The sequence below is a fragment of the Ruegeria atlantica genome (assembly GCF_001458195.1).
GTDB lineage: Bacteria > Pseudomonadota > Alphaproteobacteria > Rhodobacterales > Rhodobacteraceae > Ruegeria > Ruegeria atlantica.
The window spans coordinates 114,184-169,460 of sequence record NZ_CYPU01000039.1 but is presented as its reverse complement, the minus strand read 5'-3'; the positions used below and the strand labels follow the sequence as shown (position 1 = coordinate 169,460).

59 protein-coding genes and 1 tRNA gene (2 of these 60 only partly in view) are annotated in these 55,277 nt (G+C 58.0%); 32 read left to right on the top strand and 28 right to left on the bottom strand.

Annotation, left to right across the window (positions count from 1 at the left end):
- A protein-coding gene (locus RUA4292_RS10765; RefSeq protein WP_058278152.1) for a protein adenylyltransferase SelO crosses the window boundary here: on the bottom strand, positions 1-431 show its start. Its footprint begins 988 nt before the window's first position; the window shows 431 of its 1,419 coding nt (coding positions 1-431); the start codon lies at positions 429-431; the stop codon falls past the left edge of the window.
- An 85-nt stretch (positions 432-516) separates the two neighbouring features.
- On the opposite strand from RUA4292_RS10765, the gene RUA4292_RS10760 reads away from it, so the two are divergent.
- Entirely contained in the window at positions 517-936 is a 420-nt protein-coding gene (locus RUA4292_RS10760; protein WP_058277583.1) for a cupin domain-containing protein, read from the top strand.
- Between the two features lie 3 nt (positions 937-939).
- Positions 940-1,842 carry a fatty acid desaturase gene (locus RUA4292_RS10755; protein ID WP_058277582.1) on the top strand — a complete coding sequence of 301 codons (903 nt, stop codon included), beginning with the start codon at positions 940-942 and terminating at the stop codon, positions 1,840-1,842.
- 753 nt (positions 1,843-2,595) lie between these two features.
- On the opposite strand, the gene RUA4292_RS10745 is transcribed toward RUA4292_RS10755, so the two are convergent.
- On the bottom strand, positions 2,596-3,654 hold the full coding sequence (locus RUA4292_RS10745) for an anhydro-N-acetylmuramic acid kinase (protein WP_370737418.1): 1,059 nt from the start codon (positions 3,652-3,654) through the stop codon (positions 2,596-2,598).
- Positions 3,655-3,862: 208 nt separating this feature from the next.
- Here RUA4292_RS10745 and RUA4292_RS10740 point away from each other — a divergent pair, with 208 nt between their 5' ends.
- On the top strand, positions 3,863-5,131 hold the full coding sequence (locus RUA4292_RS10740) for an MFS transporter (protein WP_058277579.1): 1,269 nt from the start codon (positions 3,863-3,865) through the stop codon (positions 5,129-5,131).
- A 91-nt stretch (positions 5,132-5,222) separates the two neighbouring features.
- A complete protein-coding gene (gene tyrS / locus RUA4292_RS10735; protein WP_058278151.1) occupies positions 5,223-6,476 on the top strand; it encodes a tyrosine--tRNA ligase in 1,254 nt (417 codons plus the stop codon).
- A 102-nt stretch (positions 6,477-6,578) separates the two neighbouring features.
- On the opposite strand, the gene RUA4292_RS24765 is transcribed toward tyrS, so the two are convergent.
- A complete protein-coding gene (locus tag RUA4292_RS24765; protein ID WP_158507012.1) occupies positions 6,579-7,751 on the bottom strand; it encodes a hypothetical protein in 1,173 nt (390 codons plus the stop codon).
- Positions 7,752-7,990: 239 nt separating this feature from the next.
- On the opposite strand from RUA4292_RS24765, the gene RUA4292_RS10725 reads away from it, so the two are divergent.
- Positions 7,991-8,746 carry a 3-hydroxyacyl-CoA dehydrogenase gene (locus tag RUA4292_RS10725; RefSeq protein WP_058277577.1) on the top strand — a complete coding sequence of 252 codons (756 nt, stop codon included), beginning with the start codon at positions 7,991-7,993 and terminating at the stop codon, positions 8,744-8,746.
- A gap of 9 nt (positions 8,747-8,755) precedes the next feature.
- A complete protein-coding gene (locus RUA4292_RS10720; RefSeq protein ID WP_058277576.1) occupies positions 8,756-9,307 on the top strand; it encodes a sugar O-acetyltransferase in 552 nt (183 codons plus the stop codon).
- Here the strand turns inward: RUA4292_RS10720 and RUA4292_RS10715 are convergent.
- The 3 genes from RUA4292_RS10715 to RUA4292_RS10705 all read right to left on the bottom strand — a co-directional run bounded on the left by RUA4292_RS10715 (position 9,304) and on the right by RUA4292_RS10705 (position 12,486).
- The gene (locus tag RUA4292_RS10715; RefSeq protein ID WP_058277575.1) at positions 9,304-11,112 is read right to left on the bottom strand and encodes an ABC-F family ATP-binding cassette domain-containing protein; all 1,809 of its coding nucleotides are present in this window, start codon (positions 11,110-11,112) and stop codon (positions 9,304-9,306) included. The genes RUA4292_RS10720 and RUA4292_RS10715 overlap by 4 nt on opposite strands.
- A 67-nt stretch (positions 11,113-11,179) precedes the next feature.
- Positions 11,180-11,914, bottom strand: coding sequence for a GNAT family N-acetyltransferase (locus RUA4292_RS10710; RefSeq protein WP_058277574.1), 735 nt, complete (start codon positions 11,912-11,914; stop codon positions 11,180-11,182).
- A gap of 98 nt (positions 11,915-12,012) precedes the next feature.
- Positions 12,013-12,486, bottom strand: a complete 474-nt coding sequence (locus RUA4292_RS10705) for an outer membrane protein assembly factor BamE (protein ID WP_058274497.1) — start codon at positions 12,484-12,486, stop codon at positions 12,013-12,015.
- A gap of 84 nt (positions 12,487-12,570) precedes the next feature.
- Between RUA4292_RS10705 and RUA4292_RS10700 the strand changes: the two genes are divergently transcribed.
- The 8 genes from RUA4292_RS10700 (at position 12,571) to RUA4292_RS10665 (ending at position 17,964) form a co-directional block, all read left to right on the top strand.
- Positions 12,571-13,107, top strand: a complete 537-nt coding sequence (locus tag RUA4292_RS10700; RefSeq protein WP_058274498.1) for a YceD family protein — start codon at positions 12,571-12,573, stop codon at positions 13,105-13,107.
- Positions 13,108-13,313: 206 nt separating this feature from the next.
- A complete protein-coding gene (gene rpmF, locus RUA4292_RS10695) occupies positions 13,314-13,520 on the top strand; it encodes a 50S ribosomal protein L32 (protein ID WP_037316137.1) in 207 nt (68 codons plus the stop codon).
- A 24-nt stretch (positions 13,521-13,544) separates the two neighbouring features.
- Positions 13,545-14,633 (top strand): phosphate acyltransferase PlsX, encoded by a 1,089-nt coding sequence (gene plsX, locus RUA4292_RS10690; RefSeq protein WP_058277573.1) that lies wholly within the window; start codon positions 13,545-13,547, stop codon positions 14,631-14,633.
- A gap of 21 nt (positions 14,634-14,654) precedes the next feature.
- Positions 14,655-15,626 carry a beta-ketoacyl-ACP synthase III gene (locus tag RUA4292_RS10685; RefSeq protein WP_058277572.1) on the top strand — a complete coding sequence of 324 codons (972 nt, stop codon included), beginning with the start codon at positions 14,655-14,657 and terminating at the stop codon, positions 15,624-15,626.
- A gap of 96 nt (positions 15,627-15,722) precedes the next feature.
- Positions 15,723-16,025 (top strand): integration host factor subunit alpha, encoded by a 303-nt coding sequence (gene ihfA, locus RUA4292_RS10680; RefSeq protein ID WP_058274526.1) that lies wholly within the window; start codon positions 15,723-15,725, stop codon positions 16,023-16,025.
- 18 nt (positions 16,026-16,043) lie between these two features.
- Positions 16,044-16,685 (top strand): MerR family transcriptional regulator, encoded by a 642-nt coding sequence (locus RUA4292_RS10675; RefSeq protein WP_058277571.1) that lies wholly within the window; start codon positions 16,044-16,046, stop codon positions 16,683-16,685.
- A 61-nt stretch (positions 16,686-16,746) separates the two neighbouring features.
- Positions 16,747-16,823: transfer RNA gene (locus RUA4292_RS10670), tRNA-Pro, on the top strand.
- A gap of 61 nt (positions 16,824-16,884) precedes the next feature.
- Positions 16,885-17,964, top strand: a complete 1,080-nt coding sequence (locus tag RUA4292_RS10665; protein ID WP_058278150.1) for a 2'-deoxycytidine 5'-triphosphate deaminase — start codon at positions 16,885-16,887, stop codon at positions 17,962-17,964.
- A 52-nt stretch (positions 17,965-18,016) separates the two neighbouring features.
- Here the strand turns inward: RUA4292_RS10665 and RUA4292_RS24760 are convergent, their stop codons facing one another.
- From RUA4292_RS24760 to argS, 6 genes are all read right to left on the bottom strand, one after another.
- Positions 18,017-18,187, bottom strand: a complete 171-nt coding sequence (locus RUA4292_RS24760; RefSeq protein WP_158507010.1) for a hypothetical protein — start codon at positions 18,185-18,187, stop codon at positions 18,017-18,019.
- Positions 18,188-18,250: 63 nt separating this feature from the next.
- The gene (scpB, locus tag RUA4292_RS10660; RefSeq protein WP_058277570.1) at positions 18,251-18,907 is read right to left on the bottom strand and encodes an SMC-Scp complex subunit ScpB; all 657 of its coding nucleotides are present in this window, start codon (positions 18,905-18,907) and stop codon (positions 18,251-18,253) included.
- Positions 18,900-19,694: a segregation and condensation protein A gene (locus RUA4292_RS10655; RefSeq protein WP_058274503.1), complete on the bottom strand. Its 795-nt coding sequence runs from the start codon at positions 19,692-19,694 to the stop codon at positions 18,900-18,902. The genes scpB and RUA4292_RS10655 overlap by 8 nt, the downstream gene beginning before the upstream one ends.
- Positions 19,684-20,691: a beta-N-acetylhexosaminidase gene (nagZ, locus tag RUA4292_RS10650; RefSeq protein WP_058277569.1), complete on the bottom strand. Its 1,008-nt coding sequence runs from the start codon at positions 20,689-20,691 to the stop codon at positions 19,684-19,686. Before nagZ ends, RUA4292_RS10655 begins: the two co-directional genes overlap by 11 nt.
- Positions 20,688-21,800, bottom strand: coding sequence for an SPOR domain-containing protein (locus tag RUA4292_RS10645; RefSeq protein WP_233493416.1), 1,113 nt, complete (start codon positions 21,798-21,800; stop codon positions 20,688-20,690). The genes nagZ and RUA4292_RS10645 overlap by 4 nt, the downstream gene beginning before the upstream one ends.
- Positions 21,801-21,839: 39 nt before the next feature.
- A complete protein-coding gene (gene argS / locus RUA4292_RS10640) occupies positions 21,840-23,585 on the bottom strand; it encodes an arginine--tRNA ligase (protein WP_058277567.1) in 1,746 nt (581 codons plus the stop codon).
- A 131-nt stretch (positions 23,586-23,716) separates the two neighbouring features.
- Between argS and RUA4292_RS10635 the strand changes: the two genes are divergently transcribed.
- Positions 23,717-24,268: a putative pterin-binding protein gene (locus RUA4292_RS10635; protein WP_058277566.1), complete on the top strand. Its 552-nt coding sequence runs from the start codon at positions 23,717-23,719 to the stop codon at positions 24,266-24,268.
- Here the strand turns inward: RUA4292_RS10635 and RUA4292_RS10630 are convergent, their stop codons facing one another.
- The gene (locus RUA4292_RS10630; protein ID WP_058278149.1) at positions 24,269-25,411 is read right to left on the bottom strand and encodes a deoxyguanosinetriphosphate triphosphohydrolase; all 1,143 of its coding nucleotides are present in this window, start codon (positions 25,409-25,411) and stop codon (positions 24,269-24,271) included.
- Positions 25,412-25,487: 76 nt separating this feature from the next.
- Here RUA4292_RS10630 and RUA4292_RS10625 point away from each other — a divergent pair, with 76 nt between their 5' ends.
- Positions 25,488-25,811: a HesB/IscA family protein gene (locus RUA4292_RS10625; RefSeq protein ID WP_058277565.1), complete on the top strand. Its 324-nt coding sequence runs from the start codon at positions 25,488-25,490 to the stop codon at positions 25,809-25,811.
- 60 nt (positions 25,812-25,871) lie between these two features.
- Positions 25,872-26,651 (top strand): exodeoxyribonuclease III, encoded by a 780-nt coding sequence (gene xth, locus RUA4292_RS10620; protein ID WP_058277564.1) that lies wholly within the window; start codon positions 25,872-25,874, stop codon positions 26,649-26,651.
- A 4-nt stretch (positions 26,652-26,655) separates the two neighbouring features.
- Here xth and RUA4292_RS10615 read toward each other — a convergent pair whose 3' ends face one another.
- Positions 26,656-27,807 carry an FAD-dependent monooxygenase gene (locus RUA4292_RS10615; RefSeq protein WP_058277563.1) on the bottom strand — a complete coding sequence of 384 codons (1,152 nt, stop codon included), beginning with the start codon at positions 27,805-27,807 and terminating at the stop codon, positions 26,656-26,658.
- Positions 27,808-27,877: 70 nt separating this feature from the next.
- Positions 27,878-28,300, bottom strand: coding sequence for an RNA polymerase-binding protein DksA (dksA, locus tag RUA4292_RS10610; RefSeq protein WP_058274529.1), 423 nt, complete (start codon positions 28,298-28,300; stop codon positions 27,878-27,880).
- A gap of 372 nt (positions 28,301-28,672) precedes the next feature.
- Here dksA and RUA4292_RS10605 point away from each other — a divergent pair, with 372 nt between their 5' ends.
- From RUA4292_RS10605 to RUA4292_RS10590, 5 genes are all read left to right on the top strand, one after another.
- A complete protein-coding gene (locus tag RUA4292_RS10605) occupies positions 28,673-29,518 on the top strand; it encodes an AAA family ATPase (protein ID WP_058277562.1) in 846 nt (281 codons plus the stop codon).
- 116 nt (positions 29,519-29,634) lie between these two features.
- A complete protein-coding gene (locus RUA4292_RS10600) occupies positions 29,635-30,084 on the top strand; it encodes a GNAT family N-acetyltransferase (protein WP_058277561.1) in 450 nt (149 codons plus the stop codon).
- The gene (locus RUA4292_RS10595) at positions 30,081-31,448 is read left to right on the top strand and encodes a DUF2927 domain-containing protein (RefSeq protein ID WP_058277560.1); all 1,368 of its coding nucleotides are present in this window, start codon (positions 30,081-30,083) and stop codon (positions 31,446-31,448) included. The genes RUA4292_RS10600 and RUA4292_RS10595 overlap by 4 nt, the downstream gene beginning before the upstream one ends.
- Positions 31,449-31,451: 3 nt before the next feature.
- Positions 31,452-31,622 (top strand): hypothetical protein, encoded by a 171-nt coding sequence (locus RUA4292_RS24945; RefSeq protein WP_186437468.1) that lies wholly within the window; start codon positions 31,452-31,454, stop codon positions 31,620-31,622.
- 3 nt (positions 31,623-31,625) lie between these two features.
- Entirely contained in the window at positions 31,626-32,810 is a 1,185-nt protein-coding gene (locus RUA4292_RS10590; RefSeq protein ID WP_058277559.1) for a vWA domain-containing protein, read from the top strand.
- Between the two features lie 3 nt (positions 32,811-32,813).
- On the opposite strand, the gene trhA is transcribed toward RUA4292_RS10590, so the two are convergent.
- Positions 32,814-33,482, bottom strand: a complete 669-nt coding sequence (gene trhA / locus RUA4292_RS10585; RefSeq protein WP_058277558.1) for a PAQR family membrane homeostasis protein TrhA — start codon at positions 33,480-33,482, stop codon at positions 32,814-32,816.
- 219 nt (positions 33,483-33,701) lie between these two features.
- Here trhA and RUA4292_RS10580 point away from each other — a divergent pair, with 219 nt between their 5' ends.
- A complete protein-coding gene (locus RUA4292_RS10580; RefSeq protein ID WP_058277557.1) occupies positions 33,702-34,391 on the top strand; it encodes a M48 family metallopeptidase in 690 nt (229 codons plus the stop codon).
- Between the two features lie 67 nt (positions 34,392-34,458).
- Here RUA4292_RS10580 and RUA4292_RS10575 read toward each other — a convergent pair whose 3' ends face one another.
- Genes RUA4292_RS10575 through RUA4292_RS10555 form a run of 5 tightly spaced genes read right to left on the bottom strand, consistent with a single transcriptional unit; the run spans position 34,459 to position 39,676 of the window.
- On the bottom strand, positions 34,459-35,004 hold the full coding sequence (locus tag RUA4292_RS10575) for an RSP_2648 family PIN domain-containing protein (RefSeq protein WP_058277556.1): 546 nt from the start codon (positions 35,002-35,004) through the stop codon (positions 34,459-34,461).
- Positions 35,001-36,203 carry an RSP_2647 family RNA methyltransferase gene (locus RUA4292_RS10570; protein ID WP_058277555.1) on the bottom strand — a complete coding sequence of 401 codons (1,203 nt, stop codon included), beginning with the start codon at positions 36,201-36,203 and terminating at the stop codon, positions 35,001-35,003. Before RUA4292_RS10570 ends, RUA4292_RS10575 begins: the two co-directional genes overlap by 4 nt.
- Before the next feature lie 38 nt (positions 36,204-36,241).
- Entirely contained in the window at positions 36,242-36,514 is a 273-nt protein-coding gene (locus RUA4292_RS10565) for a hypothetical protein (protein ID WP_058278148.1), read from the bottom strand.
- A complete protein-coding gene (locus tag RUA4292_RS10560; protein WP_058277554.1) occupies positions 36,501-39,290 on the bottom strand; it encodes a [protein-PII] uridylyltransferase family protein in 2,790 nt (929 codons plus the stop codon). The genes RUA4292_RS10565 and RUA4292_RS10560 overlap by 14 nt, the downstream gene beginning before the upstream one ends.
- A complete protein-coding gene (locus RUA4292_RS10555) occupies positions 39,287-39,676 on the bottom strand; it encodes a nuclear transport factor 2 family protein (protein WP_058278147.1) in 390 nt (129 codons plus the stop codon). Before RUA4292_RS10555 ends, RUA4292_RS10560 begins: the two co-directional genes overlap by 4 nt.
- A 147-nt stretch (positions 39,677-39,823) precedes the next feature.
- Here RUA4292_RS10555 and RUA4292_RS10550 point away from each other — a divergent pair, with 147 nt between their 5' ends.
- The 4 genes from RUA4292_RS10550 (at position 39,824) to RUA4292_RS10535 (ending at position 42,041) form a co-directional block, all read left to right on the top strand.
- Complete coding sequence (locus RUA4292_RS10550; RefSeq protein ID WP_058277553.1) at positions 39,824-40,246, top strand: DUF2852 domain-containing protein; 423 nt, start codon at positions 39,824-39,826, stop codon at positions 40,244-40,246.
- A 65-nt stretch (positions 40,247-40,311) separates the two neighbouring features.
- Positions 40,312-40,743 carry an RDD family protein gene (locus RUA4292_RS10545; protein ID WP_058274521.1) on the top strand — a complete coding sequence of 144 codons (432 nt, stop codon included), beginning with the start codon at positions 40,312-40,314 and terminating at the stop codon, positions 40,741-40,743.
- Positions 40,744-40,820: 77 nt separating this feature from the next.
- Positions 40,821-41,645 (top strand): arginyltransferase, encoded by an 825-nt coding sequence (locus tag RUA4292_RS10540; protein ID WP_058277552.1) that lies wholly within the window; start codon positions 40,821-40,823, stop codon positions 41,643-41,645.
- Between the two features lie 6 nt (positions 41,646-41,651).
- On the top strand, positions 41,652-42,041 hold the full coding sequence (locus RUA4292_RS10535) for a VOC family protein (protein WP_058277551.1): 390 nt from the start codon (positions 41,652-41,654) through the stop codon (positions 42,039-42,041).
- 4 nt (positions 42,042-42,045) lie between these two features.
- Here the strand turns inward: RUA4292_RS10535 and RUA4292_RS10530 are convergent, their stop codons facing one another.
- The 4 genes from RUA4292_RS10530 to RUA4292_RS10515 form a co-directional block, all read right to left on the bottom strand.
- Positions 42,046-42,495: a DUF6404 family protein gene (locus RUA4292_RS10530; RefSeq protein ID WP_145974941.1), complete on the bottom strand. Its 450-nt coding sequence runs from the start codon at positions 42,493-42,495 to the stop codon at positions 42,046-42,048.
- A gap of 95 nt (positions 42,496-42,590) precedes the next feature.
- Complete coding sequence (locus RUA4292_RS10525; RefSeq protein ID WP_058277549.1) at positions 42,591-44,945, bottom strand: TRAP transporter large permease subunit; 2,355 nt, start codon at positions 44,943-44,945, stop codon at positions 42,591-42,593.
- 17 nt (positions 44,946-44,962) lie between these two features.
- Entirely contained in the window at positions 44,963-45,889 is a 927-nt protein-coding gene (locus RUA4292_RS10520; protein ID WP_058277548.1) for a TRAP transporter small permease subunit, read from the bottom strand.
- A gap of 121 nt (positions 45,890-46,010) precedes the next feature.
- Positions 46,011-47,093, bottom strand: coding sequence for a TRAP transporter substrate-binding protein (locus tag RUA4292_RS10515; RefSeq protein ID WP_058277547.1), 1,083 nt, complete (start codon positions 47,091-47,093; stop codon positions 46,011-46,013).
- 248 nt (positions 47,094-47,341) lie between these two features.
- Between RUA4292_RS10515 and RUA4292_RS10510 the strand changes: the two genes are divergently transcribed.
- A complete protein-coding gene (locus RUA4292_RS10510; RefSeq protein WP_058277546.1) occupies positions 47,342-48,775 on the top strand; it encodes a cache domain-containing protein in 1,434 nt (477 codons plus the stop codon).
- A complete protein-coding gene (locus RUA4292_RS10505) occupies positions 48,772-49,419 on the top strand; it encodes a response regulator transcription factor (RefSeq protein ID WP_058277545.1) in 648 nt (215 codons plus the stop codon). Before RUA4292_RS10510 ends, RUA4292_RS10505 begins: the two co-directional genes overlap by 4 nt.
- 83 nt (positions 49,420-49,502) lie before the next feature.
- Here the strand turns inward: RUA4292_RS10505 and RUA4292_RS10500 are convergent, their stop codons facing one another.
- Positions 49,503-49,886 carry a bleomycin resistance protein gene (locus tag RUA4292_RS10500; RefSeq protein WP_058277544.1) on the bottom strand — a complete coding sequence of 128 codons (384 nt, stop codon included), beginning with the start codon at positions 49,884-49,886 and terminating at the stop codon, positions 49,503-49,505.
- Between the two features lie 48 nt (positions 49,887-49,934).
- A complete protein-coding gene (locus RUA4292_RS10495) occupies positions 49,935-50,780 on the bottom strand; it encodes a HalD/BesD family halogenase (RefSeq protein ID WP_058277543.1) in 846 nt (281 codons plus the stop codon).
- Positions 50,781-51,202: 422 nt separating this feature from the next.
- On the opposite strand from RUA4292_RS10495, the gene RUA4292_RS10490 reads away from it, so the two are divergent.
- From RUA4292_RS10490 to RUA4292_RS10480, 3 genes are all read left to right on the top strand, one after another.
- Positions 51,203-52,954, top strand: coding sequence for an acetolactate synthase 3 large subunit (locus tag RUA4292_RS10490; protein ID WP_058278146.1), 1,752 nt, complete (start codon positions 51,203-51,205; stop codon positions 52,952-52,954).
- Positions 52,955-53,020: 66 nt separating this feature from the next.
- Positions 53,021-53,581 carry an acetolactate synthase small subunit gene (gene ilvN, locus RUA4292_RS10485; RefSeq protein ID WP_058273965.1) on the top strand — a complete coding sequence of 187 codons (561 nt, stop codon included), beginning with the start codon at positions 53,021-53,023 and terminating at the stop codon, positions 53,579-53,581.
- Between the two features lie 289 nt (positions 53,582-53,870).
- Entirely contained in the window at positions 53,871-54,605 is a 735-nt protein-coding gene (locus RUA4292_RS10480) for a helix-turn-helix domain-containing protein (protein WP_233493415.1), read from the top strand.
- Between the two features lie 5 nt (positions 54,606-54,610).
- Here the strand turns inward: RUA4292_RS10480 and RUA4292_RS10475 are convergent, their stop codons facing one another.
- Positions 54,611-55,277: the 3' portion of a DUF2189 domain-containing protein gene (locus RUA4292_RS10475; protein WP_058277541.1), read on the bottom strand. It continues 116 nt past the right edge of the window; 667 of the gene's 783 nt are visible here — the last part of the coding sequence; its start codon lies off the right edge, out of view; it ends in the stop codon at positions 54,611-54,613.

Below are 55,277 nucleotides of genomic sequence, written 5' to 3'. Positions count from 1 at the left end.
ATGCCCAGCGCATGCATTGCCTCGGACACTACATATTCCCGCAACACCGGTCCCAGCCATGCGCGACCATCCCCCTGACGGCTGAACGGCGTTGGACCGGACCCTTTGAGCTGGATATCCCGGCGGAGGCCATCTGTCCCGATCGTTTCGCCCAGCAGAACAGCGCGGCCGTCGCCAAGCTGCGGGTTGTAGTTGCCGAACTGATGTCCCGAATAAAGCTGCGCAATCGGCTCTGCGCCTTCGGGCAGCGTGTTGCCGGCGAAGGCTTCGGCCATCTCCTCTACCTCCCCCGGGGTGACCTTCAATACCTTCGCCAATTCCGAGTTGAATGCGATCAGGCGTGGGGCACGCACAGGTATAGGTGCCTGCCGCGCATAAAAGCTGTTGGGAAGGCGGGCGTAGCTGTTATCAAACGGGATGGTCAGGGTCATGCGGCAAACATATTCCTTGCGTAGACGAATACCATAGCGGATCGCACCTTCCCGTGCATAATCATCGCAAATGACAAGAGGCCCCATGACCGTACTAGAGATCATCGACCACCTGAGACTGGAACAACACCCGGAGGGCGGCTGGTTTCGCGAAACCTGGCGCGCGGATAACACGGGCCGCGCCACCGGCACCTGCATCTATTTCCTGCTGGCCGCTGGTGAAAGCAGCCACTGGCACCGCGTGGACGCGACCGAAATCTGGCTCTACCACTCTGGTGCTCCGCTGATCCTGTCGCTGAGCGCTACGGATGACGGTCCAGCCACCGATCACATCCTAGGTCCCGACCTTTCAAAGGGCGCACCGCAATTGATCGTGCCCGAAAACCACTGGCAGGCGGCGCACACCACCGGAGACTATACGTTGGTCAGTTGCACTGTTTCACCCGGGTTCCAGTTTGACGGGTTCGAACTGGCCGAGCCAGGGTTCGACATAGCGCGCGGATGATGCATGGATCACCGCGCCCTCATAGCGTCGCTACCTCCCGAGACCAAAAATCAGCTACAACGGCGCTCGGACACAGCAGGTCTGCGTCATCTTCTGGGCTACCTGGTGTTACTGTCCGCCACCAGCGCGGGTATCGCGTGGCGGGTCCCTCTCTGGCCGGTCCTGATCCTACCACAGGGTGTCTTGTTGGTGTTTCTGTTCACGCTTAGCCATGAATGCACCCATAAGACCCCGTTCAAGACCGGCTGGCTGAACGACGCTGTCGGACATCTTGCTTCAGTTCCAATCGCCCTGCCCTTTACGTGGTTTCGGTATTTTCACCTTGCGCACCACAAATGGACGAACCACCCGGAGAAAGACCCCGAGCTTGGCGGCAAGCCACGACCGCAGGACCGGCTGAGCCTGCTGATCTACCTGTCCGGCTGGCCCTATTGGAAAGGCATGGCACTTGTCCTGCATCAAAACGCCTTTGGTCGCATCGACGCCCCGTACTTACCTGCGCGCCAACACACCGCCATGCGGGCTGAGGCACGTCTGCTGCTGATACTCTACGCGGTCGCAGCCCTCAGCCTGTTCCTGTCACCGCTGCTCTTCTGGCTTTGGATTTTACCCGTTTTATTTGGGCAACCATTCCTGCGCCTCTACCTACTGGCGGAACACGGCCTGTGTCCGCCAGTCGCCAACATGCTCGAGAACTCGCGCACCACGTTCACCACCCGGATCGTGCGTTTTGTGGCCTGGAACATGCCCTATCACGCCGAACACCACGCGTTTCCGAATGTTCCGTTCCATCAGTTGCCCGCATTGCACGGTTGGACGCGGGACCATTTGAAGTCGACTTCGGACGGATACTCGCAGTTTACAAGTAATTATGTACGAAGCGTGAAGCACCAATCATTCAGCTAGTTGGTTGAAGGTCCGCTTTGTCGAAGTACAAAGAGCCACTGAGCAGATACAAACTGCCGTTGAAGCGGTTCTTAATCGAAGGTTGAGATGATCATGCGAAAAGGCACGTTGTAGCAAATTGGCAAGAAACATTGGCAATCCACCCAAAGTAAGCACTCCGCGATTTGGTGAGCTTCCGACTTGGTGGTCAAAGATTATCGGAATTAAGTGCCCAAAATGTGGTCGTCCTCAGCCACCACGTATGATGGCTTCAACTAATCCCCATCGCGGGCTCAATAAAACCGACTTCCACATGTACGGAGGCTGCGGAAAACTCCTCTATTTGACTGGTAGGTGGCGTGTTCGGCGGTTTTTTCTACTGGTGTTGCCCACATTTTTTGGAGTTGCGATTTTGGGGGTTTCTGTTTTTCGAAACATCAATGGCCTGAACGTTTATCGTGAGGCAAGGGAAGCTTATGAACCAAATGCATTGGGTTTCCTTTTGATGTGTGCCGCGATTTACATTGCCGTGAGTCTGCTATCGCGACTTGAAATTGTAGGAGTTGCTGAATCGTCAGAAGCGGACGTGGAGCAACTGCGATCCACCCGTTAAACTTCGAGTAATTTAGTTACTACGTAGACATTTCTGAGTTCGAGAAAACCCGTTACTCCAAGATGTTATACGTTAAATGCAGACCTTGAGGCTGGCGCAGCGAATTCACGCTTTGCCCGCAATGCGGAATCCAGGCAATCAACTGTTAACCCACCGCCCCATTACGCAACCGAACTCACAACCCCACCACCGACCAGCGCTTTCACACCTGTCGTCCCCGGACACGACGTCGGCAGCCTGCGGGCGACGCGTGCCGCCAGAAAGGCGAAGGCCTGCGCCTCGAGCATGTCGCCGTCCAGACCCACGGCCTCAACCGGTTCGACCGGACAGTCCAGCGCGACACGCAGCATCTCCATCAATACCGGATTGTGCCGCCCGCCCCCGGTGACCAGCAAGCGTGCTGGCGGTTTGGGGCAATGCTCCATCCCCTGCACCACCCCAGCGGCACACATGCCCGTCAGAGTAGCCACAGCGTCTGCATCGCTGAGCTCTTGCACCAGTTTGATCATCTCGGAAAAGTCGTTCCGGTCCAGTGATTTCGGCGGCATACGGGTGAAAAAAGGCTCGGACAAAAACAGTTCGAGCGCGCCTGTCTCGACGGTTCCGCCGCGCGCGACGGCTCCGTCGCGGTCCATCGGCAGGCCCAGACGCGCCTGCATCAGATCATCAACCGGTGCATTCGCGGGACCAGTGTCAAACGCCAGCAACGCGCCCGGGGCTTCGGGACCATCGTAACTGGGGTCCACATACGTCAGGTTCCCGACACCGCCAAGGTTCAGAAAGCACAGCGGTTGGGTTGCTTCGATCCATTTGGCGCAGGCAAAATGAAAGAAAGGCGCCAACGGGGCACCTTCGCCGCCCATCGCCACATCATCGCTGCGGAAATCCCAGACGACCGGCACGCCCAACGCCTGAGCCAGCCCTTTCCCGTCGCCCACCTGCAACGTCCCGCGCCCGCTCGGTTCATGAGCGAGAGTTTGGCCGTGCACACCGATCAGGTCGACCTCATCGAATTCAGACAGCGCCTCAGCATGGGCCAAGGTGACAAGCTCTGCCGCGGCATCCACGTCCGGCCCGTGCCACTGCCCTAAAGCGGCGCGCAGAACCGCACGCTCTTCATCGGAGTAGGCACGATACCCACTTGGACCAAATCCCAAAATCCGGTGCCCGTCCGTTTCGACGACCGCCGCATCCACCCCATCCATCGAAGTGCCGGACATCGCGCCCAAAACCCTGATCGCACCTGTTCGTTTGATGGCCCGCCCCACGCGTATCTCTCCTGCCGAACTCCGTGGTACCGTCATGGTTGATCGGTACAGTCTGTTTAACCTGCCCGTTCAGCTAAACCCAAGGCAAGCCAGATCATACGAGGGTCGCGCTTTTTCCCGACAATTTGGTATAAGGAACACAAATCAGTTTTAGGTACATATGGCAGACACATACTCGCAGAAACAACCATCCGAAGGCCGAAACTATTTTCTGATCTTCTGGTCCGGGGCTCTGGCCACGATCGGAGGGCAGTTGATCAACCCAAATCTGGTGCTGCCCTTCCTGTATCTGGCTCTGGGCGCGCCAACGTTTTTTGCAGGAATGCTTCTGCCCTTTGTCACCGGATCGCGCCTGATTGCCGAGATCTTTGTAGCGCCCTTCATCAATCGGGCAACCCGCGCCAAGCTGGCCGTCTACGCACCGAACCTTTTGACGGCCGCAGTATTGGCGGCGGTGGCCCTGTTTTCAACAAAACTGCCCAGTGTGATGATCGTACTGCTGTTCCTGACCACCGCGATGGTCCTGGGATTGTGCCAGGGGATCACCAGCCTTGGAACCAGCCAGATCTACGGCATTTCAGTCCCCGAAGCGAAACGGAATCGGATGGTGTTTGCGCAGGCCACCATCTCGGGCGTTTTGGCCATCATCGTTGTTCTGATCACGCGCGACCTGCTGTCCGGGGACCAACCGATGCAGCGCCACATCGTCGTTCTGTGGTGCGGCGTGATTGCCATTTTTGCCGCAGGTGTTGCCTTTGCAGGGGTGCGACTGCTTGAGGATGAACAGCGCGCCCCTTTGCCGGAGCCGAATAAAAATCCCAAACCCCTGGCCGAGTTGGCGACCGGATTCAAAACCGGTATGGCTTATCCGTGGTATCGCAAGTTTCTTTCGGCCCGACTGATCTTTGTATCGGTCGAGCTGGCGATGCCCTTCTACACGATCCATGCTGCGACGCTGCATATGGGGACCAAGCATTCGCTTAGCTATTTTGTCATAGGGGCCAGCCTTGGAATGGTGATCGGTTCGCTTTTGTGGGGATGGCTCAGCGATCGTGTCTCGGTCAAACCCGTGATGTGGCTGGGATGCCTGATCGCCGCAATCTCGGCCCTGTTGGCGCTTGGCTTTACGTTCCTCGGCTACGCTCAGAACGTCTGGGTCTACGCGCTGGTGATCCTGCTGCTATCGTTGGGCGGGAATGGGGTGATCTATGGGCGCTACCTGTATCTCATTCAGATGAGCGTTGAAAAAGAGCGCCCCTACCTGGTTGCACTAGGGGATGTCAGCGCTGGCCTCGTTGGAATTGTTTTTGCTGCGATCCTTGGCGCAGTCGCACATCTGCATGATCCGATCACGCCGATTGTTGTCCTTGTGGTGTTGAACACAATCGCAATGTTCTATGCCTTCCGCCTGCCCCCGGTCAAAAGCTGACACAGCCCACGTTTTCTTGGAAATGGTGCCTTTTCCTTACCCAAAGCGCCGCCTATACAGTGCCCCGCAACATAAACCCAAAGGGCACGATATGACCTACCACCCCAAATCGGATTTCATCGCCACGATGATCGAGCGCGGCTTTCTCGCCGACTGCACCGATTATCAGGGCCTTGACGAGGCGCTGATCAGTGGGTGCAAACCGGCTTATATCGGCTTTGATGCGACGGCCAAGTCGTTGCATGTGGGCAGCCTGATCCAGATCATGATGCTGCGCTGGTTCCAGAAAACCGGCCACCAGCCAATCACTCTGATGGGAGGCGGTACCACCAAGGTGGGCGACCCGTCGTTCCGTGCGGATGAGCGCCCCCTGCTGGGCCCCGAACAGATCGACGAGAACATCGCCGGCATCAAAAAGGTGTTCTCGGCCTATATCGACTATGACAGCGATGCCGAAAACAAGGCTTTGATGCTGAACAATGCCGAATGGCTGGATGGCCTGAACTACCTTGATTTCCTGCGCGATATCGGGCGCCATTTCTCGGTCAACCGGATGCTGGCGTTTGAATCGGTGAAATCACGGTTGGATCGCGAGCAATCGTTGAGCTTCCTTGAGTTCAACTACATGATCCTGCAGGCCTATGATTTCCTTGAGCTGAACCGCCGTTACGGCTGCGTCCTGCAGTTGGGCGGCTCGGACCAGTGGGGCAACATCGTCAACGGTATCGACCTGACGCGACGGGTACTGGATCATGAGATCTACGGCCTGACTTCGCCGCTTCTGACCACCAGCGACGGCAAGAAGATGGGCAAGTCGCAGGACGGTGCGGTCTGGCTGAACGCCGAGATGCGCTCGCCTTACGAATTCTGGCAGTTCTGGAGGAATACGACTGACGCGGATGTTGGCCGTTTCCTGAAGCTTTACACCGAACTGCCGGTGGATGAGTGTGACCGACTGGGCGCGCTGCAAGGGTCCGAGATCAACGAGGCCAAGATCGGCCTCGCCAACGAAGTCACCGCCCTGCTGCACGGAACTGAGGCTGCGGTCAACGCCGAGGCCACGGCCCGTGAAGTGTTCGAAAAAGGCGGTGTTGGGGACGATCTTCCGACCCTGACCCTCAGCGCGGATGAATTGGGCGACGGCATGTCCATCGTGCAAGTCATCGTGAAATCGGGTCTGGCAAAGTCCGGTAAAGAGGCCAAACGGCTGATCGCGGAAAACGGTGCCAAGTTGGATGACGCTCCGTTGACGGATGCCGGGTTGATGATCGACGCAGGTGCTCTGTCGTCGCCAATCAAGCTGAGCGCAGGTAAGAAGCGCCACGCGTTGGTTCAACTGGGTTAGCGGGCCAGTCACCATGAAGTAAACGAAACGGCCACCCTTTGCGGTGGCCGTTTTTTGTTTTAGGTATCGGCTAAGCTTAGACTCGCCCTTGCGAGAACTGCGTCACCTTTCGTCATCGTGGGCATTGTTACCCTGGCTTGGGCTATTGCCTTCAGGCCCGTTGCCTCCACCGTTGTTCCCTTTACTGCCGCCCTTGCCGCCGCCTTTGCCGCCACCTTTACCGTCGCCGCCCTTGCCACCGCCTTTGCCGCCACCTTTACCGTCGCCGCCTTTGCCGCCGCCACCTTTGCCGCCGCCGCCTTTGCCGCCACCTTTGCCGCCGCCCTTGCCGCCACCTTTACCGTCGCCGCCCTTGCCGCCACCTTTACCGTCGCCGCCTTTGCCGCCACCTTTGCCGCCGCCACCTTTGCCGCCGCCATCGTTGCCGCCGCCGCCTTTGCCGCCGCCTTTGCCGCCGCCCTTGCCGCCACCTTTACCGTCGCCGCCTTTGCCGCCGCCTTTGCCGCCGCCATCGTCATTGCCGCCGCCGTCATTACCGCCGCCGTCATTACCGCCGCCGTCATTACCGCCATCGTCATTGCCGCCGCCGTCATTACCGCCGCCGTCATTACCGCCGCCGTCATTACCGCCGCCGTCATTACCGCCGCCGTCATTACCGCCGCCGTCATTACCGCCGCCATCATTGCCGCCGCCATCGTTGCCGCCTGGGCTGTCGCTTCCGCCACCGCCGCCTGGGCTACTGCTTCCGCCACCGCCGCCTGGGCTACTGCTTCCGCCACCGCCGCCTGGGCTACTGCTTCCGCCACCGCCGCCTGGGCTACTGCTTCCGCCACCGCCGCCTGGGCTACTGCTTCCACCACCGTTGTTGTTGCCTCCGGTAGAACCGCTGCTAGTATCGCCAGAACCAGACTCACCGCGCGGGCTTGGGTCCGCTTGTGCTAGTTGATCGCTGTCCCGATCTTCGCCACCTCGCGCCGAATTTCCGCGGACTGAAGCTGTCTCCAAATCCGTCAACAATACGGCCAAACCCGGGCATTGTTCACCAGTAAAAGCTAGTGTTGATTCGAAATCTGACCGTGTTTGTAGCCGTTTCAAAAAACTGGGTGTCACGTGCGTACAATCACACAGCGTCTGGTAGTCGCCGGCGTTGGCTGCTATCCGCGCAGTTCTCGCGTTGCACACATCCGTCGCAGCATATGCAGAGGTTACGATCATAGCTCCTATCAATGGAGAGGCTGCCAATGCCGAAACAGTGGATTTCAGTTTAATTCGCATCACTTAGCTCCTTGCGCCTTACTACCCAGGTGCATCAGGGTCTTCGGTTACACTGTGGGAGCCGCAAATGAAGCGCAGGTAAGTTCCCGCTAAAGATGCGTTAATGAAGGCTCGCCACAACTCGTTACAATGATCACGGCACTAGTTGTGACGATCTCTTGACGTGAATATACAACATCTACCCAAGCCGCCAAGTTAAATGAGGCGGAAAATTGTCAACGTCTTGAGAGGTCGCCATAATGCAACTGTCAAATTCAGCCGTAGTCGTCACGGGTGGCGCTTCGGGTCTGGGCGAGGCCACCGCCTGTCATTTCGCCGAACACGGTGCACAGGTTACAATCCTGGATCGCGACGCCGAGAGTGGCCCTAAGGTTGCCGAAGACATCGGCGGGCATTTCGCACAGACGGATGTGACAGATGAAAACTCTGTAGCGGCGGCAATCGAGCACGCAAAGAGCAAGATGGGCCGTATCACGGCCACTGTGAACTGCGCCGGGATCGCCTATGGGATCAAGACAGTCGGCAAGGATGGCCCCCACCCTTTGGACGCGTTTCAGCGCACAATCGACATCAATCTGTTGGGTACGTTCAATGTCTCGCGCCTGGCCGCAGCTGAAATGGCTAAGAACGAACCCGAACCGGACGGCGCGCGCGGGGTGATCATCAACACGGCCTCAATCGCAGCCTTCGACGGACAAAAAGGACAGGCGGCCTATGCAGCCTCGAAAGGCGGTGTCGTGGGAATGACGCTGCCAATGGCGCGCGATCTGGCCTCAACCGGCGTTCGCGTGATGACCATCGCTCCAGGGATTTTCATGACGCCGATGCTGGCGGGCCTGCCTGAGGAAGTTCAACAACAACTGGCGGCAGATGTCCCCAACCCTGCTCGCTTGGGTGATCCGAAAGAATACGGGCGGTTGGCCGGTTTCATTGTCGAGATGGGCTACTTGAACGGAGAAGTCATCCGCATCGACGGAGCCCTTCGTATGCGTTAAGCCTGTCCCATGACAGAGCGGGAAAAGATGCAGTCCGGGCAGTGGTATAACTGCCTGGACTCGGAACTTGAGGCGCTGCGTACCCTTGCCCGGCAAGCAGTCCACGCACACAACACCTGCCCGCCTGACGCCCGTGGTGCCATGGCACCCGAGTTGCTGGCGTTGTTCGCTCGCGTCGGGCCGGATTGCTTACTCGAGGCTCCGTTTCATTGCGCCTACGGGCTAAACATCCACCTCGGCGCGCGGGTCTATTTCAACGCGGGCTGCGTAATTCTGGACACCGCGCAGGTTCGGATCGGTGATGACACGATGTTCGGCCCGCATGCCCAGATCTTCTGTGCTCAGCACGCCAAAAACCCGGCAGAACGCGCACAAGGTTTGGAAATCGGGATACCGGTGACCATTGGCCGAAACGTCTGGGTTGGCGGAGGTGCCATCGTGATGCCCGGCGTCACCATCGGCGACAACGCCATTATTGGCGCAGGCAGCATTGTAACCAAAGACGTCGCGGCCGGAGAAACGGTTGTCGGCAACCCGGCCCGACCATTGACGCGCCGCTAGGCGCCTTCGGCCTTTTCCTCAAGCACCAGCCACTCTTCTTCGGCGGCGGCCAGTTTCTCTTGCCGTTCGACCAGCGCCTCAGTCGCCTTCTGGAACTTGACTGGTTCACGGGTGAACAGCTCAGGATCTGACATAAGCTCTTCCAGCTTGCCGATTTCGGCCTCTAGGCGGGCAATCTCGGCAGGCAATTTCTCAAGCCGATGCTTTTCCGAGAAAGACAGTCCGGATTTCGGCTGCGCTTCTTGCTTTTGCTTTGACTTCGAAGTCTGTGCTTTTTCAGCTTTCTTTTCGGCAACGTCACCCCGTTGCGCGATGTAGTCCGACCATCCGCCCGCATAGACGGTCGCGCGGCCATTGCCCTCCATGGCAATCGTTGTGGTGGCAACTCGGTCCAGAAAATCCCGATCGTGGCTGACCAGCAGGACGGTGCCGTCATAGTCGTCCAGCAGTTCCTGCAACAGGTCCAGCGTTTCAACGTCCAGATCGTTGGTCGGTTCGTCCAGCACTAAAAGGTTCGACGACTTGGCCAACAGTTTCGCCAACAACAAACGCGCTTTTTCACCACCTGACAATGACTTAACGGCCGCTCTTGCCTGCGCATCATCAAACAGGAATTCCTTGAGGTAGCCGACCACGTGTTTTGGCTGACCCCCAACCATCACCTGATCCGCTTTGCCGGAAACCCGCATTTCGGGATCGCCTGTCAGGCTATCCCACAGGGTCATTTCGAGATCCAGCTGCGCGCGAGCCTGGTCGAAAACCGCGATTTCAAGATTGGTGCCCAGCGTCACTGTTCCTTCGTCGGGCTGTTCCTGACCCAGCAACATTTTGAGCAGGGTTGTCTTTCCCACACCGTTCGGTCCGACAAAGGCAACGCGATCTCCACGCTGCGCCAACAGATCTAAGTTCCGAACGATCTGCTGCGCGCCAAAAGACTTGGACAACCCCTTGGCTTCAATCACTTTTCGTCCAGACTTTGGCCCACCTTCCAGCGACATTGCCGCTGATCCCTGACGTTTGATCTGCGCGGCCTTTTCAGCGCGCAAAGCCTGCAAAGCCCGCACCCGGCCTTGATTTCGCTTGCGCCGAGCACTGATACCTTCGACCGCCCATTTGGCTTCAGATTTGATCAGACGATTCAGCTTGTGACGCTGTTGATCTTCTTCTTCCCAAATCTTGTCGCGCCAGGTTTCAAAAGCCTCAAACCCTTGCTCCTGCCGCCGTACCATGCCGCGGTCGATCCACAACGTCGCGCGGGTCAACGCGCGCAAAAACGCACGGTCATGTGAAATCAGAACGAAGGCTGCGCGGGTCGATCCCAGTTCGCGTTCCAGCCAGGCAATCGCTTCGATATCCAGATGGTTCGTCGGCTCGTCCAGCAGCATCAGGTCCGGCGCTTCGGCCATCAGCTTGGCCAATGCGGCCCTGCGACGCTCGCCACCCGAAGCGGTTTCAATCGGGCGGGTGGGATCGAAATTCAGCCCCTCGCCCGCGCGTTCGACCTTGTACAGCTCACCCGGCTCCAACTCGCTGGAAGCATAATCGCCCAAGGTCGCAAACCCTTCCATGCCGGGGTCCTGCTCCATGTAGCCAACAGATTTTCCGGGCGGCACCACGATATCACCCTGATCAGGCTCAACCAGACCGGCCATGACTTTCATCAGGGTCGACTTTCCTGACCCGTTTCGCCCAACCAACGCGACGCGGTCGCCCGGCTGAACCACCAGGTCCAGCCCCGAAAACACCGGATCGCCCCCGAAAGTCAGGGAAATGCCGGACATCTGCAACAAAGGAATTCTCGCCATGCCGCCAGCTAAACCGGTGGACACAAAGCGTCAACGCCCCTGTTTCACCTTTTCGAAAATACTCAAACTACCGGACCACTGCGCGCAGCAATCGTTTACGGGCCGGGGGGATCGCGCCGATCTCAAGCCCGGTGAATACATGCAGCGTATTCATATGCCGATCCACCACCGCATGATCACTGACCCAACCGCCCATCATCAGATAGGTGCGCAACAATGGAGGCATCCGCAACATAGCCTTTTTCACATCGGGCCTACGCCGCAGGCGAGAGGCAAACTTGAATACATCGGGGGCCTTGACCCGCGGCAACCAACGCTTTGGCGCCAGATGCCGTTGCTTCAACATGGCAAAGGCGTCCAGATACTCGACCGTTTCAGTTCCTGCAAAGGATGAACAGCCGAACAACATCTTGACGTTGTTCTGGTCCACGTAATTGGTCATCGCACCCCACGCGACCCGCAGGATATCCGGGTCTGTCCATTCCGGGTGAATGCAGAAACGGCCCATTTCGACCATGCGGCCGTCGAACCCTTTGAGGGCAGACAGGTCATAGAACTGGGCAGAATAACTGCGGTCAACCTCGGCCCCGTGCTCCATTGTCAGCAACCTGAAACAACACACCAACTGCCCACTGGCGCGCGAATCTTCAACAAGGACATGCGCGCAGACCGTATCAAATTCATCCCGGTCAATCTGATCCGTTCCAAATGCCAGAGTTCGCAGTTGCTGCGCCGCCTCCACATCCTGTGGGGACTGCGCCAAACGAGCCCGGTATCTGCCCTTGCCCAGCAATAATGCCATGGTCGCATCCTCCGCGGTTGCTGACCTGCTTCATGTTGCAGCGGTTCTACCACAGAACATGTGACTGTCCTGTGACCGTAGCAAGAGGCGGCGCAGACTTAATTCGCGCCCGGAATGTTCGCAGGGTTGAAGTTGCCGATATTGCCCAACAGCTGGCGCAGGAAGCCACGGTTCTGAACGCTGGATTCGGTCACGCGGCGGTCCAGTACCACCACATACCCATCCTCAAGACCAAAACGTTCGATATTCCGCACAACACCACGCTGATCAAAGCTGATCGCAACCAGTTCGCGCGACACCACTTCGGGGCGCTTCGGACCGTAATGGCGCACGCGAGAGCGGACATAGTAAAAACCCGAATCCTTCACCAGCCCGGCCGAGCTGGGCGCTCCGATGGTTTCAACAACGCTGTCGCGGGTGTCGACGCCCACTTTGATCTCTGCCAGTTGGTCAGCCGGCGGGACGTATCCGTGATTCTTGAAGATTGGCGTGCAAGCGCCAGCCGCAACCAAACAGGCCGCAAAGACAAGCCTTTTGGACGCCGGTTTCAACCTGTTCACAACCTTCAACATTTACATCCTCTTGCCTTGGGACCTTGCGGACCCTATCCGATTACATAAACCGCAGCCCCGGTTCAACACACGAAAGGGTCACGAATGACGACTAATACATCTCTGCGGGTGGCCGACCTGCCCCAAAACGCGCCCACGCCGTTTGATCTGCGCCCCGATAGCAAGGGCCTGGACGCGATCAAAACCGAACTGGGATTGTTGGGCCTGCGCAAGCTCAGCTTTGTGGGTGACGTAAGGGCACAAGGCAAACGCGATTGGATTCTTGCCGGAAAACTGGGGGCGACGGTGATTCAACCCTGTGTCGTGACGCTTGAACCCGTAACCACGCGCATCGATATCCCTGTGTCACGGGTCTATCTGAAAGACTGGCAAAACCCCGACGAGCCTGAATTCGAAATCCCCGAAGGCGATGAGACCGAAGCACTGGGCGCGGAAATTGACCCCGCATCGGTGATGATTGAGGCGCTGTCGCTTGCCCTGCCCCAATACCCACGGAAAGACGGCGCAGAATTGGAACAGGCCGGCTATACTGAGCCGGGCAAACAGGCGATGACGGACGAAGACGCAAAGCCGTTTGCCGGACTGGCGAATTTGCGCGATGCTTTGAAAAAAGACGAGTGACATAGGTCTGATTTCCTGTCATAGCAGGCCTCCAGAAAAATCGCTTGAACATGCCGAGAATCGCAGTATTTTCGCGCGCTCAACGGAATTTGGGTTGGACATTGCGGGGCCCGTCCCCTAAACGCGCGTCAAACCACTAGAAAAACGAAGAATGAAACCCGGCCAGCAGCGAATCTGCTGACCCTTAATAGACAAAGGTTGAGACCATGGCTGTCCAACAGAACAAAGTTTCCAAGTCGCGCCGCAACAATCGCCGCGCACATGACGCTCTGGTTGCTGCAAACCCGAACGAATGCGCAAACTGTGGCGAACTGAAGCGCCCGCACCACGTCTGCGCGTCCTGCGGCCATTATGATGACCGTGAAGTCGTCGCTCAGGCCGACGAAATCGACCTGGACGAAGACGCGGCCTAAGCCTCATAACTCGTAGGCTAAGGCATGACGGAACAGCCCACGCAAGCCGGACGGATTACCATCTCGGTTGACGCTATGGGCGGAGATTCGGGGCCCGCGACTGTTGTTGCGGGCATTGCCAAATCGGCAAACAAGAACCCCGATATCGCCTTCGTTCTGCACGGGCCCGAGCAAAAGTTGCGCAAACTTGTCGCCAAACGGCGTGTCCTGCAGGGACGCGTCGTTTTTCGTGATTGCCCCGACGTGGTCACGATGGAGGACAAGCCCAGCCAGGTCGTCCGCAGCGGCAAGCAGACATCGATGTGGTCGACGCTGGAAACAGTGCGCAAAGGCGAAGCCCACGGGGCTGTTTCCTGTGGCAATACCGGCGCGCTGATGGCGCTGTCGATGATGCGTTTGCGCAAATTGCCGGGCGTGAACCGTCCGGCCATTGCGATTCTGTGGCCGTCGCGCAACCCTCAGGGCTTTAACGTGATGCTGGATGTCGGCGCCGATGTGCGGGCCGACGCCAAGGATCTGCTGCAATATGCGCTGATGGGGGCGTCTTATGCCCGCAACGGCATGGCACTGGATCGGCCCCGGATCGGTTTGCTGAATGTTGGCACCGAAGAACACAAAGGCCGGGCCGAACTGAAAGAAGCCCACGCGATGATCTCGGAATTCGCAGAGCAGGCGAATTTTGACTTCGCAGGCTTCGTGGAGGGCAGCGACATTCCCGGTGACAAGGCGGATGTCATTGTTACCGATGGCTTTACCGGAAACGTCGCAATCAAAACCGGCGAAGGCACGGCCAGCCTGATCGGTGACCTGCTGCGCGAGGCCTTTAAATATTCCCCCCTGTCCCGGCTCGCATCGGTTCTGGCCATCACCTCGCTGCAACGGTTGAAGAAACGCATCGACCCACGCCAAGTCAATGGCGGTGTCTTTCTTGGCCTCAACGGAACCGTGGTCAAATCACATGGTGGCGCAGATGCCACCGGAGTTTCGGCAGCGATCAAACTGGCCTTTACCCTGGCCGAGTCCGGTTTCGCCGAAAAATTGGCGGCACGGGTTGCATCGACAGCCCAGCTTGCACAAGATGCCGCGCACGTACCGCCAAAGGCGGGCGAATAACAATAAAGGCAGTACCCCCAAATGGCAGGCCGTTCAGTTGTTGTAGGTGTCGGACACTATTTGCCAGAGCGCATCGTTCCGAATTCCGAATTTGAAAAGACGCTAGATACGTCGGACGAGTGGATCAAAGCTCGCTCGGGAATCGAACGCCGCCACTTTGCCGCTGATGGTGAAACCACGTCCGATCTGGCGACCAACGCTGCTTTGGCCGCCCTGGCCGATGCTGGCCTGAAGGCCGAGGATATCGACGCCATCATCCTGGCGACATCTACGGCTGACCTTACTTTCCCCTCTGCCGCGACGATGGTCCAAGCGCGCCTAGGCATGACCCACGGATTTGCGTTTGACGTGCAAGCCGTCTGTGCAGGCTTTGTCTTCGCCCTCAGCAACGCCAACGCTTTGATCGTGTCCGGTCAAGCCAAACGTGTGCTGGTCATCGGCGCCGAGACGTTTTCGCACATCATGGATTGGACTGATCGGTCCACATGCGTGCTGTTTGGCGACGGTGCCGGCGCGTTAATACTTGAGCAGCAGGACAGCGAAGGAACCGCGCAGGATCGCGGCATTCTGTCGACCGACCTGAATTCTGACGGGCGCTACAAGGATTTGCTCTATGTCGACGGCGGCGTGTCGACTCAATCGACCGGGCATCTAAGAATGCAGGGCAATCAAGTGTTCCGCCACGCGGTCGAAAAGCTGGCGAAGACCGCTGAAACCGCTCTGGGGCGTGCCGGTCTGACCAACGCGGACGTCGATTGGATCGTGCCACATCAGGCCAACATTCGCATCATTCAGGGCACTGCCAAGAAAATGGGCCTGCCGATGGATAACGTTGTCGTGACAGTTCAGGATCACGGTAACACGTCCGCCGCATCGATTCCCCTGGCCCTCTCAGTGGGCAAACAACGGGGCCAGATCAAGACCGGGGATCTGATCGTGACCGAGGCTATCGGCGGCGGCCTGGCATGGGGCGCAGTGGTTCTGCGCTGGTAACCGGCGCAAAACGGCTTACACAGCCTCGTGCAATTCATTGATATTGACAGCGAATTTGCCATCACCATATTCTCTGATATCAACAGGGGAAATGGTATGGGCGAAAAAACACTGACGCGAATGGATCTGAGCGAGGCAGTTTTCCGCGAGGTTGGCCTTTCACGCAATGAAAGTGCGCAGCTTGTCGAAAGCGTCTTGAACCACATGTCGGACGCACTGGTCCAAGGTGAACAGGTCAAGATTTCATCGTTTGGTACCTTCAGTGTTCGGGACAAAACCGCCCGCATCGGCCGTAATCCCAAAACCGGCGAAGAGGTGCCAATTCAGCCTCGACGTGTCCTGACATTCCGCCCGTCGCATCTGATGAAGGATCGCGTCGCCGCAGGGAATCGCAAGTAAATTCGGGACGGAACGGTCATGAGCAAGTCCCCCGACGCCTTTCGCACAATAAGTGAAGTTGCGGACTGGTTAGGCGTTCAGGCTCATGTCCTGCGCTTCTGGGAAAGCCGTTTTAGCCAAGTCAAACCCGTCAAACGCGCGGGTGGCCGCAGGTATTACCGGCCAAATGATATGCGCCTTTTGGGTGGTATCAAAAAGCTGCTGCACGAGGACGGGATCACCATAAAGGGCGTCCAACGCATCCTGCGTGAACAAGGCGTGGCCTATGTTTCCTCGCTGTCGCCCAGCCTGGATGAGCCCGCCGCGCCTGAAAGCACCCCGGCAGATGATACCGTTGTCGTGCCCTTTTCCGCCAAGCCTGCCACGCCCAGCGATCAGATCGATCTGGATCTGGGCGAGCCGGCCCCGGTAGCCGAGGAAACCGCGCCGGCTGAACAAGCACCTCAGGCCGAAACGCCCCCGCCTGCCCCGCAGCAACCACAAGCAGAGCCATCACAGCCTGCGCCCGAGTATCTGGATGAAGCCCCCCTGATGGGCGGCATCGCCACACAAGCGTGGGAACGGACCGAGTTTGACGACGATCTTTTGCGTCGGATTGCACCAATCGCCAAGGACTTGCGCGCTGTCATCAACCGAATTGAGAACCGGTCGGCAGGATAAGAAAAAAGGCGATGATTTCCTCTTGCCCCCGCCGGGAAAGTCTTTATGAACACCTCAACGTCGGGCTATGGCGCAGCCTGGTAGCGCGTCCGTCTGGGGGACGGAAGGTCGCAGGTTCGAGTCCTGCTAGCCCGACCAAATCACACCGACGTTTATGGCAAACAGGCCAGATCCCGCTCTGGCATCAGGGGGGATCGAAATGACAGGTGTATGCCCAAACCAACAGATCGAGGCGATGATCGGCCTCGGTGAGATCACCGCCAGCCCCGAGGTTATCCCGGCGCAAATTCAACCCGCCAGCCTAGATTTACGTTTAGGTACAGTTGCTTACCGGGTTCGCGCATCGTTCTTGGCGGGCGAAGGACGCTCGGTCGCGGATCGTCTGGCCGAGTTCGAGATGCACCGCATCGATATTAGCGACGGTGCTGTTCTTGAAAAAGGCTGCGTCTATCTGGTGCCGCTGATGGAATCGCTGGCCCTGCCCGCCGATACCAGCGCGGTGGCAAATGCCAAAAGCTCGACCGGGCGGCTGGATCTTCTGACCCGCACGATCACCGATGGTGGCACCGAGTTTGACCGGGTACCGGCAGGCTATACCGGGCCGCTTTTTGCCGAGATCTGTCCACGCTCATTCTCGGTTCTGGTGAGACCGGGCATGCGGCTGAACCAGATTCGCTTTCGTCAAGGTCAGGCAGTGCTCAGCGACGCGGAACTGACCGCGTTGCACAACGACTCGCCACTGGTCGACGGACCGGCAGTCATTCAGGATGGGCTGGGGTTCTCGGTCGATCTGCAATTACCCGACACTGATCTGGTTGGCTATCGGGCCAAACCGCATACCGGTGTGATCGATCTGGACCGGATTGGGGAATATGACCCGCAAGAATACTGGGAAGAGGTGCGCACCACCGATGGCCGCATCATCCTGGATCCTGGCGCATTCTATATTCTTGTCAGCCGCGAGGCGGTCCATATCCCGCCCATGTACGCAGCCGAAATGGCCCCATATCTTGCGATGGTAGGCGAGTTCCGAGTTCACTATGCCGGCTTCTTCGACCCAGGGTTCGGTCATGCTGCAGCGGGCGGAGCGGGATCACGCGGTGTGCTGGAAGTACGCTGCCACGAAGCCCCCTTTGTTCTGGAACACGGGCAAGTAGTTGGACGACTCGTCTATGAGAAAATGGCTGAAATGCCTACCCAGCTTTATGGCGCCGGTATTGCGTCAAACTATCAGGGACAGGGGCTGAAATTGTCCAAACACTTCAAGGCTGTTGGTTAACATTACATGAACCGGCGCACGTTCAGATTACGCCCTGCGCCGGGCTTATCTGCTAGGCTTGACGATTGCTGTCGTCATTTGTGCCCGAGTCATGAGGCACAGCCGATCTTTGATTCGGCTTTCCCATCCGGCCCGCCACATCAAAACCCTTGTCGATTCCTTTGTTGACGACCCGCCGCATGATCTGGCGGATGATCATGTCGATGATGCGATTCATATTCATTGCTCAACTCCTCAGCTTGGCCACAACATAGGTGTTTCCAACGGCAACAAAAGGGCCAAGTTATCACTCTTCCTCGAACAGCTCGGTCTGGTCCTCATCTTCGCTGTCATCACTCCCCTCGCCCAATGGCATCGTGCCCGGGGGCGGCCGGTTTTCCAGCAACCCAGCAGCCCGCAATTCCTTGAGCGCCGGAAGATCGCGGGCGTTTTCCAACCCGAAATGATCCAGAAACTGTGGCGTCACAACAAAGGTGACCGGACGGCCTGGTGTCATCCGGCGACGGCCCAAACGGATCCACTCCATTTCCAACAGTTGATCGATTGTACCGCGCGATACCGAGACGCCCCGGATCTCTTCGATCTCGGCACGGGTGCAGGGCTGATGATAGGCGACGATGGCCAGTGTTTCGATGGCTGCGCGGCTCAGTTTTCGGGTTTCAACCGTTTCCTTTTGCATCAGAAAGCCCAGATCGGGGGCGGTTCGAATTGCCCAGGCCTCACCCACGCGGACGACACGGACGCCCCGGCCCTCATACCGTTTCTGAAGAATTTCAAACGCTTGTGCCGCATCGCTTCCATGCGGCATCCGCGCCTCAAGGTCGGCGATCGTCACTGGCTCGGAACTGGCGAACAGCACAGCCTCGACCATGCGTTCCTGTTCCGCCAGGGGTGGCGCTTCGAACAGGGTACCGGTGCCTTCGTTTTGCGGTTCGTCAGTCACGTGTGTCAGTCCTTTTGCGCAAATGGATCGGTGCAAACGTCTCGGTTTGCTTCATCTCCATATGTCCCTCTTTCACCAGCTCAAGCGAGGCAGCAAAGGTCGCTGCAGTGGCCGAGCGGCGACGCACCGGGTCAGCGTCCCAGCCCTCGGGCAGATAGGATTCCATATCCGTCCAAGCCCCGGCAAACCCGATCAGCGGGCGCATCCGCTCTAGCGCTTGTTCCATTGTGAACACTGAATCGCGGTCCATAACAAAGGGGCGGAACTCGTCACGAGTTCGGATACGGGCGTATCCCTGCATCAGATCCAACAGCGTGGCAGAGTAAGTCACGGTGCGGATACGGGTGATATCCTCACCCTGCCCGCGTTTGAAGAAATCGCGCCCCAGTTGATCACGGGCCATGAGACGCGCGGCAGAGTCGCGCATGGCCTGCAGGCGTTCCAACTGGAACGCCAGGTGAGCGGCCAGTTCCTCGCCCGAGGGGCCTTCGTCATCCGGATCCGGTGGCAACAAAAGCCGAGATTTAAGGAAGGCCAGCCAGGCGGCCATGACCAGATAGTCTGCCGCAAGTTCAATCCGCAGCGCGCGCGCCTTTTCCACAAAGGACAAGTACTGCTGCGCAAGCGCGAGAACCGAGATTTTCCGAAGATCGACCTTTTGGGTTCGCGACAGGGTCAACAATACATCCAACGGACCTTCGAACCCGTCGACATCAACAATCAACGCCTCTGCCGCAAGACGATCCGCGACCGAGGCCGGGTCTTCGCTAAAGAGATTATCGTTCATATACCTGCCCGCCCATTAGGGCAGATAGTTCCGCTTCGGCCGCTTGGATGTCAAGTTCCACAGGCTTCTGTCGCAGCGACAGCGCCCTTTCCGCGCGCTTTTGCGCTTGCGCGGTCATTTCTCCGGCTGCTTCCAGCACCTTGGCACGCGCGTCGAACGTTCCGTTACAGTGCAGAACCACGTCGCACCCCGCAGCAAGTGACTGACGCGCAATGTCTTCGGGCGCACCACTCAGCGCTTTCATCGAGATATCGTCAGTCATGATCAGACCGTCAAAACCGATTTTATCGCGGATCAGGCCGATCATCACAGATGAAATCGTAGCTGGTTGCGGATCAATCCGGTCATAGACCAGATGCGCCGTCATCCCCATCGGCAGATCGTTCAGCGCCCGAAACGGTTCGAAATCCGCTTGCTCAAGCTGGTCCTGTGTCAGGTCCACATGCGGCAGGTCATGGTGGCTGTCCAGCGTTGCCAATCCATGCCCCGGCATGTGCTTAAGCACCGGCAAAACACCCCCATCCAGATGGCCTTTGGCAACCGCGCGCCCAAGAGCTGAAACCCGATTGGGATCAGAGCCATAACAGCGGTTCTTCAAAAACGCATGGGTATCGTCGCGCGCCAAATCGACCATCGGGGCGCAGTTGCTGTCAATGCCAAGCTCGAACAGCTCTTTTGCGATCAATCGATACCGCAGGTACATAGCGCGTTCCGCCTGATCCCCTGCGCGGCCCGCATGATCCAGGGGCGGCATCCATTCGCGTGCCAATGGCGCACGCAGACGCTGCACACGGCCACCTTCCTGATCGATGGTGATAGGGCAATTGCGCCCTACGGCATCACGAAAGTCATCGCATAGGGCACGAACTTGTTCAGCTGTATCTATGTTGCGCGCAAACAAAATGAACCCGAATGGGTTCATCTGCTGGAATAGTCTTTTTTCCTCTGACGTCAGGCGCAGCCCTTCGGCATCGGTGATCGCAGCTCCGAATATCACCGAACGGCAACCGGGATACAGTCTGCACCTTGTGCGACCAGCGCGGCACAGAACTGACGCGAGTCGCTCAGGTCATCAAACCCAAGAACGCGCAGGCGATAGAATGTCCGGCCACCGCTTGAGGTTTTCTGTATAACACGTTGTTTTCCATCCATATACTCACCAAAATGGCCATTCATGCGATCCCATTCCGCACTGGCCACATCCAAGCTTTCATACGCACCCAGCTGGGCCATGCGCGTGCCTTTGGACAGGGTATTCGGATCCACGTCCAACCCAACGGCAGCTTTGACAGCGGCGTTGATCGCAGCTTCGGTACTGCTGTTGGATGAAATCCCGCTTGGCGTCGCTCGGGCTGGGCGCGTGGACGGACGCAGGGACCGGCGGACACCGGGCAGTGCCGCCAGTTCCGGGTCCGGCAATTGTGCGGCCAGATCAGCAGGGTCAATAGCGGGCTCTTCCTCGGGCAGAGCCAACGAGGCGAGTTGCACGCCCTGCTCTGCCGGTTCATCCGCTTTCGCCGCCCCACCGGCCAATTCTGCAACCAGGGCATCGACTGTATTCTGGCGCAACTGCGCGGCCTCTTGATCCGAGATTTCTTCTTCGACGACATGCACGGCCTGCGTCGGCTTCAGCGGTTCAACAGGCGTATCTTCGTCTGTCAGCGAAACCGGGCGCGGCGCAAGGATCAAGCGATCTGCTGGCGGCGCTGCCGTACCAACGGCTGCCACAGCATTGACGGCCAGACCCTGGTGATCGGCTGGGGTGCCGCCGGGGTTTTCCGGCTGAATGCGCATTGGCCCCTCGATGGCGCGAACAACAGGCACGCCACTAACGTCGCGCATCACCAGTTTAAAGCCCCAGACGCCGATCCCGGCGACCAATGCCAGCGACGCCACTGCACCCATGACGTTGACGATACGGCCTAACCCTGCCCCTCGCGGAGCCTGTTCATAGCCATAGGAGTCGTCGGGATACTCATACCCATCCTCAGGATGCGGCTGATTCGTGTAATGCATCTCCTCGGGGCGCATCTGCCCCGAGTAATCGTAACTTGCCATGTCCGCCTCACCGCCCGATTGCGCCTTAAAAAGTGGCGCGCGGGTCATTTCTTGCCTACCTCGTACCGGCGCGTCGGGCGGTGTTAGTTACCGCATCTCCTGCGCCGGAGTGACGCCAAGAATACCCAAGCCCGCTGAAATCACAACAGAAACGGCCCGGGCCAATGCGATTTTTGATTGGCTTGTGGCAACATCGCCATCCTGAATGAATCGCAATTGCGTTTCATCGTTGCCCTTATTCCATAGCGCGTGGAAGTCACCCGCCAGCTCATACAGGTAAAAGGCAACCCGATGCGGTTCATTGGTGCGTGCGGCAATTTCGATCAGACGCGGCCATTCAGCCAGCTTTTTGGCCACCGTCAGCTCTGAGGCATGGTCGATCTTGCCAAGATCAGCACCCTTGAGAGTCGCGTCATCCGTAGCGATTTCCGCCTCGGCGGCACGGCGCAGTACACTCATGACACGGGCATGAGCGTATTGCACGTAGAACACAGGGTTCTCGCGGCTCTGTTCCAGAACCTTGTCGAAATCGAAGTCCAGCGGCGCGTCGTTCTTGCGGGTCAGCATCACGAAACGGGTCACGTCCGGGCCAACCTGATCGACCACATCGCGCAGAGTGACAAAGTTCCCTGCCCGCTTGGACATCTTGAACGGCTCGCCATTCTTCCACAGCTTTACCAGCTGCGTCAGCTTGATATCCAACGGAACCTTGCCATCGGACAGGGCCGAAACAGCTGCTTTCATCCGTTTGACGTAGCCGCCATGGTCCGCACCAAACACGTCGATCAGCGCATCAAAACCACGGGTCACCTTGTCATAGTGATAGGCGATATCCGGGGCGAAATAGGTCCAGCTGCCGTCCGATTTCTTGACCGGCCGATCGACGTCATCACCATGCTCGGTCGATTTGAACAGGGTTTGCTCGCGCGGCTCCCAATCCTCGGGCTTTTTGCCTTTGGGTGGTTCCAGCACGCCTTCGTAGATGAGGCCCTTGTCGGTCAGGGATTGAAGCGCAGCTTCGATCCGGCCTGTGCCGTAGAGAGATTTTTCCGAGAAGAACACATCCATCTCGACACCCAGCGCCTTAAGGTCAGCCCGGATTAGGTCCATCATTGCGTCGGTCGAAAACTCGCGCAGCTCTTCCAGCCAGTCGCTTTCCGGCTTGTCGATCAGGCTGTCGCCGTATTTCTCTTTCAGCGCCTCACCGATCGGGATCAGATAGTCACCGGGGTACAGCCCCTCGGCGATCTCGGGGCTCAGCCCGTTGGCCTCGCGATAGCGCTCATACGCGGACCGCGCCAGTACATCTACCTGCGCGCCCCCGTCGTTGATGTAGTATTCACGTGTCACGTCATGGCCCGAATACGCCAGCAAGCTTGCCAGCGCGTCACCGAACACGGCACCACGCGTATGGCCCACATGCAGCGGGCCTGTGGGGTTGGCCGAGACATACTCGACGTTGACCTTCTGGCCATGCCCCATGTTGGAACGGCCATAATCCGTGCCCTTTTCCAGCACAGCGGCCAGAACGCTCTGCCACACAGACGGCGCAAGCCGCAGGTTCAAGAACCCCGGCCCGGCCACCTCGGCGCTGGTGATCCGATCATCAGCAGCCAGCTTTCCGGCCAACACGTCAGCGATGTCGCGCGGCTTCATCTTGGCCGGTTTCGCCAGCACCATCGCGGCGTTGGTTGCCATATCGCCATGCGCTGCATCACGCGGCGGTTCGACCGCTACGTTGTCAAAACTCAGCCCCTCGCGCAGTACGCCTTCGGACTGCATCTGCGCCAGCGCGTCCAGCACGAGGCCGCGGATCTCGGAAAACAGGTTCATTTCGGATGTCCTTTTGCTTGCCCGGCGGTTTACCACGCAAAGCGGCAAGGTCAATGGAAGCGATCAGTTTGGGCTTGGATTAGCGGTAGACTCAGCTAACGTCGGTGGAAATTCAAGCCGGAGACACCCCTATGCGCCTTGCCCTGCCCATCGCCTTCGTTCTGACCTCTGCCCTGCCGCTTTGGGCCGACATGCCTGAACCGCAAGGCCATGTACTTTTGACCCTTGGCGGAGCGGTCACGGAAACCAACCTGCCAGCCCGCGGTGAAAACGATGGCGGTCTGCTAGAATACTTGGAGGTTCAGCACGACGGAGCCGCCGGCTTTGATGCGGCCATGTTGGACGGACTGGAGCAGGTTGAAATCACTATTCCTTACGGCCCGGAAGACAATCAGAGCGACATCGCCTTTTCCGGGCCACGCCTGTCGGACCTGTTGATCATGGCCGGGGCCGAGGGAAAAACCGCCAAGCCAATGGCCATGGATGGCTATCAGTCTGAAATTCTTTGGGACAGCATAACCGCCCATCAACCCATCGTCGCGACACACGCCGACGGTGCGCCGATGGGTGTTGGCGGCTACGGCCCCACTATGATCGTCTTCCCCCCGACCGATGACCCCGACCTGGCCGCCGAACAGTCGGGCCAGCAGGTCTGGGCGCTGGCTTACATCGGGGTCGAGTGATCAGGCACCAGCCAGCCTTGCGTGATCCTGCAGGGCAAATCGGTCGGTCATTCCTGCAATGTAGTCCGAGACAATCCGCGCCAGCGCAGTTTCATCGCTGGCCGCCTCAATATCGTCATGCCAGCGCGCGGGCATCTGTTTCGGATCGTTCATGTAGATTGGGAACAGATCTTCCACGACTTTGCTAACCTCGGCGCGCACGTCCATGACGCTGGGCGCGCGGTACATCTGCTTGAACAAAAAGGCGCGGATTTCCCTGAGTTGCGCCCACAAGCCACCCGAGAACTGGATCACCGGATAACCAATATTGCGAATTTCCTCGACGGTCTCCGCGTCCGAACTCGTGATCAGCCCACGCGAGGTGACAATCACATCGGAAACCATGACGCCGAAAACACGGCGCAGCGCTTCATGCCGGCGCCGATAAGAATCCAAACCCGGATATCTCCGATCCACCTCGGCATAGCAGTCACCGACGATAGGCAATTGCCCGATTTCATCATCCGTGAACAGACCCGCCCTCAACCCGTCCAACAGGTCATGGTTGTTATAGGCTATGTCATCCGAAAGGGCGGCAACTTGTGCTTCGGCACTGGCATGAGTGTACAGCTCCAGATCGAAACCCGCGTTGCACTCGGCCAGTGCCCACGGCAAATCACCGGTGACCGGCCCGTTATGCTTGGCGATCCCCTCTAGGCACTCCCATGTCAGGTTGCATCCGTCAAACTCGGCATAGTGGCGTTCCAGCTTCGTGACGATGCGAATGGCCTGTGCGTTGTGGTCAAATCCGCCGTAAGGCTCCATGAGCGCATGTAGGGCATCTTCGCCCGTATGTCCGAACGGTGTGTGTCCCAGATCATGCGCCAACGCCACGGCCTCGGTCAGTTCGCCGTTCAAGCCCAAAGCTCCGGCGATTGTTCGCGCGACCTGTGCAACTTCGATAGAATGGGTCAGGCGCGTGCGATAGCTGTCGCCCTCGTGCTCTACAAACACTTGTGTCTTGTGCTTAAGCCGCCGAAACGCGCTGGCGTGAATGATCCGGTCCCTGTCGCGTTGAAAGCATGACCGGAAACTGCTTTCCTCCTCTGGCACAAGCCGCCCCCTGGCGCGGCCTGGGTTCGAGGCAAAACCCGCTATGTTCAAAGGCCTTGTCCTTGTCGCCTGTCCTTGCACTTTCTATATTGTAAGGCGTAAAGGAAATAAACCTTTGGAGTTTGGCATGAATCTGCCCCCCACAGTTACAGAACGCGCCTTTGAACGTCTCGCCGAGATCGGTGCAGCCGATCAGGGACAAGCCCTGCGCGTCGCAGTGGAAGGCGGCGGATGTTCCGGATTTCAATACGAAATCGCGTTGGACGAACCGAAAGAAGACGACCTTGTGCTGGAAGGCAAAGGCCAGAAAGTGATCGTCGACGCGATTTCGTTGCCGTTTCTGGAAAACGCGGTGATCGATTTTACGCAGGAACTGATCGGCGCGCGGTTTGTGATCGAGAACCCCAACGCAACCTCTTCCTGCGGCTGCGGCACTTCATTTTCAATGTGACCTTGCCCTGCCCGCGCGGTTGAGGGATAGATCAACCGGCAGCCAGCCGGAGGATCGCGCATGAAAATCGCCACGTTCAACATCAACGGCATCAAAGCGCGGGCCGAGGCCCTGACCCGTTGGCTGGATGACGCGCAGCCGGACGTCGTTTTGCTGCAAGAGATCAAGTCGATCGACGAGAATTTTCCCCGCGAGCTGTTTGAAGAGCGGGGCTATAACGTCGAAACCCACGGGCAAAAGAGCTTCAACGGCGTGGCGATCCTGTCCAAGCTGCCACTTGAAGATGTGACTCGGGGCCTTCCTGGTGACGACGAGGACGAACAGGCCCGTTGGATTGAGGCGACCGTCATTGGCAAAAAAGCCCTTCGGATCTGCGGTCTGTATTTGCCGAATGGTAACCCGGTGCCGGGTCCGAAATACGAATACAAGCTGTCCTGGATGGAGCGGCTATATGGCCGCGCGCGCGATTTGCTGGCAAGCGAAGAGCCCGCGCTGATGGCTGGGGATTATAACATCATCCCGCAGGCCGAAGACGCCAAACGTCCAGATGCATGGCGCGAGGATGCTCTGTTCCGGCCAGAAAGCCGTGCGGCGTTTCGCAAGATCCTGAATCTGGGGTTCACGGAAGCGTTTCGCGCCGTCACCCAAGGTCCTGAGCATTATTCGTTCTGGGACTACCAAGCCGGTGCCTGGAACCGCAATGACGGGATCCGTATCGACCATTTCCTGCTTACGCCGCAGGCCGCCGATCTGTTGCGCGATTGCAGGATTGATGCCGAGATTCGCGGGCATGAAAAGCCCTCGGACCATGTCCCCGTCTGGGTCGACTTGGACCTGTGAAACCTCAGGCCGTCGCGTCGTAGCTGTAAATCCAGTCGTATTTCCGGGACAATCGTGGCCCGACCGCCATCAGAGCGGCCTGTGCGGCCAAGCGCATCGGGCCGCGCAGATGAAAATTTCGAGCGTTGGACCCAGCCGCGGCAACTACGCGTTGCGCCCTTTGATGACGGCGGGTTTCATAGGTGGACAGCGCCTGCTCTATCCCGGATTGGTCATCAAAAGATCGGGCCAAGACCCACGCATCTTCAAGCGCTAGACAGGCACCCTGCGCCATAAATGGGAGTGTCGGGTGAGCGGCATCCCCTAACAATGCAACGCGCCCATTCTGCCAGCGTTCGGCGACGGGCCGCAGAAACAACGCCCAGATATGGGGTTCCAGTACCTGCCCCAGGATTTCCCCGACCACGCCTCCAAAGTCGGAAAATCGTGCGCGCAGTTCCTCGGGATCACCGCGTCGGCGCCAGCCTTCTTCCTGCCAGTCGGATCGTTCCTCGATCGCGACGACGTTCATCAGTGTGTCGTCGCGCAGAGGATACGTTACAACATGCCGGCCCGGTCCCATCGTCAGAACGCCGCAGGGTTTGTGATCGCGACGCGCCCAAGGAATCGTCGCCCGCCAGGCCACCTGATGGGTGAATTTCGGTGCTTCAGGCCCGTTCAGGTCTGCGCGGACCGTGCTTCGCCCACCGTCGGCGGCAATCGCACAATCAACGCGCAGGTTTGTACTATCTTCCAGAATAATCTCGGCTTCGGAGGGATGTTTGCGCACCTGCGCAACTCGTGCGCCCAGTCGAAACTCGACACCGTCCCGAAGCGCTGCTTTGTGCAGCAATCCCAGTAGGTCAGCACGATGGTAGTAATAGGTGGGTCCAGCGGCTGGTGCCGGTATCTCGCTAACAGACCGCCCTGCCCGGTAGTCGCGCAACACCGTTCCGTAGGACCGCTGGCCCGCCTCGGGTGTTTCACCCACAAAGTTCAGGGCGCGCAGCACAACCATTCCGTTGGCGCTGATCTGCAAGCCGGCGCCGACCTCGGTCAATTCAGCTGCCTGCTCAAAAACCACGACCTGAGCGCCGCGTTGCCGCAACGCCAGAGCGGCGGCGATCCCACCGATACCACCGCCAATGATGCCAAATTTCAGACCGTTGATATTCATCTCACTGGCTTAAAGCAAAAACGCCGGAGCAAAAGACCCCGGCGTTTGAGAATTCTGATTTTTCCAGCGATCAATCGTCGCGGTGGACCTTTTCGCGGCGCTCGTGGCGTTCCTGCGCCTCAAGCGTCATGGTCGCAATTGGGCGCGCATCCAGACGCTTCAGCGAAATCGGGTCGCCCGTCTTCTCGCAATATCCGTATTCGCCTTCGTCGATCCGGCGCAGGGCCGAGTCAATCTTAGCCACCAGCTTGCGCTGGCGATCACGTGTCCGCAGTTCCAGCGCACGATCAGTTTCCTCGCTTGCGCGGTCTGCGACGTCCGGAATGTTGCGAGTGTTGTCCTGCAGCCCTTCGATCGTATCGCGGCTGCCTGCCAAAAGTTCAGTTTTCCAATCCAGCAGCTTACGACGAAAATACTCTAACTGCTTGTCGTTCATGAATGGTTCGTCTTCGGCTGGACGATAATCCTCTGGCAGAAATACTTCCTGCTTCATTTTTGCTCCCTCGGTGTGGCCTGCAACGCCGGTCACCTTTGCTTCACCTGACATGCGGCAATCCCCTTCTGCGGAGCGTTTATCCGACAGCGGGGGGAATGTCACTATGGAAACTTAGCCCGGCTGCGTGCTGTTTCAGGTCGTCTAAATATGAGACTTAAAACAACAAATCCTTGTTTTTCTGTGAAAATTGACAGGCATTTTTGGGGCGTTCCCAAAATTGTCGCGCCCTATGTTGGCACCCGAATCAACCAAAGGCATTGGAGTCGCACGTCAATTTCGCGCTGCGCGACGTTGCGACCTGTCTTGTCAAATTTTTCACCCCGCTATAACCCCAAAGACACATGCCGCGCGATATTGAATGAGGGGCCCATGACCGCACGTTTCCAAGGTACAGCCGAATATGTTGCCACCGATGACCTGACAATTGCAGTGAATGCCGCCGTTACGCTGGAACGTCCCCTGCTGGTCAAGGGTGAACCCGGAACCGGCAAGACCGAACTGGCCAGACAGGTAGCAGGCGCGCTGGGGCTGAAGATGATTGAGTGGAACGTGAAATCCACCACCCGCGCGCAACAAGGCCTGTACGAATATGACGCAGTCAGCCGCCTGCGCGACAGCCAGTTGGGCGACGAGCGCGTACATGACGTGTCGAACTATATTCGCAAGGGCAAACTGTGGCAGGCCTTTGAGACCGATGAAAAGGTCGTGCTGCTGATCGATGAGATCGACAAGGCCGATATCGAATTTCCCAATGATCTGTTGCAAGAGCTCGATAAGATGGAGTTCCACGTCTATGAAACCGGGGACACCATCAAAGCCAAAAACCGCCCCATCGTGATCATCACCTCGAATAACGAAAAGGAACTGCCCGACGCGTTCCTGCGGCGCTGTTTCTTCCACTATATCCGCTTTCCGGATGAGACGACCATGCGCCGTATCGTCGACGTGCACCACCCGGGCATCAAGGATGCATTGCTGACCACAGCGCTGACCCAGTTTTACGAAATCCGTGAAACGCAGGGGCTGAAAAAGAAACCATCGACCTCGGAAGTGTTGGACTGGCTCAAGCTGTTGCTGGCCGAAGACCTGACGGCCGAAGACCTCAAACGCGACGGGGCCAATGCGTTGCCCAAGTTGCACGGCGCGCTGCTAAAAAACGAACAGGACGTTCACTTGTTTGAACGTCTCGCCTTCATGGCACGCAGCAAACGCTGAGAAATTTGAACACTTGGTGATCCCCGCTTGCCTTGCGGGGGGCCCGGTGTCAGCATTGGCCAAAAGGCCGTCCGACGTCGTCGGGCAGTTCGGCCTGACGACGTAGGAGCCATTGCTTGTCTGACACCCTCAATATCCGGGCGCTGCTGCCCAAAGATCGCGCCGAATGGGCCGAGATGTGGCGCGACTATCTGGCGTTTTATGAAACGACCGTGCAGGATCAAACATATGACAGCACCTTCGCACGGTTGCTGGGCAATGATCCCAACGATTTTTCCTGCTTCGTGGCCGAAGCGAATGGTCAGCTTGTCGGTCTGACCCATTACCTGTTTCACCGCCATGCGTGGAAAGAAGAAAGCGTTTGCTACCTGCAAGACCTGTTCGCCCGGCCCGAGGCGCGCGGAACCGGCGTTGGCCGCGCCTTGATACAGGCCGTTTATGACGAGGCCGACCGGAAAGGCGCGCCTTCTGTCTATTGGCTGACGCAGGAGTTCAATCACACGGCGCGCAAGCTCTATGATCGGATCGGCAAGCAAACGCCCTTTATCCGGTATCAACGCCCATGATCAGGATCGCTGCGGTCCTGTTTGGCTTTGCCGTCGCCGGATGCACCGCGGTCACCACCCCTGAACCGCCAACACGCGTTAAGGCGATCGAGGCAAACCTGCCGCCCGCCAAAGCGTTCACGTCAACCCGACCCAGACCACCCGCCCGGTCGAACGCTAATATTGCAGCCGATTTCCTTTCTTTGCACTTCGCGCTCGAAGGCGGCGCCACCCTGCCCGTCTTCACCCGGTTCGAGGGCCCCGTCACCGTTCAGCTTACGGGATCACCCACACCGTCAGTGCAGCGCGATCTGACCCGGTTGTTGACGCGTCTGCAACGCGAGGCCGGGATCGACATTCGCCAGATAACGGATGGCCAGGCCAACATAACAATCGAGGCCGTTAGCCAGGAGCAGATACAGCGCATCCTGCCGCAAGCCGCCTGTTTCGTGGTTCCCAACGCCTCAAGCTTTGAGGAATATCGACAGGACCGGCGCAAACGGAAGAGCAGTTGGACCGCGCTGCGCAGCCGCGAACGGCTGGGCATTTTCATTCCTTATGACGTGAGCCCGCAGGAAAAGCGCGACTGCCTGCACGAGGAACTGGCACAGGCTCTGGGGCCGCTGAATGACCTGTATCACCTGCCGGATTCGGTGTTCAACGACGACAACATCCACACCATTCTGACCGGTTTTGACATGCTGATCCTGCGCACGGCTTATTCGCCCCAATTGCGCAGCGGCATGACACGCGAACAAGTCCAGGCCGTCCTGCCCGGCATTCTCAGCCGACTGAACCCGCGCGGCGATACTTTGCCGGCGCAACCTGTTTCAGACACACCGCGCGAGTGGATCAACGCCGTCCAAAAGTCGCTTGGATCAAGGCCAAGCACACGCAACCGGGTGAAAGCCGCGGAAAGAGCGGTTCAGATCGGGCAGGAACAGGGCTGGACCGACCATCGGCGGGCGTATCCGCATTATATTCTTGGCCGCATGGCGCAATTCGACAATCCGCAAGAAGCGATCCGACACTACGAAACTGCCATGCAATTTCTGCGCTCTGCTCCGGGAACTGAAATTCATCAGGCTTATGTGACAACGCAAACCGCGGCCTTCGCGCTTTCGCAAGGAAAAGGACCAGAGATCCTGCCCGAACTGGACAAGGCAATTGCTGTCATGTCGCGGGCCGAAAACGCCTCTCAATTGGCCACTCTGTTACTGTTGAAATCCGAAGCGCTCAATCAGGCCGGACGACCAAATCAGGCACGTACCGTCAGACTGGACAGTCTTGCATGGGCGCGATACGGCTTTGGCTCAGACGTCGTGGTCCGGTCGCTGATGCAGGAAGTTGCGGAAGGTCCGTCCACCAACAACAGAGGCGGATAACGCATGGTCGTAGTTTTGGGAATGGCGCTATTGGGGGCGATCCTTGGCGCGATGAAGGCTCGCAAACGCAATGGCAGCGGCGCGGATATTGCCCAATATGCGGCCGGTTACGGCATCGCATTTGCCATTGTAGGTCTGGTGCTTTCCCTGATCCTGGTTCGTTTGGTGGGTTAACGCATGTTTCTGCCCTTTTTCGAAAACCTCCGCAAAGCCGGCATTCCCGTATCACTGCGCGAGTATCTGACTTTTCTGGAAGGCATGAAAAAGGGTCTGGCCACCTATGATGTCGAGGCGTTCTATTACCTCGCCCGCGTGTCGATGGTGAAGGACGAGCGCAATATCGACAAGTTCGACCAGGCGTTTGCCGCCAGCTTCAAAGGTCTGGAAGAGATCAGCTTTGATCAAGTTCTCGAAGCTGTCGATATCCCTGCCGAATGGCTGGCCAAGATGGCCGAGAAACACCTGTCAGACGAAGAAAAAGCCGAGATCGAGGCCATGGGCGGCTTTGACAAGCTGATGGAGACGCTGCGCGAGCGTCTCAAGGATCAAGAAGGTCGCCATCAGGGTGGCAACAAATGGATCGGCACCGCCGGGACATCGCCGTTCGGTGCCTATGGCTATAACCCCGAAGGTGTGCGTATCGGTCAGAAGGAAAGTCGCCATCAGCGCGCCGTCAAAGTGTGGGACAAGCGCGAATTCAAGAACCTGGACGACACGGTTGAACTGGGTACGCGCAATATCAAGGTCGCGCTGAAGCGCCTGCGTCGCTGGGCCCGCGAAGGTGCGGCTGAGGAACTGGATCTGGACGGCACCATCCGCGCCACCGCCGAACATGGCTATCTGGACGTCAAAACCCGACCCGAGCGTCACAACGCAGTCAAAGTGCTGCTGTTTCTGGATGTGGGCGGCTCGATGGACCCACATATCAAGGTTGTCGAAGAGCTGTTTTCCGCTGCAAGAACCGAGTTCAAGCATCTGGAATATTACTACTTTCACAACTGCCTGTATGAAGGTGTTTGGCGTGACAACCACCGACGGTGGGATCAGCAGACCTCGACCCACGAAGTACTGCGCACCTATGGTTCAGACTACAAATGCATCTTCGTCGGCGATGCATCGATGAGCCCGTACGAGATCGCCTATCCCGGCGGCGCGAACGAGCACTGGAACCAGGAGGCCGGTCAGGTCTGGCTGCAGCGCGCCCGCGAGCAGTGGACGTCAAATCTGTGGATCAATCCGGTGCCGGAAAAGTACTGGGAATACACCCATTCCATCGGCATGATCCGCGAGGTTTTCGAGGACCGCATGGTGCCGATGACGCTGGCCGGTTTGGAACAGGGCATGCGGGAACTGACCCGCTGACCATCAGATCTGCAGGACCGGCGCCCAGGCAATGCGGAATGAAACTGCAAGGAAAAACAACACGCTGCCTGTCAGAACAAAGACATGCCAGATCGTGTTGTGGAACGGCAACCAATCCAGAAGATAAAAGGCGATGCCGGTGGTATAGACGATGCCTCCGGTGATCATCAGCGCCACAACTGGTTGCGACAAGTCGGCGAGTAGTGATTGACCTGCCCAAACGGACGCCCATCCCATCAACACATACAGCGCCAAACCGAACCAACGGAACCGGTGCGGGTCGATCATCTTCAGGATTGATCCAAGGGTAGCAGATGACCAAAGACCGATCATGAGCCCGGTCATTGGGGCACCGGAAAGCAAGATGAACGGCGTGTAAGTACCTGCAATCTTGACGTAAATCCCCGAGTGATCGAGGCGGCGCAGCAACTCACTCCATCGATCAGATTGCACCATGTTGTACAAAGCCGAAAACGACAGCATCAGTATGAGCGTGAAACCGTAGACCGAGACCCCAAGAACAGCAGCAGGCTCGGTCCGGTATAAGGCGGTCAACGCGATCAGCGCCGGAACGGCAACAATAGCCGCTGCAACGCCAAGGATATGAACAACGCCATCACTGAAACGTTCAGCCCTGCTATAGGCCGGGCGGATATCGGCAAATGACCACATAATATCAAAGTTATGGCGCAACCTGCCCTGCGACAAGTCTGGCAGCCGCGGTATTTCACCTGTTCACCTCAGTTTGATTGCCCTCAAGAGGGTTACCGGCGGCAATTTTCTTTTGCGCAGTGGGCCGTTGGAAGCAATGGACAACAATCTTGTTGTTAACGCGGAGTTTATGACAGTGGGCCAGTTGCCTAATCCCCTGTCCGAAACCATATTTGTTCCATGCTACGTCTTACCCCGATCCTGCTGGCGATCGCCTACGCCATTGTGATGTACCGAATTTCCGTCTGGCGCACCCATAAGGATTTGGATGCAAAGTCGACTGAGCTGGCCGACCCTGCCCTGAAACGCATGACCGACCGGCTGGCTGCAGCGTTAGAGATCGACCGGGTGCCGGTCTACATTTATGAGATTGACCCAGTGAACGGTCTGGCGGCACCCGACGGTCGGATTTTCATCACGCGTGGATTCTACCGCAAATTTCGCAGCGGTGAGGTTTCCGCCGAAGAAATGGCCAGCGTCATCGCGCATGAGCTCGGTCACGTGGCACTGGGGCATGCGCGCCGTCGGATGATCGACTTTTCCGGGCAGAATGCGCTGAGGGCCGCTTTGATGATGCTGCTGAACCGCTTTATCCCGTTTATCGGCGCGTGGATTGCCAATATGCTAACACACCTGCTTGCGTCGCGCCTGTCGCGCAGTGATGAGTATGAAGCTGATGAGTATGCCGCCGCTTTGCTAACCAAAGCCGGGATCGGAATCGGGCCGCAGAAGTCGCTGTTTCACAAGCTGGAAGACCTGACGCAGCAGCGTGCTGGCGTTGTGCCCGCCTGGTTGATGAGCCATCCCAAAACGGATGAGCGGATTGCGGCCTTGGAAGCGCTTGAGCAGCGCTGGGGCGCTGGAGGATAGGGTTGCACAGCGAGGGGCCAGACCCATGCGCTCCCCTGCATCTATTTGACCAGATGAAGGCGAACCCTTACTGCGTTGAGAGGGCTTTGCCCAAACGCGGGAGGCGGGCTTTTTTCATCAGCGCACGCAGGTTCCATTGATCACCCGACAGGCGGTTGGCTTCGGCAAGGACGCGGTTGGCTGTGTCGCCCATACCATCGGGGTCGGATTGCCAAAAGCCTTGCAACAGACTGTCCGGATCGCGGCGGTCCAGCCCTTCTTCCGACAAGATGTTTCGGGGGAAATCCTTGGCATTGACTGTAACGATCACGTCTGCCGAAGATGCCACGGCGGTTGCCAGAACATGGATATCTGCGGTGTCCGGCAGCCAGAGGCGTTGTTCGACATTTGTTACTGCAGGAAATTCAGCTTTAGGCCATTTGGCTTGCACCAGTGCAATTTCGGCACGGGCCTGCGCCTCGCCCACAGGGCCCAGTTTTCGGGCCGCGCGCGCCCATTCTTCGAGGATACGCGCCGACCAGACAGGTGTGAAATGGCCCAGTTTGGCTGCGCCTAACAGCATCTCTCGCATCACCGTGGGATAGATGACGCAGGTATCCAGAACTGCCTTCACAGCCGGTAGAACACAGCTTTGAGATAGCCGCTTTCAGCCAGTTGCGGCAGTTGTGGATGGTCGGGTCCCGCAAATCCCGTATGGATCAGTTGCGCCTGTCGCCCTGCCCGACCAATCCCACGAGACGACGCGTCGCGGAACCGCCCCAGATCAGCCGCGTGCGAGCACGAGCACAGGCCCAGATAGCCGCCGGGTTTGACCAGAGCTGCCGCCAAGCGGGCCACACGTTCATAGGCGCGCAGGCCCGCGTCCAGCGCTTGTCTGGAAGGTGCAAAGGCTGGCGGATCACAGATGACGACGTCGAACTGCGCGCCCTCTTCACCCAATTGGGTCAGGACATCGAAGGCATCGCCTTGGCGGGTCTGGAACGTGTCAGCAAAACCAGAGGCCTCAGCCCCTTGGGCAGCAAGGTCCAGCGCAGATGCAGACCCATCCACCGACAGCGCCTGCCCTGCACCTCCGGCCAGCATGGCCAGTCCGAAACCACCCACATGACTGAACACGTCCAGCACCTGCGCGCCCGGTTGCACCAATCGCGCGGCGAAAGCATGGTTGGGCCGTTGGTCGTAGAACAGCCCGGTTTTCTGGCCGCCGGTCAGATCGGCCATATAGGTCGCGCCATTCATCGGCACTGATAGCGGCGCATCTGGCGCGGTGCCGCGCAACGTAACGTTCACGTCGTCCAAGCCCTCCAGCCATCGGGTTCTGCCTGAGGCGTTTTTGAGCACGGTAGTCACGCCTGTCACGGTGACCAGTGCTTCTGTCAGAGTTTCCAGATGCACCTCGGCCCAAGCTGCGTTGGGTTGGATCACACATGCATCTCCGAACCGATCGATGATGACACCTGGAAAGCCGTCCGCTTCGGCATGGATCAGACGGTAATACGGGGCATCGAATAGACGTTCGCGCATCTCGAGCGCGCGGCGCAGACGAGTTTCGAACCACGCGGCGTCCAGTTGCACGTCCAGATCGCGGTCCAGAACGCGGCACATGATTTTGGAGTCGGGGTTCACTGCAACCAGCGCGATGGGCGCGCGTTTGTCATCCTCAAGCACTGCCAGCGCCCCTGCCGGGATTTTACGCGTCCGGCGATCCGTCACGATGTCATTGGCATACACCCACGGAAAACCGTGGCGCAGGCCACGTGCGTTGGCTTTGGGTTTCAGGCGGATACGGGGGTGGTCGGCAGTTTGGGTCATGACGCCCTCATAGTCGCGAACGCCACGGGGGAAAAGCCCTAGCGGTCGCGAGACCGCCAACCGCCCCGGCGCATGGGGGTTTTGGCAGATTGCAACCCCTCGGCCAACACCTGCGTCATAGGGTGATCCGCGTCCTGTTGGGAATAGGCGGCATGCAGATCGATCAGTGCCTGGGATTGGTCCCGTTCAGCGGGCAGGCTCAGCGCCCAGTCCAGAAAGATGCTGCGGCATTCAGGCAATGTGATGCCTTCGATCCGATACGCCTCGCGGATCAACCCTTTGTGATCATTTGGATCTTTACTCTGCGCCATCATCTTCGTCCCTGATCACGCCGCCAATAATCTCAGCGGCCGTGCTGTAGTTGTCTTGCAGCGCGCTTTGCAGCTGTTCAACCTGTTCAAATCCAGTCGCGCGGCACAGGAAGGCAGATCCGCCCTCGCCGACCTTGTCAGCTTCGATGACCTTGCCGGACAACAAGCGCGCCGCGCATTGTACGGACCAACATAGGTCGTAGCAGTCCTTCAGCGTTTGCGCCTGAGCGACGTCCAACAAACCAGCAGCGACGGCGCCGTCCAAACCGGAATGCACATCGCGCTGCACCACGCCTGACAACAGCGCCCCGGTTTCAGCCATCAGTTCGATATCCATCATCCGGCCGGGGCCATTCTTGGCGTCCCATATCCCCGCTGGTGATTTGGCTGCCGCCAAGCGGGCGCGCATCTCGGCCACTTCGCGCAGGGCCTTCTGCTGGTCACGCGGTTGCGACAGCAGGGTTATGCGGAACGCTTCGATATCTTCGGCCAGACCTTCGTCTCCGGCGATCACGCGGGCCCGCGTCAGGGCGAGATGCTCCCAGACCCAGGCTTCGTTCTGCTGATAGTTGGTAAAGCTGGCCCAACTTGTCGCTACCGGCCCCTGATTGCCTGACGGACGCAGGCGCATATCGACCTCATACAGCCGCCCCTGCGACATCGGCGCTGATAGGGCCGTGATCAGCGCCTGCGTAAACCGTGCGTAATAAGTGCGAGTGGCCAATGGGCGTGGCCCCTCGGACATATCCTGATCCAGCGGGTCATAGATCACGATCATATCCAGATCGGATTGCGAGTTGATCCGCCCAGCCCCTAGTGACCCCATGCCCAGCACGGTCGCACCGCGCCCCGGGGCCGGACCGTGTTTACGAGCAAACTGTTCGGACACACGCGGCAGGATCGCAGCGATCACAGCGCTGGCAAGTTGAGCGTATTGCTGCCCCGCCTGTTCACCATCGATCAGCCCGCGCAGGTGATGAACGCCAACGCGGAAGTGCCATTCCTTGCACCAGCGGCGGGCCAGATCCAGCTGACTTTCGTAATCTGATTCCTCCGAAAAGGCCTGATCCAGATCCGCCTGCAGCGTGGCCTGCCCCGGCCAGTCGCTAAAGAAACTCCCGCCGATCACAGCATCAAACACCGATGCATTGCGCGACAGATGCGCCGCTAGTGCGTGGGATGTCCCGACAATATCAATCAGCAGGTCGATCAGTTGGGGGTTGGCCTCAAATAGTGAAAACAGCTGAACGCCGGCGGGCAAGCCTGACAGAAAACCATCCAGCGCCCGCAGCGCCTCGTCCGGTTGCGCCGTTTTTGCCAAACGCGATAGCAGCTCGGGCTTGAGACGTTCGAATATCCGCGCGCCGCGTTGCGATCGCAGTGCGGGATATGTCGTCCAGCGAGCCAGAACGCTCTGGTCAAAATGCACTTCGCCAACTGGCGCGCGCGTCGAGGAACCGGGCGCAAAAAAGCCTTCGGTCAATTCGTGCACTTCGGTCAGCCTGTGGGTCAGGTCACGGGTCAGTTCGTCGACGTCGACCCCCATCAGGCAAGCGACGCGCTCGATACCGTCCGGCGATTGCGGCACCTTGTGGGTCTGAGCGTCATGGACCATCTGGATACGGTGTTCGACCTCACGATGGGCGCGATAATGATCAGTCAGCTTGTCTGCCACCTCCTGCGGGACCCAGCCTTTTTCGGCAAGCGCCGCCAATCCGGGTACCGTGCCGCGCACGCGCAGGTCCGGGTCGCGGCCACCGGCAATCAATTGGCGGGTCTGGGTAAAGAATTCGATCTCGCGAATGCCGCCCTGCCCCAGCTTCATGTCATGGCCCGGAATGGTCAGTGCACCGCCGGTCCCCTTATTTTCACGGATACGTAGGCGCATGTCGTGGGCGTCCTGAATGGCGGCAAAATCCAGGTGACGCCGCCAGACAAAGGGGCGCAGCGTATCCAGAAACCGTTGTCCTGCCGCAATATCGCCAGCGCATGGGCGTGCTTTGATATAGGCCGCGCGCTCCCACGTGCGGCCCAGACTTTCATAGTACCGCTCGGCCGCCTCAGCCGCCATGCAGACCGGCGTTACCGCTGGGTCCGGGCGCAGCCGCAGATCAGTGCGGAATACATACCCATACGCTGTCTTGTCGCTGAGCGTGGCGCAGAAATTGCGTGTCGCCCGCACCATGCCTTGTCGCGCTTCGTAGAAGTCATCGGGATCAAACCGGGTCTCATCGAAAAGAACGATCAGGTCGATGTCCGAGCTGTAATTCAACTCGTGTGCGCCCATCTTGCCCATCGCCAGAATAATCATCCCTGCGGCGGTTTCGACGTCGTCCGGCCCCATGCCCGGAAGTTTGCCGCGCCGTATCAGGTTGGCGATCTCGGCCTTGGCCGACACATCCGCTGCCAACGCGCCAAAATCGGTTAGCGCCGCAGTCACCTTTTCCAACGGCCACGCGCCTGCCAGATCGGCCAGAGCGGTCAGCAACGCCATCCGTCGCTTGGCCAGCCGCAGCCCCGGTTTCAACTGATCCGGCGGTAGCATTCGCGCAGCCTGCAAAACGTCGGCCAGCGCTTGATCGGGGTGTTGCAGCGCTGAGGCCAACCAATCGTTTTCGTGATCGATCAAGTTTTTCAGATAGGGGCTGGACCCTGCTGCCCCAGCGATCAACTCGCCTTGATCGGAGGTAATGCCGCTTACCGCTGCGCGCGCATCATCGCCAAGCGACTGATCGAATGCACGTGGCAGGCGCTGAATGGAAAGAGGCCCAGTCATTTCCCCTCCAGGGGCGTATCCTGACTGAAACTGTTGACCCAGACGTCATGCCGCCGCTCCCAAAGCGACGAAATTAGCATCGCTTCCCAACCCTCGGCCTTGGGTCGCTGATAGTCGGCCCGGTACGACAGCAGAACGATATCCGAGGTCAAAACCCGCAACCGGGTGTCGCTTAGCTCATAGCGCGCCATCGTCGGCGCGTCGGCAAACTGTCCCACGTGATCATCCCGGTTCGCAAACCCCGTCGGATAAACCCCAAGAAAATCTGGGTTCAGCAAGGCCCGGTCTGCAGCCGCATTGCCTTCCATCAGGGCGGTCCAAACTTGCTTTTCCAGGTTTAGAATTTCATCCAGGGTCGGAGGTGTCGTATTTTCAACATGTTGCATAGGCGGAAAGTGCGCCCGTTCCGCAGCAAGGTCAACCGTCGCAAAATCCAAAATGTAAATCATTTTTACATCGACCCCTTGCAACCCCCACTTCAGTCCCCATCTAGACAATGTGAACGCAATTTACATCAAACCCGGAGAACCCAAATGACCGCATTGTCCGACCACGCCGTCCCACAAAATCCGGGGTGGCTCTCTCGTGCCGAAGCCTGGATGGATGACAAGGGCAAAGGGGCCTGGATCGCCGCCATGGTCCTTGGTTTCATCTTTTTCTGGCCCGTTGGCCTGGCGCTTCTTGCCTATATGATCTGGAGCAAACGCATGTTCAGCAAATCCTGCAGCCGCCGCAAATCCTTGCACAGCCACATGAGTGCGATGAAGCCATCCGGCAATAGCGCGTTTGACGCCTACAAGTCCGACACCCTAGCCCGGCTCGAGCGCGAACAACAGGAATTCGAATCCTTCCTGCGCCGCCTGCGCGACGCCAAAGACAAGGCTGAGTTTGACCAGTTCATGGACGAACGCGCCCGTGAAAACAACGATGAGGCTGAAAACGGCGAACGCGCCTAAGCCGACCTTGCCCTGTCCCGACATTCGGGACAGGGTGTCCTAAATTCTCAGCCGGAAATCAAAATATGACCCACCTGCCCGACCCAGACCGACAGCCGGAGTTTTACCAGTCTGTCGCGACCAAGCGTTTTATCGCCTGGCTTTTCGACATCGCCTTTATCTCGCTGTTGTGTACGGTGGCCATCCTGCTGACCTTTGGTCTGGGCTTCTTCGTCCTGGCCTTGATCTACGCCGTCGTCAGTTTCGTCTACCGCGTGATTACCATCGCCAATGGCTCGGCCACACTGGGCATGCGCTTTATGGGGATCGAACTGCGCGATTCATTTGGATCCCGGATGGATTTGGGCAAAGCGGTGGCCCACACGGCCGGGTATTTTGTCAGCATGGCCTTTCCGGTCATACAGATCATCTCAGTCATCATGATGCTGACCAGCGCACGTGGCCAGGGACTTACCGATGCGTTCCTTGGAACTGTCATGATCAACCAGCGCGCGTAAAAAATTCAACGACGTGAATCACTTGGCGGTTTTAGGATCGGTTGTTATCATCCGGTCCAAGGAAACACGGAACGTTCATGCGACACACGCTGCCAATCGCGCCACAATTCTATGTGACGGCCCCACAGCCTTGCCCTTACCTTGAGGGCAGGATGGAGCGTAAATTGTTCACTGCCCTTCAGGGGGAAGGCGCGGATCAGCTGAATAACTCATTGTCCCAACAAGGGTTTCGCCGATCGCAAAACGTGTTGTACCGCCCGTCCTGCTCCGATTGCGCAGCCTGTCTGTCGGCCCGGATCGACGTGACGGCCTTCCGCCCAAGCAAAAGTCAGAAACGCGCGGCCAAACGCAACGCGTACCTGCAACGCAGGGCAAATTCTCCCTGGGCCACGGATGAGCAATACGAACTCTTCCGCCGCTACCTGGATACCCGCCACGCGGATGGTGGAATGGCCGATATGGACGTTTTCGAATTCGCCGCGATGATCGAAGAAACCCCGATCCGCAGCCGGGTCGTGGAATATGCCGACCCTGAATCCGGGAATCTGATCGGCGTCAGCCTGACGGATGTCCTGGATGACGGCCTCAGCATGGTCTACTCGTTCTACACCCCCCAGCAACCGCAGAACTCGCTGGGCACGTATATGATACTCGATCACATCGACATCGCGCGCGAAGCCGGATTGCCCTATGTCTACCTCGGATACTGGGTGCCGGGCAGCCCCAAGATGGGCTACAAAGCGCGCTTCTCAGGGCTTGAGGCCTATTACCAGGGCGAATGGATCAGCGTAAACAACCCATCTGAACTGACGGATTCCAGCCGCCACCCTTTGTCCACCGCGCCAATCGCGGAACAGGTTGCCAGCATCCAACTGCCCGACCGCCACCCTACCAAAGGCTGATATCCCATGACCCAAAGTCTTTTCGCCGTCACCCTCTTGGTGCCGGACTACGACGACGCAATCGCCTTCTATACCCAAACACTCAGATTCACTCTGCTGCAAGATGTTGATCTCGGCGGTGGCAAACGCTGGGTCCGGGTTGCCCCGCCGGGTTCGGGCAACGCATCCCTGCTACTGGCCAAGGCAGATGGCCCAGGCCAGACCGCTGCCGTTGGAAACCAAACCGGCGGGCGTGTCGGCTTTTTCCTTCAAACGGATGATTTCCAACGTGACCACAACGCAATGGTCACTGCAGGCGTCCATTTCGAAGAAGACCCACGCAATGAGCCCTATGGTACCGTCGCCGTCTGGCGCGACCCGTTCGGCAATCGCTGGGATCTGATCCAGTTCAATTGAGCAATTACAGATCACGCCAGCGCGGCAAGCCTGCCTTTTTTGCCCGAACTTTATGGTAAACAGAGAATCCGATCGCTGTAATCACAGTTATCAAGTAGACGCCTTGCCAACCTACCCTGTACAGGCCGGCTACGGGCCCTCGCTTTATAGTCGCCCCAATTTCACTGTATAGCACACCGCCAAATATCAGAAAAACGACGCCGCCGCCTATGACCAACAGCCAAAGAGAGCTCATGTAAAAAAACGGTTTCGGTGTAAACCCAAGTTTGAATAGGAACTTATGAAAAGGTGGGAAGGATTCCGCCCGGGAAATTCCTGCTGCGTCGGTTGCTTCAAGTGCGCGTTGTAGTCTTTCGCGCTTATCACTTGCCGATGGACGTTCAACTTGAGGCGCTGATTTATGCTGTTTTTCTTCGAGGCGCCTCAACCGCTCCTGAAAATCGGGTTTGGACAAACGAAATTCCTTTTCTGAAAGCACTTTGCTTTAGGTACAAAGGCGCAAGGAGGGCCATACGGCCCTCCTTGTCAATTTGTCTTCAGATCTTGAGATCAATTCGGGATCAGATCCGGAACGATGGTCACGATCGACGGGAAGAACCACAGGATCGCAATCCCGACCACCTGAATGATCACGAACGGAATGATCCCACGGTAGATGTGGCCTGTTGTGACTTCTTTGGGCGCGACGCCTCGTAAGTAGAATAGCGCAAACCCAAACGGCGGCGTCAGGAACGACGTCTGAAGGTTCACCGCCACCATGATCGTCACCCATTTCGGATCGAACGAGCCACCATAAATCACCGGTCCCACGATGGGGATCACGATGTAGATGATCTCGAGGAAATCCAGCACGAAGCCCAGAATGAACAGCACCAGCATCACGATCAGGAAGACCGTGAACTCGTTGTCAAAGCTGCGCAGGAACTGCTGAATATAGTGCTCACCCCCGAACGAGATCACCACCAGGTTCAGCAGTTGCGATCCGATCAGGATGGTAAAAACCATCGAGGTCACCTTGGCCGTTTCGCGCACCACCGGCGTCAGAACCCCGCTGGTGAACAGAACCCAGCACCCAAACAGCAGACCGAACAGAGCGTAAAGATAAGCACCGTAAGCAATTATGAAGGCGACCCAGGTCTCAAAGTTCACATTGCTCTGATTGATGCGCAGATCAAAGTTCACGCCCATCAGCAGCGCAATGATAACGGCAAAAGTGGCCCAGATGATCACCTTGCCCGAGCGCTCTTGGTCCTGCAGCTTGCGATAGGCTGCCAGCATGATCGCTCCGCCCGCCCCAAGTGCTGCTGCGGGTGTTGGGTTGGTCACACCGCCCAGGATCGAACCCAGCACCGCGATGATAAGAACCAATGGCGGGAAAACCACCCGGATCAGATCGTTCGTGGCACACCGGGCTGCTGCCTCCTTGCAGCCGTACATTGCCAGGGCAAAGGGCAAAGCCAGCAAGACGAAGGTCAATCCCGAAGACGTTGTTGGTGCAATCAACAGAACATCAACCAGCAACATCAACAGCAGACCGATAGCGCCCAAAATCAACGGCTGCGTCGGTTTGGACGGCGCAATGCCGCGGCCCATGACCAGTGTCAGACCCAGCAGAACCACAATCACCGCAACACCAGTACCAATCGGCGCCGCAGCGGCGATCTTGGCCTCGCGCGCCTCGACCAGCGCCTCTTCGCTCAGTCGTTCGGCGTTGGCGACACCACCTGCGGCGTCAATCGTTTCCTGCTCGGACACGGCCTGATCCCAGGCGGATTGTCCGTGCAACTCGATCATCGACACCTTGCACTGCTCGGAAACATTGGTGCGCAGCGACGCGCCCGCACCGATGTCTGAAAACGCCGAGACGTTGATGTTCTGGCTGCCAATGACCCCCGAGCTGCCCAGCAGGACTGCGCCAAAGATCAGGGCGACAGGTGCTCCAAGCAACCAAGTCAGCCCTTCACTGCGCGTGATCGGCTCACCACTTCCGCCGGACATTGGAACTGCCGGGGCTTTCTCAGGGTTCAACAGTGCATAACCAAAGGCATAAAGCGCATAGAGCAACGCTAACATGATCCCCGGCAATAAGGCGGCCTGGAACAGCGTTCCTACCGATACCACAGCCGGTTCACCCAGATAGGTCAGCGCATCGGTACAGCCTGCGTCCTGAGCGCGTGTTTCCTGCGCAGTTGAATAGAGATCACCCGCCAAGGTGCCCAACAGAACGATCACGATTGACGGCGGAATGATCTGCCCCAACGTGCCCGATGCCGCAATCACACCCGTCGCCAGTTCAGGCGAGTAGTTGTTGCGCAACATGGTCGGCAGCGCCAGCAGGCCCATGGTTACCACGGTCGCACCAACAATACCGGTCGAGGCCGCCAGGAATGCACCCACGACCACGATCGACACGGCCAGACCACCCGGCAGCGGTCCAAAGACGCGCGCCATTGTTGTCAGCAGATCGTTCGCGATCTTTGAGCGTTCCAGCGTGATGCCCATAAGAACGAACATCAGGACGGCCAGCAGTGTCTCAATAGACTGCCCCGCCAGAACGCGTTCGTTCATGCGGTTCACGATGAACGAGAGATTGCGGTCCAGCGCGGTTTCCCAGCCTTGCACAAAGACCGGCTCGGCGATCCTTGGTAAATCCGGGAAGCGGAACACCGACACCGTGTCCGGTTTGACGCCCGAATTCACAAGGTCTCGGTATGCTTGGGAACTGGTATCAATTGCCTGGTGTATTAACAGACCGGCACTGTCCAGCGCGGCGATGATCCCGAATGAGATGATACCGGCCCCACCGATGGCAAAAGCCACCGGGAACCCGGAAAGGATGCCCCCGAAGAGGCAGAAGAATACGATAATGAGGCCTATCTCGACGCCATCAAGTCCGAATAACATAGTCTGGGTCTCCGTCCCTAATGTGCGCCTTCGTAGGCTTCTTCACCCTCGCCAAGGCTGTCCTTGTCGAGATATTTTCCAACGCTATCCGGCCCTTCCACGTATTCCAGATACGAGCGGTACAGGAATGCGATCGCGTGCAGGAATACCATCGCGGCAAAGGCCACCAGCAGTATCTTGAACAAGAAGTATCCGTTGAACCCATTTGGGCTGAAACCGATGGTTTCAATGTTCCAGCGCAGCGCGCGGGATTTCATCACCAAACGATCCAGCGTGTCACTGGCCGACGGTTTCGGCACGATCAGGTGCCGCCACATGAAGTACCAGCCATACATCCAGGTCAGCACCGCCATTGGCATCATGAAGAAAACCGCACCCAACATGTCGACCACGCGTTTGGCGCGGTGGCTGATACCGGCATAGATAAGGTCAACTCGCACATGACCACCTTGCACGAATGTGTATGTGCAGCACAGGCAGACGACCATCGCGTTATAAAGTTTCAGCTCTTCCGCGAACCAGCTGATATCCATCTGAAACGGAATACCCAGTCCAAACGACATATCCGGCCGGGTAAACACGCGTTGCATGAACACAATGACGATCTGCTGAATGACCATCAACAAACCGGCCCAGGCAAAGAAACGCCCGGTGGTATTGGCGAACCCTTCCAGGCTTCGCACCACGCCCCACATGAAATTCCGGTAGTACAGCCCGATGGCCGTCAGAACCAGAAAGAGTGTGAAAACCACAAAGAAGAACTCGACAGATCCACCGTAGTAGACAAAGCGCATGATCGCTTCTTTGTCCGACCAGTTCAGCCAGAGTTGCGGATGCGTGATGGCGTATCCGAAATTATAGAAGGCTTCGGCAATGTTTTGAACGAACCACACAAGTCCGTTCCACAGGGCGCCGAAGAACGAGATACCGTTTTCGTCCTGCATGTTGTCCCCAGGTCGTATCAGTTGCACTGCTGATTATAGCGGTTTGATGGGTCCGCGCATACGCAACAGAGAAAGGTTTCCCCGCGAAGGCGGGAAAACCAATTGATCGTTTGGAAAACGTTTAGCCGCGGACGCGGTTACGCTGTGTTGTGTAAACACCCGACGACAGGTCCTGCCAGCCGGCAGACGATGCCGACGACGCCATGTGGCTGTCGTGGATTTTCTTGAACAACTCGTCGCCCATGTTTTCGTCCAGCACTTCTTGGCTGGCCTGACCGAACGCATCCCAAACGCTGTCGGGGAATTCCATGACCTTGACGCCACCTGATTGCAGACGCTGCAGGGCCGCACCGTTATTGGCCAGGAATTGTGCCAGGTTCCACTGGTGGCATTCAGCCGCCGCGATCTCAATGATCTTCTGCTGCGCAGGTGTCAGGCTTTCGAAGACGTCGCGGTTGGTTGCCAGCGACAGGCCTGCATTGGGCTCGTGGAAACCGGCGGTGTAGTAAACCTTGGTGATTTCCTGGAAACCGGCTTTTTCGTCAGCCCACGGACCAATCCACTCGGTACCGTCGATCGCGCCGGACGACAGCGCCTGATATACTTCAGAGCCCGGAATGTTTTGCACGGACGCGCCCAGTTTACCCAGAGCTTGACCGCCCAAACCAGGCATACGGAATTTCAGACCCTGGAAGTCTTCTGGACCGTTGATCTCTTTCGAGTACCAGCCACCCGCCTGCGCGCCGGTGTTACCTGCCAGGAACGATTTCAGACCAAAGATCTGGCCCAGCTCGTCATGCAGCTCCATGCCGCCATCCTGGTAATACCAGTTTACCATTTCCTGAGCGGTCATGCCGAACGGAACAGCGGTAAAGAAGGCGTAGCCTGGGTGCTGGCCAACAAAATAATAGTCCGCCGCGTGGTACATGTCGGCCTGACCCGACGATACCGCGTCAAAGACTTCGAATGCGCCAACCAGTTCACCGGCAGCTTTGATGTCAACGGTCAGGTTACCGTCCGACATTGTGGTGATGCTGTCGGCGCAACGCTGTGCGCTGTCAAAAACACCAGCCAGGCCGCGACCCCACGAGGTTACCATGGTCAGCGTGCGCTTGCCCTGCGCATACGCCGGTGCCGCCAGCGTGGTGGCTGCAGCTGCCGAGCCGCCCAGAGCAGATGTTTTTAGAAATGAACGACGATCCATATGAGTGTTCCTCCCCTACATATTCAAAACCCGGGCAATTGCCGGGCGTAGTCGTTTTCAGTGCGCGTCAGCCTAATGACCAAGATGTGAATGTGAATACCTAGTACTACGTAGGGGATCGCGTTTTTGGTGTTTTCCCGGGTGCAAACCGTGACAAATGCAAAATAATTCTGCGCGCCGGCCCTCTCATATGCGCCAATTCACCAAAAATTTTGCAATTTGCCGCCTGCTTGCGTATCGATTCGCCTATGAGGGGATTCCGTAATCTGATTTCACTGACCTATGGCCAGAAATTGTCGCTTGTGGCGGCGATCCCTCTGGTCGTCGCAGTGGCCGCGATTGCGTTCTTCGTGGTTCATGAATCCAGGGCAACCGCCGAACGTGAAATTGAAGCGCTTGAGCGGCGACTAATTGAAGCCAAGAAAGAAGAACTTAAGAACTATGTCACGCAAGCTCGAAACGGGTTTGCCTATATCTATGGGCGCGCATCGACTGAAGATAAGGTGGCACAGAACCTTGTGACGCAAATCCTGTCAGCGATGATCTACGGCAAGGACGGGTTCTTTTTTGTCTATGACTATGACGGCAACAATCTCGTCAGCCCGCGCCAGACCGAATTTATCAACCGGAACTGGGAGGGGCTGACCGATAGCGACGGCACGCCTGTTGTGGACGAATTCATCAGCCTGGCCCGTCAAGGTGCGGGCTGGCACAGTTTCATGTGGCAAAAACCTTCGACAGGCGAAGAGGCGCAAATGATCGCCTATGTGGTCGGCCTGCAGGATTGGCGGTGGGCTGTCGGCACAGGAGTTTTCATCGACGACATCGTCGCGACAGTCGCCAACGCGCGGGCCGAGGTTGAGGCCCGAGTGCAACGGACTTTCTCGTATATCGGCGCAATTGTTCTTGCCGCAGTGTTGGTTGTCTTCACCTCGGGCATGTTGCTGAACGTCCGCGAGCGCCGCTTGGCGGATGCCAAACTTAAAGAACTGACGCAGCGGGTTTTTGATGCGCAAGAGGAAGAGCGTGGGCGCGTGGCGCGCGAATTGCATGACGGTATCAGCCAGATCCTCGTCGGTGTCCGCTATGCGCTGGACAATGCCCGCCGTCGCCTGTCTCGCGGTGACGATGCCGGGGCACAGGCACCTCTGGAAAAGGGCATCGACACGCTTGGCGCGGCTATTACTGAAGTCCGCCGCATCAGCCGCGACCTGCGGCCCGGCGTGCTGGACGACCTGGGCCTTGGCCCTGCCCTCAAGGCGCTGACCCACGATTTCTGCGAACGCACTGGGATCGAAACCGAATTCTCGACCGTGGTTTTCCGCAACCGGCTAGATCAGGACAGCAAGATCGCCCTGTACCGAATCGCCCAAGAGGCGCTGACCAATATCGAGCGTCATTCCGGGGCGACACGTGTTACAATCGACCTGCGCGGCCACAAGAAAGGCGCGACAATGCGGATCACCGACAATGGCCGTGGGTTACGCACCACACCTGATCCCGCCAACCCCGGTATCGGCCTGCGCAACATGCAAGAACGCATCGAACAGCTTGACGGATCGCTGCGCATTCTGTCATCACGCGCCCCACGCAGCGGCACAGTGATCGAGGTCAGCCTGCCTCTGAGCCACATGCTGCCGCCGCAAGAGGACGCAACGCCTAACCGAAAGGCTGGTACATGAGCGATCAGACAATCCGGGTTCTTATCGTTGACGACCACCCCATGGTCGCCGAAGGGATTCAGTCGATCCTTGAAAGCTATGATGAGATCGAGGTGGTCGGGACGTTGGGCAGCGGACAAGAGGCTGTGGATCAGGCGACCGATCTTGCGCCCGACGTGATCCTGATGGACCTGAACATGCCCGGTTTAGGCGGCCTTAGCGCGACCGAGATCATTCTGGAACGCCTGCCCCGGACACGCATCCTGATCCTGTCCATGCATGACAGCCCTGAATACATCTCGACCGCGCTCAGCCACGGCGCCAGCGGATACGTTCTCAAGGACGTGCCGACGGACGAGATCAAACAGGCTATCGACGCAGTGATGCGTGGTGAGCAGTACTTGTGCACCGGAGCCAGTGGATCGCTTCAGCCCAAAGGCGATAGCGCCCGCGAAGCATTGACCGGGCGCGAACAGACAATTCTGCTGGAATTGGCGCAGGGCAAATCCAACAAGGAAGTCGCCGCAGCATTGGATATTTCGGTTCGAACCGTTGAAACGCACCGCAAGAACATCCGGCGCAAACTTGGGATTTCTTCCACCGCTGGCCTGACCCGCTATGCGCTTGAACATGGCGTACTACAAGGCACAAGCCCCGGCTTCTGATCCCGCAGCGCGGAACGCGCTGCCCGGCCCAACAAGACGAGGTGCGCCAAAGGCGCATCGACGTTGGGCGGGAGCTTTTGATTTCAGAGCCTTGGCCGAATGTCCTCACCAAAAAACACCAATGCTCCATCCTCATCCAGGACGTGAAACTCGCGTTGTTGATACGGCTGATTGAACGGCGGGCGCACGCGCCCCTCAGGTAAATCAGCCAACCCTGCCTTGAGGGTTTCATACAGATCATCAATCCCGGCCACATCGATGTAAAAGGACTGATCATCCCCCAAGGCACGCCCATCATCGCGCGGCGGGCATTCAAGCAAGCGAATGGCGACCTTGCCACGCGACAGGAAGGCATAATTGTCCTGCCTGAAATCGCAGGTAAATCCCAATCGATCGCAATAGAAATCAATCTGCTTTTGCAGTGACGAACACAGAACAAATGGCGTGAGCTGTAGCAATTCCGGCATGTGCCCCTCCGACAGTAGCCCCAGCTCTCGATTGTAACCCGCGACCGGTCAATCCAACAACTGATCCTTGCGCAATCCAGCACGCTGGTGATGATGCGGCAGAACCCGCCCATACAGCTGTTGGGTACGCTCAACCCCGCCACACATGCCTTCGGCTTCGACAAAGGAAAAGATGCCGACATATCGGCTGCGCGTTCCTTGTACCGGGGCGACCCGGTGCAATGCGTATCTGCCCTTGAATATCTGCAGATCCCCGGGCTGCAGCTCCAACGTCCTGACCAGTGCCCGGTTTCCATCCAGCACCGAAGCCACGGACGAGAAATTCTCGTATTCGGTGCTGCGCAAGTTCGGCACGTATTCAAAGGCCCCACCCAGCTCGCCATTCTGGATGGCCAGTGTCACGGTGTAGTTGTTGGTATCAAAATGCCAGGGAAAGCCCTGCCCTTCTTCGACTACGTTGACGATCACATCCGCCAGCGGGTCGCCATAGCGAAAGAACCGATCCTCCGGCTCATCCAGCCCATCGCGTATGAACGGCAAGAAGCCCTCGAACTCATAGATTCGGCGCAGTGGACCCGATTTGGGAAAGTTGTCTGCCGGAACGAAGGCGTTCGACCGGTCATAGAATCTGCGTATTGGGTGATTCAGGTCCAACCGGGAATCGTCCTTTGAGAAATAAGCGTTGGTGCGGTTGAAAGAGCGGTGCGCCCGGTCGGCCACGGCATCCGCCTCTTTCAATAGCTGCGCCAAACCTTCGGGGTGGATAAAACCGGGCAAAACGGCACAACCGTCCTGATCCAACTCGCGGCGCAGATCACCGATCAGTCGTTCATATGCGCGCGAGTCCGGGCAATCGATAGGATACCGCCCCAGATCAACCAGATCATGGATCATCCTCCGCCTCCCTTCCTTGTTCGGTCAATCTCAGCGTGCCGCAGTCAAAACTGCTCATCATGCTTGTTTCGGACATCGCGATGCCGCTTTTTGACTACCCTCAAGGCAGAAATTTGGAGGTCAAAGGGGGCATTTTTCCTGAATATTCCCTGCATGCGTCAATCTGCGCAATAAAATGTCGCAAAATTCACCCTCAGAGTTAGAAAATTGGTGCAAAAGCCTGTTGACGCCCCTTGCCCCGGCTCATAATGTCCCTGCACGCAAAGAAGGAGCCTCTGGCGATGAGAACGCTAGTCGTAATCGTAGGAACCACGCGCATGGGCCGGTAACGGTAAACCATAATCGAACCCATGCGCCTCCGAAAATCTCGGGGGCTTTTTTTTGTCAAACGCAAGACACATGTCGCGAACGGAGCAAAGCAGATGACACGTGAGATGACCGGCGCAAAGATGGTAGTTCAGGCCCTCAAGGATCAGGGCGTGGACACGGTATTCGGATACCCCGGCGGTGCTGTGCTACCGATCTATGATGAGATTTTTCTGCAAAACGATATTCGTCACATTCTGGTGCGGCATGAACAAGGCGCGGTTCACGCAGCCGAAGGCTATGCCCGTTCGACCGGCAAGCCCGGCGTTGCCCTTGTGACCTCTGGCCCCGGCGCGACAAATGCCGTGACCGGCCTGACGGATGCGCTGCTGGATTCGATCCCGATTGTGGTTCTGACCGGACAGGTTCCGACGTTCATGATTGGCTCGGACGCGTTCCAAGAGGCCGATACCGTCGGCATTACCCGCCCCTGCACCAAGCATAACTGGCTGGTCAAGGATACGGACTCGCTGGCCGACACGATGCACGAGGCGTTCCACGTTGCCACCTCGGGTCGACCCGGCCCGGTTCTGGTCGATATCCCTAAGGACGTTCAGTTCGCAACCGGTGACTATAGCGCCCCAAAGCCATCGACGTCGCACTACCAACCTATAATGAAGGGCGATCTGGAAGAGATCACCGAACTGGTGGCCGCAATTGAGACCGCCAAGAAACCCGTCTTTTACACCGGCGGCGGCGTCATTAATTCCGGCACAGCCGCCAGCCAGTTGCTGCGCGAACTGGTCGATGCAACAGGCTTCCCGATCACCTCGACCCTGATGGGTCTGGGCGCCTACCCGGCGTCGGGCAAGAACTGGTTGGGCATGCTGGGCATGCACGGACTCTATGAGGCCAATCTGGCAATGCATGACTGCGACCTGATGATCAACATCGGTGCGCGGTTCGACGACCGGATCACCGGGCGGATCGACGCGTTCTCGCCCAACTCGAAAAAGGCGCATATCGACATCGACCCGTCCTCGATCAACAAGGTGATCCGCGTGGACATCCCGATTGTTGGCGATGTTGCACATGTGCTGGAGGATATCCTGAAGGTCTGGAAAGCGCGTGGCCGCAAGACAGATGAGGCGTCGGTTGCCAAGTGGCAGGATCAGATCACCGAATGGCGCAAAGTGAACTGTCTGGCCTACACCAACAGCGAAAAGACGATCAAACCGCAATACGCGCTTGAACGGCTGGAAGAGCTGACCAAAAAACATGACCGTTACATCACCACCGAGGTCGGTCAGCACCAGATGTGGGCCGCACAGTATCTGGGGTTCGAAAATCCGAACCGCTGGATGACCTCGGGCGGTCTGGGCACAATGGGCTATGGCTTCCCGGCCTCCATCGGTGTGCAGATGGCGCACCCTGACGCGCTGGTCATCAACGTCGCGGGCGAGGCCTCGTGGCTGATGAACATGCAGGAAATGGGCACCGCGGCACAGTATCGCCTGCCGGTGAAACAGTTCATTCTGAACAATGAACGCCTTGGCATGGTTCGTCAGTGGCAGGAACTGCTGCATGGCGAGCGGTACTCGCATTCCTGGTCCGAGGCCCTGCCCGATTTCGTCAAACTCGCCGAGGCCTTCGGGGCCAAGGGCATCCTGTGTTCCGATCCAGCCGATCTGGATGACGCCATCATGGAGATGATCAACTATGACGGTCCGGTGATCTTTGACTGTCTGGTCGAAAAGCACGAGAACTGCTTCCCCATGATCCCGTCGGGCAAGGCGCACAACGAAATGCTGTTGGGCGAGGCTGAAACGCAGGGCGTAATCGATTCCAAAGGTTCGGTTCTGGTCTGACACAATTTGACGGATTTTGTCGGGTGCACTGCACCCGACCATCACAGGATGATGAAAGGGACATAAATGTCTGCCCTACATATAAAAAAAGGTGCAACGCGCCATTCCGCCTATAACCTACGCCCCACGTTCTCGGACGTGCAGGAGCGTCACACGATTGCGGTTCTGGTTGAAAACGAACCGGGTGTTCTGGCCCGGGTGATCGGGTTGTTCTCGGGTCGGGGTTACAACATCGAAAGCCTGACCGTCGCCGAGGTGGATCACACTGGCCACCTGAGCCGGATTACCATCGTCACCACCGGCACCCCTCAGGTGATAGAACAGATCAAAGCCCAATTGGGCCGTATCGTTCCGGTACACGAGGTTCACGACCTGACTGTCGAAGGCCCCTCGGTCGAGCGGGAATTGGCGATCATCAAGGTTGTTGGCGCGGGCGACAAGCGGGTCGAGGCGCTGCGTCTGGCCGATATCTTTCGCGCCAGCGTCGTCGACAGCACGTTGAATTCGTTCATATTCGAAATCACCGGTGCCCCTGACAAAATCGACGCCTTTGCCGATCTGATGCGCCCGCTGGGCCTTGTTGAGATCGCGCGCACCGGCGTGGCCGCCCTGCTGCGCGGCGACTGACTTTTTCGCCTCGCCCCCCCTTCTCGGTACCGGGGCGAGGCGCGGTACCAGGACATATTCAATCAATGCAACGCTATGTTGCCTATGAACATGGCCACCCAAAAAGATCATACAAATTGATGTAAGCCTATTGCGTTTGCCTGCCCCTACGTTAACTTCGGAGGTGTAGCGTGGTGTTGGGATGCGCCAGCTAGGGTCACCAGTACGATTGAGAATGCACGAACGGCCAAAAGGTCGGGTGCGTCGCACTTTTTGGAATGACACTCTGGAACCTGGGACAGAAATGACCATGAGTATCCGCGGTCCTGATGAATTGCGCCAGATGTTCGGCGACAATCTGCGACAATTGTCGCGGCAATATTCGTCCGTGTCTGAGCTGTGCCGTCAACTGGGCATCAACAGGACCCAATTCAACAGATATCTGGCGGGTGAAAGCTTTCCCCGCCCCGATGTTCTGGATCGCATGTGCCGGTTTTTCGAGGTCGACGCCCGTATCCTGTTGCGACCTCTGGAGGAAATTGAAACACCTCCGGAACATCCGGCTGCTTCGGCCCTGACTGAATTCCTGGGGTCCGGCCCCTCAACGCTGACCGAAAACCTGCTGCCGGCGGGCTTTTATTATGCGACGGAAACGGGGCTGGACGGATCTCCCATGACCAGACACCGGCTGATCCACACGCGCCGTTTGCCGCAATGCACGCTGGTGCGAAGCTATGAACCCGAAAATGAGGGAATACCGGCCGACACCACCAGACGTGAAGTGCAGGGCATCGCGGCCTGCGCCGGGCGGCAGATTTTTATCCTTATGTCCAGCCGCGCGGCCCAAAACAGCCGTATCTACCTTGTAACGCGCGGCACTGAAGAAAACTCCGAGCGATGGCGTGGCATTGCCATTTGCCTGTCCAAGACCAACGCTCAGGCGACCACAATGCGCCGGATTTCGCTGAACTATCTGGGCACTCAGGCAAAGGCAGCCCTGCCTGCGGCGCGCGCTGCCAAGCGGCTCAAGCAAAGTGCTGCATAGGCTCTTCAGGCTTCTTTCCCGGCCCCTGCCAGAGTGATCAGACGATACAGGTGCCAACTGGCATGCCCCAGTAACGGCAAGACGATCAACAACCCCAAAAACCACGGGATCATGGCCACGAATGTCACGACAGCCACGAACACACCCCACCCCAGCATGATCTTCGGGTTCGACCGGACATAGCTGAAACTGGCGATCATCGCAGTCACGAAGTCCAGTTCTCTATCCAGCAACATCGGGATCGAAAGGACGGTGATCATGTATAGAATAAGCGCGAAAATGGCCCCCACAATGCTGCCGACGGCCAGCATAGTCAGGCCATTGGGCGTCATAAAGACCTCTAGCGAACTGGAGACGTTGGTCATGGTCGACAGCCCCATAAACAGAGCAAAGATCATATGACCCAAGAAAAACCAGAACAGGAAAATCACCACGATAATCGCGCAGATGGATGGCAATTGACGACGGCTCTGCTGCAGGATCACGCCGAAAACCTCGTTGAAATCCAAAGGTTCACCCTGTTCCAGCCGGTGTGACACCTCATACAACCCTACTGCCGCAAAAGGGCCGAGCAATGGGAACCCTATGGTGGCCAACACCAGCCAGAATGACGTCTGCGTCTGCACCGTGACCCACGCCATGGCCAAGCCAGCCAACACATAGAACCCACCA

What these genes read in the sequence shown, in the direction of transcription:
- RUA4292_RS24765 (WP_158507012.1), bottom strand. Translation starts at nt 7,751, where the DNA reads ATGCGAATTAAACTGAAATCCACTGTTTCGGCATTGGCAGCCTCTCCA.
- RUA4292_RS10560 (WP_058277554.1), bottom strand. Translation starts at nt 39,290, where the DNA reads ATGACTGGGCCTCTTTCCATTCAGCGCCTGCCACGTGCATTCGATCAG.
- RUA4292_RS10490 (WP_058278146.1), top strand. Translation starts at nt 51,203, where the DNA reads ATGACACGTGAGATGACCGGCGCAAAGATGGTAGTTCAGGCCCTCAAG.
- RUA4292_RS10715 (WP_058277575.1), bottom strand. Translation starts at nt 11,112, where the DNA reads ATGGCGAGAATTCCTTTGTTGCAGATGTCCGGCATTTCCCTGACTTTC.
- trhA (WP_058277558.1), bottom strand. Translation starts at nt 33,482, where the DNA reads ATGTGGTCATTTGCCGATATCCGCCCGGCCTATAGCAGGGCTGAACGT.
- RUA4292_RS10505 (WP_058277545.1), top strand. Translation starts at nt 48,772, where the DNA reads ATGAGCGATCAGACAATCCGGGTTCTTATCGTTGACGACCACCCCATG.
- RUA4292_RS10725 (WP_058277577.1), top strand. Translation starts at nt 7,991, where the DNA reads ATGCAACTGTCAAATTCAGCCGTAGTCGTCACGGGTGGCGCTTCGGGT.
- RUA4292_RS10645 (WP_233493416.1), bottom strand. Translation starts at nt 21,800, where the DNA reads ATGACCCGCGCGCCACTTTTTAAGGCGCAATCGGGCGGTGAGGCGGAC.
- RUA4292_RS10495 (WP_058277543.1), bottom strand. Translation starts at nt 50,780, where the DNA reads ATGATCCATGATCTGGTTGATCTGGGGCGGTATCCTATCGATTGCCCG.
- RUA4292_RS10625 (WP_058277565.1), top strand. Translation starts at nt 25,488, where the DNA reads ATGAATCTGCCCCCCACAGTTACAGAACGCGCCTTTGAACGTCTCGCC.
- RUA4292_RS24760 (WP_158507010.1), bottom strand. Translation starts at nt 18,187, where the DNA reads ATGAATATGAATCGCATCATCGACATGATCATCCGCCAGATCATGCGG.
- RUA4292_RS10540 (WP_058277552.1), top strand. Translation starts at nt 40,821, where the DNA reads ATGCGACACACGCTGCCAATCGCGCCACAATTCTATGTGACGGCCCCA.
- RUA4292_RS10760 (WP_058277583.1), top strand. Translation starts at nt 517, where the DNA reads ATGACCGTACTAGAGATCATCGACCACCTGAGACTGGAACAACACCCG.
- ihfA (WP_058274526.1), top strand. Translation starts at nt 15,723, where the DNA reads ATGGGCGAAAAAACACTGACGCGAATGGATCTGAGCGAGGCAGTTTTC.
- RUA4292_RS10515 (WP_058277547.1), bottom strand. Translation starts at nt 47,093, where the DNA reads ATGGATCGTCGTTCATTTCTAAAAACATCTGCTCTGGGCGGCTCGGCA.
- RUA4292_RS24945 (WP_186437468.1), top strand. Translation starts at nt 31,452, where the DNA reads ATGGTCGTAGTTTTGGGAATGGCGCTATTGGGGGCGATCCTTGGCGCG.
- RUA4292_RS10510 (WP_058277546.1), top strand. Translation starts at nt 47,342, where the DNA reads ATGAGGGGATTCCGTAATCTGATTTCACTGACCTATGGCCAGAAATTG.
- RUA4292_RS10580 (WP_058277557.1), top strand. Translation starts at nt 33,702, where the DNA reads ATGCTACGTCTTACCCCGATCCTGCTGGCGATCGCCTACGCCATTGTG.
- RUA4292_RS10710 (WP_058277574.1), bottom strand. Translation starts at nt 11,914, where the DNA reads ATGGCATTATTGCTGGGCAAGGGCAGATACCGGGCTCGTTTGGCGCAG.
- RUA4292_RS10525 (WP_058277549.1), bottom strand. Translation starts at nt 44,945, where the DNA reads ATGTTATTCGGACTTGATGGCGTCGAGATAGGCCTCATTATCGTATTC.
- xth (WP_058277564.1), top strand. Translation starts at nt 25,872, where the DNA reads ATGAAAATCGCCACGTTCAACATCAACGGCATCAAAGCGCGGGCCGAG.
- RUA4292_RS10675 (WP_058277571.1), top strand. Translation starts at nt 16,044, where the DNA reads ATGAGCAAGTCCCCCGACGCCTTTCGCACAATAAGTGAAGTTGCGGAC.
- RUA4292_RS10500 (WP_058277544.1), bottom strand. Translation starts at nt 49,886, where the DNA reads ATGCCGGAATTGCTACAGCTCACGCCATTTGTTCTGTGTTCGTCACTG.
- argS (WP_058277567.1), bottom strand. Translation starts at nt 23,585, where the DNA reads ATGAACCTGTTTTCCGAGATCCGCGGCCTCGTGCTGGACGCGCTGGCG.
- RUA4292_RS10565 (WP_058278148.1), bottom strand. Translation starts at nt 36,514, where the DNA reads ATGGCGCAGAGTAAAGATCCAAATGATCACAAAGGGTTGATCCGCGAG.
- RUA4292_RS10550 (WP_058277553.1), top strand. Translation starts at nt 39,824, where the DNA reads ATGACCGCATTGTCCGACCACGCCGTCCCACAAAATCCGGGGTGGCTC.
- RUA4292_RS10535 (WP_058277551.1), top strand. Translation starts at nt 41,652, where the DNA reads ATGACCCAAAGTCTTTTCGCCGTCACCCTCTTGGTGCCGGACTACGAC.
- tyrS (WP_058278151.1), top strand. Translation starts at nt 5,223, where the DNA reads ATGACCTACCACCCCAAATCGGATTTCATCGCCACGATGATCGAGCGC.
- RUA4292_RS10705 (WP_058274497.1), bottom strand. Translation starts at nt 12,486, where the DNA reads ATGTTGAAGGTTGTGAACAGGTTGAAACCGGCGTCCAAAAGGCTTGTC.
- RUA4292_RS10615 (WP_058277563.1), bottom strand. Translation starts at nt 27,807, where the DNA reads ATGAATATCAACGGTCTGAAATTTGGCATCATTGGCGGTGGTATCGGT.
- RUA4292_RS10740 (WP_058277579.1), top strand. Translation starts at nt 3,863, where the DNA reads ATGGCAGACACATACTCGCAGAAACAACCATCCGAAGGCCGAAACTAT.
- rpmF (WP_037316137.1), top strand. Translation starts at nt 13,314, where the DNA reads ATGGCTGTCCAACAGAACAAAGTTTCCAAGTCGCGCCGCAACAATCGC.
- RUA4292_RS10720 (WP_058277576.1), top strand. Translation starts at nt 8,756, where the DNA reads ATGACAGAGCGGGAAAAGATGCAGTCCGGGCAGTGGTATAACTGCCTG.
- plsX (WP_058277573.1), top strand. Translation starts at nt 13,545, where the DNA reads ATGACGGAACAGCCCACGCAAGCCGGACGGATTACCATCTCGGTTGAC.
- RUA4292_RS10665 (WP_058278150.1), top strand. Translation starts at nt 16,885, where the DNA reads ATGACAGGTGTATGCCCAAACCAACAGATCGAGGCGATGATCGGCCTC.
- RUA4292_RS10520 (WP_058277548.1), bottom strand. Translation starts at nt 45,889, where the DNA reads ATGCAGGACGAAAACGGTATCTCGTTCTTCGGCGCCCTGTGGAACGGA.
- RUA4292_RS10745 (WP_370737418.1), bottom strand. Translation starts at nt 3,654, where the DNA reads ATGTCCGGCACTTCGATGGATGGGGTGGATGCGGCGGTCGTCGAAACG.
- RUA4292_RS10700 (WP_058274498.1), top strand. Translation starts at nt 12,571, where the DNA reads ATGACGACTAATACATCTCTGCGGGTGGCCGACCTGCCCCAAAACGCG.
- RUA4292_RS10570 (WP_058277555.1), bottom strand. Translation starts at nt 36,203, where the DNA reads ATGACCCAAACTGCCGACCACCCCCGTATCCGCCTGAAACCCAAAGCC.
- dksA (WP_058274529.1), bottom strand. Translation starts at nt 28,300, where the DNA reads ATGAAGCAGGAAGTATTTCTGCCAGAGGATTATCGTCCAGCCGAAGAC.
- RUA4292_RS10685 (WP_058277572.1), top strand. Translation starts at nt 14,655, where the DNA reads ATGGCAGGCCGTTCAGTTGTTGTAGGTGTCGGACACTATTTGCCAGAG.
- RUA4292_RS10655 (WP_058274503.1), bottom strand. Translation starts at nt 19,694, where the DNA reads ATGAACGATAATCTCTTTAGCGAAGACCCGGCCTCGGTCGCGGATCGT.
- RUA4292_RS10635 (WP_058277566.1), top strand. Translation starts at nt 23,717, where the DNA reads ATGCGCCTTGCCCTGCCCATCGCCTTCGTTCTGACCTCTGCCCTGCCG.
- RUA4292_RS10605 (WP_058277562.1), top strand. Translation starts at nt 28,673, where the DNA reads ATGACCGCACGTTTCCAAGGTACAGCCGAATATGTTGCCACCGATGAC.
- RUA4292_RS10595 (WP_058277560.1), top strand. Translation starts at nt 30,081, where the DNA reads ATGATCAGGATCGCTGCGGTCCTGTTTGGCTTTGCCGTCGCCGGATGC.
- RUA4292_RS10480 (WP_233493415.1), top strand. Translation starts at nt 53,871, where the DNA reads ATGAGTATCCGCGGTCCTGATGAATTGCGCCAGATGTTCGGCGACAAT.
- RUA4292_RS10555 (WP_058278147.1), bottom strand. Translation starts at nt 39,676, where the DNA reads ATGCAACATGTTGAAAATACGACACCTCCGACCCTGGATGAAATTCTA.
- ilvN (WP_058273965.1), top strand. Translation starts at nt 53,021, where the DNA reads ATGTCTGCCCTACATATAAAAAAAGGTGCAACGCGCCATTCCGCCTAT.
- RUA4292_RS10755 (WP_058277582.1), top strand. Translation starts at nt 940, where the DNA reads ATGGATCACCGCGCCCTCATAGCGTCGCTACCTCCCGAGACCAAAAAT.
- RUA4292_RS10545 (WP_058274521.1), top strand. Translation starts at nt 40,312, where the DNA reads ATGACCCACCTGCCCGACCCAGACCGACAGCCGGAGTTTTACCAGTCT.
- RUA4292_RS10590 (WP_058277559.1), top strand. Translation starts at nt 31,626, where the DNA reads ATGTTTCTGCCCTTTTTCGAAAACCTCCGCAAAGCCGGCATTCCCGTA.